Source organism: Streptomyces sp. CB02056 (assembly GCF_001905545.1).
In the GTDB taxonomy this organism is placed as follows: Bacteria; Actinomycetota; Actinomycetes; order Streptomycetales; family Streptomycetaceae; genus Kitasatospora.
This window is the reverse complement of record NZ_LIPD01000003.1, coordinates 77,142-132,726: the sequence shown is the minus strand read 5'-3', so window position 1 is coordinate 132,726 and position 55,585 is coordinate 77,142. Positions and strand designations below refer to the sequence as shown.

Below are 55,585 nucleotides of genomic sequence, written 5' to 3'. Positions count from 1 at the left end.
GGTCGCGCACCGGCGCGGCCACGCAGGTCCAGGCGTGGTGGCTGCGCAGGTAGTGCTCGGCGGAGTGGACGTGCATCGGGCGCCGGGCGCGCAGCGCGACCGCGATGCCGTTGGTGCCGACGCTCTCCTCGATCCAGCGGGCGCCGGTGATGAAGCCGATCCGGTCGGCGCTGCGGCGCAGGCCGCGCTCGCCCTCCTGCCAGAGCACGTGGCCCTCGGCGTCGGCGACGGCCAGCAGCAGCGGGGCCGCTCCGCCCACCTCCAGCAGGGTCTCGCGCAGCACCGGCAGGACGGCGTCGAGTCCGCTGGTGCGGCGGCGCTGTTCGATTTCGCCGGGGCCCAGCAGGACGGCGGCGGCGCCGGTGTCGGGGTCGAGGCCGAGGCGGCGCAGCCGGGCCCAGGAGTCGCCGATCTCGGGGCGGGGTTCGAGCAGGCCGGGGCCGCCGGTCTCCTCGGTGAGGGCGGGAACGGCCAGTTCCCGGGCGGCGGCGTCGGCGAGGGTGCGGTCGTGGACCTTGGCCAGCTCCGACGCGGTCGGCGGGGTGCGGCGCTCGGGTCGTCGGGACTGCCGTCCGGTCTGCCGCACTCGCTTCGCTCCTCGCCGCCGTTCGAGGACGCGTCGGGGCCGACGCGCTGACGAAAGCGTACGGGGGCGGTGGGCCGCTGGGGACGGGGTCGGGCAAGTCGGCATACCGGGCGGTACGGAACGCGGGCCCGCGTTCCGTACCGCCGTACCGCCTGACGGCCGGACGGGGTCAGCGCTGCGCGCCGGAGCCCTGCTGGGCCGCCTCCACGGTGTGGTGCAGGTCGGCGCCGGCCTCCAGGGCGGCGCCGGTGCTCAGCGCCAGGCAGGCGGCCAGGGCCACGGCGGCGGCCCGCAGCCAGGTGCCGGGGGCGGTGGCCGGGCGGGGCTGGAGCAGTGCGGCGACCCGGCGCGGGACCGGGCCGGAGTGGGCGGCGGCGACCAGCCGGGGGCGGGCCGGCCAGGGGGAGCGGCTCGCGGCCAGGGCGGCCCGGCCGACCGCGCGGGCGGTGACGGCGCGGTCGCCGACCCGGGCGGCGGCCACCTCGTCGGCCCAGCGCTCCAGGTGGTAGCCGAGGGGTGCGCGCAGCGGGCGGAGTGCCGGGTGGACGTCGGCGGCGTGCTCGGCGAGGGCGAGGAAGAGGTGGTGGCGGGCGGTCAGGTGGGCCCGTTCGTGGGCGAGCAGGGCGGAGCGCTCGGGGCCGCTGAGGGCGCGCAGCATGCCGGAGGTGACCACGATCCGGCCGGGCTCGCCCGGTCGGCCGGGGCGGCCCAGGCGGCCGGGCAGGGCGAAGGCGTCGGCGCACTCGTCGTCCAGGACGGTGAGCGGGTGGTCGGCGGGCCGCAGCAGGGCGGCGGGCCGGAGGAGCGCGGCCGGCCATGCCGGGGGGCGTGACCAGCGCACGGAGGCGCGCGGGGGGCGCGTGTCCGGATGCTGGGCGGGGGAAGGTCCACGGTCCGGACGGGGGCCGTCGGCGGGCTCCGCGCGGTGCGCGTCGGCCGGGAGCGCGGCCCGGGCGGCGCGCAGCTCCCGCAGCCGTCGGCGGGCGGTGCGCACCGCTAGGGCGCCGAGCGCGAGGAGGGCCAGGGCGGCCAGCGCGGCCGGGAACGGCGCGTCGGGCGCGGCCGCGGTGAGCCAGGGCAGCGAGAGGTGGCCGAGGGCGGCGACCGGCGGGAGCTGGAGCAGTCCGGCGGCGGCCAGCAGGCCGAGCGAGCAGAGGGTGCCGCCGGCCAGGACGGCCGCGCTGCCGGCCAGCATCCAGGCGGCGGCCCGCGGCGGCAGCGCATCGGCGAGGCGGCGGGCCAGCGGGGCGGCCAGGAAGGGCAGCAGCAGGGGGACCCAGACGGCGAGCATCATCGGCCCGCCGTTCCCGGTGTCTGAGCCCCGGGGTTGCCGTCGCCGAGGAGGTCGCGCAGCAGCTGCTCGTCCTCGGCGGAGAGGTCGGAGACGAAGCGGGCCAGCACGGTGGAGCGGTCGGTCTCGCGGCCGAGCTCGGTGTGCATCCGGCGGGCGGCGAGCCCGGCGGTGTCCTGGACGGTCGGGGTGTAGGCGTAGGCGCGGCCGGCCCGGGTGCGCTCGACCGTCCCCTTGTCGAACAGCCGGGCCAGGATCGTCGCGATGGTGGTGCGGGCGAGGTCCCCGCCGAGCGCGGCCTGGACGTCCTGCGGCGTCATCGGCTGCCGGGCGGACCAGAGGGCGGCCAGCACCTCGGCCTCCAGCTCCCCGGCGGGCCGGCGGGCGGACGGTACGTCGGGCATGGCGGCGCTTCCTCCAAGTATCGTCTACAGTCGTGTAGACCGTCTACGCAACTGTAGACGGTCCGGGCGGGTTCGGTGCGAACCGCCCTCCAACGTACGGGAGGTCCGTCGGCCTTGCTCCAGTTCCTCGCCGATCCGGCCGTTCACCTCGCGGTGAACCCGCTGGACGCGTCCTCACTGCTCGCCGCCTTCGGCGCGCTCGGCATCGCCGTCGTGCTGTTCGCCGAGACCGGGCTGCTGGTGGGCTTCTTCCTGCCCGGCGACTCGCTGCTGTTCACCGCCGGGCTGCTCTGCGTGCCCGGCGCCACCAAGGGCCCGCAGCTGCACCTGTGGCAGGTGCTGCCCGCCGCCCTGGTCGGCGCGCTCGTCGGCGCCCAGGTCGGCTACCTGATCGGCCGGCGCGGCGGCCGGGCGCTGCTCGGCCGGACCAGGCGCAAGAGCCTGCTGGAGGGCGTGGCGCGGGCCGAGGAGCTGCTCGCCAAGTACGGCCACGGCAAGGCGATCGTGCTCGCCCGGTTCATCCCGGTGGTCCGAACGGTGCTGAATCCGCTCTGCGGCGTGCTCGACGTGCCGGTCCGCTCGTTCACCCTGTGGCAGGTGGCCGGAGGCGTGGTCTGGACGGTCGGTGTGGTGTTCGCCGGGTACGGGCTGGGCTCGTCCATCCCCGGCATCGACCAGTACCTGCTGCCGATCATCGGTCTGGTAGTAGTTGTCTCCGTGCTCCCTATTGTTCTCGAACTGTTCCGCGCCCGTAAGGCGCGACGTCACGGAGGTGACATGTGACGCCCTCCAGGGCGCTCGCCGTGTACGACGGCAGCGGAATCGACGGCGGCCTGTACACCCGGGTCAACGGCTGGGCGCAGTCGGCGCCGCACTGGCTGGACGAGCTGATCAAGGTCTGGTCGGCGCTCGGCCTCGGGCTGTTCGCGGTCTTCATGCTCTACGCCTGGTGGCGGGCGCGCGGCGCGGACTCGGCCGTGATGGCCAGGGTGCTCGCCTCGCCGGTGATCGTGGTCGTCGCCTACGGCGTCAACTCGGTGTTCAAGGGCGCGGTCGAGGAACTCCGGCCGTGCGCTCAGATCCCCGGCAGCGTCTCGCTGGAGACCTGCCCGGGCACCGGGGACTGGTCCTTCCCGAGCAACCACTCGGTGATCGCCTTCGCCGCCGCGACCGCGCTCTGGTTCGTCAACCGGCGGCTCGGCCTGGTGGCCGGCCTGTTCGCGGTGCTGATGGCCGCCTCCCGGGTCTGGGTCGGCGTGCACTACCCGCACGACGTGGCGGTGGGCGCGCTGGTCGGGCTGCTGGCCGCGGCGGTGCTGGCGCCGCTCGCCGGGCGCTGCGGTCCGCTGGTGGACCGGATGCGGGCGGGCGCGCTGCGGCCGCTGCTCGGACCGGGGCAGCCGCCGGTCGTGGCCCGCGGGTACGCGTCGTACGAGTCCCGGCAGCGCTGAGCCGGACTTCCGCCCCTGCCCCTTGTCCGGTCTCGGACGGCGGGTGGAGCATGTGAGCCGGGCGTGGAGCCTCCTTCGGGGGGCGCCCGCCCGGCTCAGTCGTGCTCGGGCGCGCGGGCGCCGGGCGTGCCAGCGGAGGGAGTGCCGAATGCCGTACCGACTCGACATCACGCAGGGGGACTGGCCGGGCGACCTGCTGCACAAGGGCGTCGAGGGGCTGTTGGCCGAGGCCATGGTGCTCACCCTCGCCACCGCGGGCCACGAGCACGGCCCGCACGCCAACCTGGCCTTCTTCGCGTACGACGACGACCTCGTCCTCTACTTCGTCAGCGAGCGCTCCACCCGGCACAGCCACCACCTGGCCGAGGAGGCCCGGGCCGCCGCCACCGTCTTCCTGCCGCCGCCGGTCTTCGGCGAGCAGCTGCGCGGCCTCCAGCTGACCGGCAGCGCGAGCGAGGCCTGGGGGCGGCAGGCCGAGGCGGCGCTGGCCGCCTACCAGGGGCGCTACCCGGTCTTCGCACGGGACGAGGAGGTCCGGCGGCAGTTCCTGACCGGGGGCGGGGCGGCGGCGCTGTACCGGTTCCAGGTGGAGGAGCTGACGGCGGTGGACGAGCCGAACTTCGGGCGGCGCAACTACCTGCGGGCCCGGGTGGTGCGGTCGTAGCCGCCGCGGCGGCCTCGGGGTGGCCGACGGGTTGTCTGTACAACTTCCCAGGTGGTTCATCTGCGGGACGGCGTCCCGACGCCCCTCGGACACCCGGGCGCACCAGCCTGGACGCATGAGAGTCATCGTCGTAGGAGCAGGCGTCCTGGGCAGCATGCACGCCTGGCAGGCCGTCGAACGCGGCCACGAGGTCGTCCACCTGGAGCGCGAGACCGAGGCGCGCGGCGCCTCGGTGCGCAACTTCGGCCTGGTCTGGGTCAGCGGCCGCGCGCAGGGCGAGGAACTGGACACCGCGCTGCGCGCCCGCGAACTGTGGGAGTCCATCGGCGCCCGCGTCCCGGACCTCGGCTTCCGGGCCAACGGATCGCTCACCGCGATCCGCACCGAGGCCGAACTCGCCGTCGCCGAACAGGCCCTGGCCCTGCCGGACGCCGCCGCCCGCGGCTACCGGCTGCTCGACCCGGACGAGACCCGCGCCGCCAACCCGGCCCTGCGCGGCAAGCTGCTCGGCGCCCTGTGGTGCGGGCGCGACGCCGCCGTCGAACCCCGCACCGCCCAGCCCGCGCTGCGCGCCGCCCTGGAGGCCACCGGCCGGTACACCTTCCTGCCCGGGCGCGAGGTGCGCGAGGTGGTCGGCGAGAACGCCGTCCGCGACGACCACGGCGACGTCCACACCGGCGACCTGGTCGTCCTCTGCACCGGCGCCTGGCTCGGCGGCCTGGTCCGCGAACTCGCCCCCGCCCTGCCGGTCCGCCGGGTGCGGCTCCAGATGATGCAGACCGACCCGCTCGGCGAGACCCTCACCACCTCCGTCGCCGACGGCGACAGCTTCCGCTACTACCCCGCCTTCGCCGGCACCGCCCTGGACCGGCTGCGCGAGACCCAGCCGCAGCCGCCCGTCGCCGCCGAGCACCGGATGCAGCTGCTGATGGTCCAGCGCCGCGACGGCGGCCTGACCATCGGCGACACCCACGAGTACGACCAGCCGTTCGGCTTCGACGTCGTCGAGGACCCGTACGACCACCTGGTCGGCGTCGTCGAGGACCTGCTCGGCCGCCCGATGCCGCGGATCCGCCGCCGCTGGGCCGGGGTGTACGCGCAGTGCGTCGACACCACCCGGGTCGTCCACCGCGAGCGCGTGCGCGACGGCGTCTGGCTGGTCACCGGCCCCGGCGGCCGCGGCATGACCTGCTCGCCCGCCATCGCCGAGACCACCGCCGACCTCGCCAACCTGTAAGGAGCGCCGCTGTGAGCAACACCGCTGTGAGCAACACCGCTGTGACCGATACCGCTGTGACCGCCGACATCCGCCTGGTCGTGCTCGACATGGCCGGCACCACCGTGGCCGACGACGGCCTCGTCGAGCAGGCCTTCACCGCGGCCGCCGCGGCGCTCGGCGTCGAGGCCGGCAGCCCGGAGTTCGACCCGATGCTGGCCCACGTCCGGGCCACCATGGGCGAGTCCAAGATCTCCGTCTTCCGGCACCTGTTCGGCGCGGAGGAGAAGGCCCAGCGGGCCAACACCGCCTTCGAGGCCGCCTACCACGACCTGGTCGACGCCGGGCACTGCGCCGCCCTGCCCGGCGCCGCCGAGGCCATCGCCGAACTGCGCGGCCAGGGCCGCAAGGTGGTCCTCACCACCGGCTTCTCCCGGGCCACCCAGGACCGCATCCTGGACGCCCTCGGCTGGCGGTCCGTCGCCGACCTGACCCTCTGCCCCGCCGAGGCCGGCCGCGGCCGCCCGTACCCCGACCTCGCGCTCACCGCCCTGCTGCGCACCGGCACCGACTCGGTCCGCCAGATCGCCGTCGCCGGCGACACCGGCTACGACATGCTGACCGGCACCCGGGCCGGCGCCCCGGTCGTCGCGGGCGTCCTCACCGGCGCCCACGACGAGGCCCGGCTGCGGGCCGACGGCGCCACCCACGTCCTCGGCTCGATCGCCGAACTGCCCGCGCTGCTGGGCTGATGCGGCGTTCCGCCCCGGGCGGCGGCCCGGGGCGGAACGGTGGGCTCAGGCGACCGGCCGGCTCAGGCGGACGACTCCTTCGGCCGGCGCACCGACCAGAGCACGGTGCCGTCGATCAGGACGTTGCAGCCGAGGAACGCCAGCAGGTAGGCGGAGGAGTCGGCCTCGCCGGGGAGCTTGGGGGCGACCCGCCCGGCCGGGTCCATCCGGACGGTGATCACCTGGCCGCGCTTGAACCGGGGGGAGCTCTCCGTGAGCGGGCCGCCCGGCACGTCGTCGTTCAGCTCCGTGGAGGCCAGGCTGTACGCCCGCCCGGTGCCGTGGAGCGCGTCGGTGACCTTCTCGTCGACGACCACGGCCTGCACGGTCCGCCCCGAACCCAGGATCAGGTTCGCCCAGGCCTCGGTACCGGCCAGGTAGGCGACGAAGCCGACGACGGAGATGCCCAGGCCCCAGGCGACCATGTTCTTCTGGAACCGGGGGTTGCTGTCGGCGTCGCGGCGCACGGCGAACGCGTACAGCACGATCAGCGGGTAGGCGAGCCCCACCACCGCGGCGAGGAACGAGTTGACGTAGACGTCCAGCGCGATGACGCCGACGAGCACCGCCGTGGTGACGGCGACGAGGGCCAGGGCCCCGCCGAGTCGGCGGGGCCCGCTCCGGGTGGTGCCCTGGTCGGGCTGGGTGATCGTCACCCGAAGGCCTTCCGGATGTTGTCCTGCCGCTCGGGCGGCAGGGCGTTCGACGTCTCGTTCAGCGGGGGGTAGAAGGAGATCCCGCTGATGGCGGCGCCCACCAGGACCGACCAGCCGTCCCAGTAGTCCAGGTGCTGGGTGGAGAAGACGACGGCGAGCACGTGGGGGCTCCACGGGTGCGCGAACAGGGCCTCCAGCTGGCGGACGGTGGTGACGCCCGACCCCGGCAGGCCGTAGGCCGTCCCGGACACGGGCACGGCCAGGTCGCGGACGGTCACGGCGGCCCGGCCGAGCGGGAAGTCGAGGACCTCGATGTCGGCGTCCGGCCAGGCGGTCGCGAGCTCCCGGGCGACGCGCTGGGGGTAGCCGCCCGGGGCGCCCTGCTCCTGCTCGCGCAGGTACAGGCTGAACACGCCCTGGACGATCTCGCCCTCCTCGGTCTGCACCAGGCAGTTGGAGACGTGCACCGCACCCTCGCGCAGCTGTGCCTGGAGGGCGAGCTCGGCGGAGACGGCGATGCCGAGCTTCTGCTCCGGACCGGCGTCGGTGAGCCCGTCGAGCCCGTCCACGATCCGGCTCATCCGGTCGCCCGGGTCCTCGGCCAGGTCGATGTCCGTGAACCCCTCGGGCAGGGAGAGCCAGACGGACGGCATGGTCGTATCAGTCATGTCCCACTCCCCAGACACCGGTGACGATCGCGCTGCCGCCGCCGAGCAGGGCGGGCAGGATCCGGCCCTTGCCGCTGCCGCCGATGGCGCCGCCGGCGCCGTTGAGCGCGGTGCCGCCGCCGGTGGTGTAGTTGATCGCGGCGCCCAGCCCCGGGCTCGGGCTGTCGGTGAAGAGGCCGGCCGCGGTGGGGGCCGTCAGCGCGACCCCGCTGGCCGCCTGCACGCCGTCGGAGACGTTCATCGCGGCGGCCTTGGAGAGCCCGAGCTTCATGGCGGGCTTCTCGATCGCGGTGGTGAAGATCGGGCTGGCCGGGTCCATCGCCCGGGCGGCGACGCGGATCTCCTTGGCGCCGGCGCTCACGGCCTTGGCCCCGCCCTCGGCGGCGCGGGCGCCCCGGAACGCGGTGACCCCGCCCTTGAGGAGGGCGCCTCCGGGCAGGGCCCCGAGGAGGTCGCCGGCCAGGGTGAGGTCGTTGCCGAGGTTGTCCCAGCTGGTCGGCATCAGGCCCTTGATGCCGTACTGCTTGGCGTGCAGGCCCGCCGCGCCGACGCTCAGCAGGATGGCGGGCAGGGCGAACGCGGGGCAGAAGATGGCCGCGACGCCGCAGATGCCGGAGGCCACCGTCAGCAGGTCCCCGCCGTGCTTGCTGAACCAGTCGCCGATCTTGCTGAGCATGCCCGGCTCCGGCGGGGCCTTGCTGTCGGCGGCCTTGCGGACGGCCTCGGCCGTCTTCTGGGCGTCCGACTTGTGGGTCCCGGCGAGCTCGTGGGCCTGCTTCTGGAGGCCGGCCAGCTCGTTGGAGGCGCTGGTGAGCAGACCGGCGGCGGAGTCCAGGTGGTTCTTCGCCGTGTTGTAGCGCTGCTCCGCGGCGGCGAGGCTGGCGTCGTCGGGGTAGGAGCGGCCGGCCAGTTGGAGGTCGGGGGCGGCGGCCGCGGCGCTGTGGGCCTTGTCCGCCTCCTCCTTCTTCTTCTTGGCGGCGACCGCGGAGGCGGCCAACTCGGCGGCCTTGGGCTGGTGTTCGGTCAGCGCCTTGTACCAGACGTCGAGCGCCGTGTAGGCCGAGGTGATCGAGTCGGCGGCGTCCTGGAGGTAGCCGGGGAGCTTGCCGAACTGCTCGGAGAACTTCTTGGCGGCCTCACCCGTCCACTGGCCCTCGTTGTTGGAGATCTGGGAGAGCGTGGTGTGCACACCGCTCAGGTGCTGGCCGACCCGGCGCAGGCTGGTGCTGAGCGCGGTGACGGCGGCGGAGTCGCCGGGCGTGGGGTTGAAGCCGAGGCCGGACCAGTCGGGCGCCGGCGTGGGGGCGCTCACGACTGCCCCGCCGGGGCGAGGACTTTGACGATGCTCTGCTCGGTGCCGTCGTAGTTCTTCTGCACCTGCTCAAGGCCCTCGTCCAGGGCCTTGACGCACTCGCGGACCTTCTTCAGGCCGAACTGCCACTTGTCCTTGAAGTGCCCGCAGGCCTCGTCCAGGAAGTCGAAGCCGGTGCCGGTGTGGCCGGCCGCCTCGAAGGCCTTGAGGCCCTGGTCGAGTTCGTCGGCACAGCCTTTGAGGTCTTGGGCCAGTTTTGCGAGGAATTCGGTACTGACTTTGAAGTCGGACACTTTCGCCCCCCGATGCGTCGATTGTCGGACCGGGCGAGCATAGCTCCAGCCGACCGGGGAGAGATCGTCACGGTCGGAACCGGAGGCGGTCGTTACGGGACCTTTACGGGCCGTCGACGCCTTCTTGACGTCGGCGGCCCAGCTTCGAGGCGTATACGTACGGTCGGTCTCAGCGGCGCCAGAAGCCGCGCTTCTTCGGGGTGACGAGCCGCACCACGGCCGTGACGAACAGCTCGGCGACGGGGGAGGGCCCCGGGCCGTGGTTGAGGTGGCTCTCGGCGGTCCACTCGCCGAGGACGGTGCCGGGGCTGCCGTCGAAGGGGCTGAACGCGTGCTCCAGGGTCACGTAGCGGACGGTCCTGGCGCCGCCCGGCTGGACGGCGGCGACGAAGTGGGCCTCGGTGGCGCCGACCGGGGCGGGCAGGGTGACCAGCAGCATGTGGTGGCCGTCGACCGACAGGTGGCGGCAGTCGAGGCCGTGGTCGGGCAGGCGGTCCTCGGGCGGCAGGGTGCTGCCGAGGTCGTCCCAGATCTGGGTGACGACGGGCAGCAGGCTGCCGCCGTCCGGGGTCGGGGTGGCCACGCGCGGGCCGAACTCCAGCACTTGGCGGGCCAGCTCGCGGTGGACGAAGCGGTAGTGGTGTGGGCGGGGGTCCGTCATGGGGGACACCGTAGCGAAGCGTCCGGGGCGGGTCGTCGGCACGTCCGACTTCCCGCCCTGGCAGGGGAGTTGACCAGCGAATTCAGAGTTGACGGAACGTCAGAAAGAGCTTTGGAAGCGGCGTCAGGAGTGCCCGCCCCTGAGGTTGAGCACGACCACCCCGACGATCACCAGCGCGATCCCCAGCCACTGGAGCCGCCCGAGCGACTCGCCGAAGGCGACCACCCCGATCCCGGCGACCGCCGCGGTGCCGGCCCCGGACCAGACCGCGTAGGCGACCGAGACCGGTATGTGCTTGAGCGCGCGGCCGAGCAGCAGGAAGGAGAGCACGTAGCCGACACCGACGCCGAGGCTCGGCCAGAGCCGGGTGAACCCCTCGGTGAGCTTGAGGCAGCTGGTGGCGCAGACCTCGCTGATGATGGCCAGGGCGAGCAGGAGATAGGGCATGTCAGGGTCGAACCGCGCCGGCGCCGGCGAGCTTCCCGAGCAGGGCGAGGTCGGCCTGCTCCAGGCTGGCGAGCAGGGTGATCCGCTCGCCCCGCGGCATCGGCACCGGGGTGGACGGCACGGCGAGCACGGCGCAGCCGGCCGCGGTGGCGGAGGCGACCCCGGTCGGGGTGTCCTCGACGGCGAGGCAGTCGGCCGGGTCCAGGCCGAGCCGTTCGGCGGCGGCGAGGTACGGGTCGGGCGCGGGCTTGGTGCGCGGGGTGTCCTCGGCGGCCAGGGTGACGGCGAACCAGTCCCGGCCGATGGCGGACAGCACCAGGTCCACCACCCGGCGCGGGGAGGCGGAGACCAGCGCGGTCGGCACCCCCGCGTCGCGCAGCGCGGCCAGCAGGGCGAGCGCGCCGGGGCGCGGCACCGTCTCGGCGGCGACCTTGGCGGCGAAGGACTCGCCGAGCCGGGCGGCGAGTTCGGCCTCGCTCAGGGCGGTGCCGCTGACCGCGTGCAGGTGGGCGGCGGTGTGCTCGACGGCCTGGCCGAGCACCTCGGGGGCGTCCTGGTCGGTGAGCGGGTGGCGCAGTTCCTCGGCGATTTCGGCGGCGGTCTGCCACCACAGCTGCTCGGTGTCGACCAGGGTGCCGTCCATGTCGAACAGGACGGCGGCGGGCAGCGCGTTGGACGCGGGCATGGCGGTGTCAGGCATGGCGGTACCTTCGGTGGTTCTCCGGCGCTTCGTCGGCGCTTCTTCGGTGCTCCGCCGGTACGTCGTCGGGCGGAGCGGGGAGGTACGAGGCTCTCAGGCGGCGCGGCGGTCCACCAGCACCGGGCGCTCCGGCAGGGTGAGCGCGGCCCGGGCGCCGGCCGGCAGCGCGGCGGCGGCCTCGGTGGGCAGGTCGGCCTTGACCTCGGTGCCGTCGTCCAGGCGGACGGTGAGCCGGGTGACGGCGCCCAGGAAGGAGGCGGTGACCACCAGCGCGGGGCCGTCCTCGGCCGGGGTCAGGGCGACGTTCTCCGGGCGGACCAGCACCTGGAGCTCGCCGTCGGCCGGGACCTCGCCGTCCACCGCGTGCCGGCGGCCGAGCACCTCGACGCCGTCCGAGGTACGGGTGCACGGGATGCGGCTCATGGTGCCGACGAACTCGGCGACGAAGGCGGTGGCCGGCCGGCCGTACAGCTCGGACGGGGCGGCGCACTGCTCGAGCCGTCCGGCCCGCAGCACCGCGACCCGGTCGGCCATCGACAGCGCCTCCTCCTGGTCGTGGGTGACGAACAGGGTGGTGATGCCCAGCTCCTGCTGGAGGCGGCGGATCTCCTCGCGCAGCTGGAGGCGGACCTTGGCGTCCAGCGCGGACAGCGGCTCGTCCAGCAGCAGGACGCGCGGCTGGAGGGCGAGCGCGCGGGCGAGCGCGATGCGCTGCTGCTGGCCGCCGGACATCTGGTGCGGGTAGTGGTCGGCGCGGTGCGGCAGGCCGACCAGCTCCAGCAGCTCCAGGGCCCGCTTGCGGCGCTCGGCCTTGCCGGTGCCGCGCATCCGCAGCCCGAAGGCGACGTTGTCCAGCGCGGTCAGGTGCGGGAAGAGGCTGTAGGACTGGAACACCATGCCCGCGTCGCGCTTGTGCGCGGGGATCGCGGTGATGTCCTGGCCGTCGACCAGCACCTCGCCGGAGTCGTGCTGCTCGAAGCCGGCCAGGATGCGCAGCGCGGTGGTCTTGCCGCAGCCGGACGGGCCGAGCAGGGCGAGCAGCTCGCCCGGGCGGACGGTCAGGTCCAGGCCGTCGAGGGCGGTGGTGGCGCCGAACGCGCGGCGCAGGGAACGGAATTCGACGGTGGCGCTGCCGGAGGCGAGCGGGGCGTCGGCGGCGATGGCGGTGGCCGTGGTCATGACTGGTGACTCCGGGGGGTTTCAGGAGGTGGCGGTCTTGGCGCGGCGCTCGCGCCCGGCGGTGGCCAGCAGGAGCAGCAGCAGCCAGGTGAGCAGCAGGCTCAGGATGGAGACCGCGACCGACATGTGGGCCTGGCTGTTGCCGACCGAGTAGATCCAGACCGGGAAGGGCTGGAAGCCGAGGATCGAGGCGGTGGTGAACTCGCCGAGCACCAGGGCCAGGGTGAGGAAGGAGGCGTTCAGCAGCGCCCCGCGCAGGTTGGGCAGGACGACGGTGAACACCGCGCGCGGCCAGCTCGCGCCGCAGTTGCGGGCGGCCTCGACCAGGGTGCGCACGTCCATCGAGCGCAGGCCGGCGTCCAGGGCGCGGTAGGCGAGCGGCAGGGCCATCAGCACGTAGGCGATGACCAGCACCAGCGGGAAGTCCGGGTCCTGGATGAACACGAAGGTCTGGAAGAACGGGGTGTCCATCAGGTAGTCCGGGCCCCAGCGGAGCACGCCGATCAAGCCGGCGGTCAGCGCGACCGGCGGGACGACCAGCGGCAGGGTGCAGAGCACGTCGAGCACCGGGCGCAGCTTCGGCGAGCCGAGCCGCACGGAGATCAGCGCCGGGACGAGCAGGAGCAGCAGCACCACGACGGTGACGACGGCGAGGCCGAGGGTCAGCCAGAGGCTGTCCAGGAAGCCGGGGGCGGAGAGCAGCCCGGTGTAGGCCGCGAAGGAGATGCCCTGGGGGTCGTCGATCGAGAACCAGAAGGAGGCCGCGAGCGGGACGACGAAGTAGACGCCGGCGAGCAGCAGCACGGCTCCGCGCCACCAGCGGACGGTGCGTCGGCCGGGGCGGGCGGGGGTGGTCAGCTGAGCCATCGGGCGCTCCGGCGCTGGAGGGGGAGGTACACGGCCATCACCAGGACGGCCACGAAGATCATGTTGAGGCTGAGGGCGAGGGCGAGGTTGCCCTGGCCGACCAGCACGTTGCCGGAGAGCGCGTCCGCGATCGAGCGGCTGACCAGCGGGACGGTCGCGCCGACCATGGCGGCGGCCGTCGCGTAGGCGGCGAAGGCGCTGCCGAAGAGCAGCACGAAGCCGCCGAGCAGGGAGGGCAGCAGGATCGGCAGGGCGACGTGGAGCCAGTACTGGACGGTGGTGGCCCGGTTGTTCTGGGCCGCCTCGCGCCACTGGGTCCGCAGGCCGTCCAGGGCCGGGGTGATGGTGAGCACCATCAGCGGGACGAGGAAGTACAGGTAGACGACGGTCAGGCCGGTGAACGAGTACAGCGACCAGCCGTGGTCGGTGAGGTGCAGCAGCTTGGTGATCTCGCCGGCGTTGCCGAGGGTGGCGACGAACGCGAAGGCGAGCGGCAGGCCGCCGAAGTTGGCGAGCACGCCGGAGGCGGTGAGCACCGCCTGGCGCAGCCAGCCGCGCCGGGAGGTGACGACGGCCTGGGCGAGCGGCAGGCCGAGGACGGTGGCGAGCAGCGCGGTCAGCGCGGAGAGCTTGAGGCTGCTCAGCATGGCCGTCTGGTAGCCGCCCTGGACGGAGGCCGTCAGGTTGTCGAAGGTGAACTGCCCGGCGCCGCTCTCCGCGTCGCTGGAGGTGGTGAACGCGCCGATCACGATGGCGACGGCGGGAAGGCCGAAGCCGATCAGGAAGAACAGCAGCAGCGGCACGGCCGCCAGCCAGGACGCGCCGCCGAGGCGGGCGAGCGGCCGGCGCCGCGGGCCGGGCGCGGTGGTGGTGGGGGAGGTGGTCGTGGCGGTGGCGGACGCCCCCGCGCCGCCACCGGGGGAGGTGGCGGCGGGGGTGGTCGGCACCGGGGTGGGAGCCGTGGTCATGAGTGCCTTTTCTCAGCCCGAAGTGCGGTACGTGGCCTGGGTGTCAGCCCGCGATCGCCTTGGTCCAGTTCTCGGTGACGACCTTCTTGGCCGCGTTGATCTGGTCGACGGTCGGGAAGGTGGTGAACGGCTTCTCGACGGCGGGCAGCTTGGCGGCGCCGGCGGCGTCCAGGGTGCCGTCCTTCTTCAGGGCCTCGAAGGTGGACGGGGTGGCGTAGCCGCCGAGGAAGAGGTTCTGGCCCTCGGTGCTGAACAGGTACTCCTGCCACAGGCGGGCGGCCGCCGGGTGCGGGGCCCACTTGTTGACGGCCTGGTTGTAGAACTGGGCGTAGGAGCCGTCGGTCGGGATGGAGACCTTCCAGTCGACGCCCTTGTCCTTGAACTCGTCGGTGTAGCCCGCGTTCAGGTAGGACCAGTCGATCGAGATCGGGGTCTCGCCCTTCTCGACGGTGGCCGGGGTCGACTCGACCGGGTTGAAGTTGCCGGACTGCTTCAGCTTGCCGAAGAAGTCGATGCCGGGCTGGATGTTGTCCAGCGAACCGCCGTTGGCGAGCGCGGCCGCGTAGACGCCGCCGAAGGCGGAGCCGGACTTGGTCGGGTTGCCGTTGAGGGCGACCTGGCCCTTGTACTCCGGCTTGAGCAGGTCGGCGAAGGTCTTCGGGCAGTTGGCGATCTTCTTGGCGTCGCAGCCGATGGAGACGTAGCCGCCGTAGTCGTTGACGGCGGCGCCGTTCGCGTCCTTCATGGTGTCCGGCACCTTGTCGAAGGTGGCGACCTTGTAGGGGGCGAGGATGCCGTCCTTGACCGCCTGGAGGGCGAAGGCGCTGCCCAGGTCGACCACGTCGGGGGCGCGGTCCTGGCCCTTGCGGGAGTTGATCGCGTTGATCTCGTCCTGGCTGGAGCCGTCCGGGTTCTCCTCCTCGACCTCGATGCCGTACTTGGCCTTGAAGCTGTCGATGATCTTGCCGTAGTTCGCCCAGTCCCGGGGCAGCGTGATGACGTGCAGCTTGCCCTCCTTCTTGGCGGCGGCGATCAGGCCGTCCATGCCGCCGAAGTCGGCGGCGGAGGTGGCCGTCTTGGCGTCCTTGGCGCCGCCCTGGGCGGTGTCGCCGGACTTGGCGCTCGAACCGGCGGAGCCGCAGGCGGTGAGGGAGAGCGCGGCGGCGGTCAGGACGGCCGCGAAGGCGGCGGCGCGGGCGCGGTGCACGGTCACGGGGAAGTCTCCTGTTAAGGGGGCGTACTGCGAGGGCGCTCGCGGGGGGTTCCGCGGGCTGGCGTCTCGCGAAGGATCGCGAAGGCCTGGGACGGCCTGCGAAGGTTCGTGAAGCCTTGCGAAGGTTCGCGAGGCCTTGCGGAGGGCGGCGGGCCGACCGGGGTGAGCGATCGATCGACGTCGTCCGAGTTGACTAGCCAACTTCGCTGACGGCAGTAAGTACGCCGGAGTCCGGTGACGGGAAGGTGAACGGACGGCCCAGCGCCGGGGTCGGGTGCGGGAACGGTGGAATCCGGCCATCGGAGCGTGATCCGTTCGGTGCGATGCTTCGAAGGCGCAGCGGAGTAAGGTCGGGCTGTCCGCGCCGGTACGGCTGCGCAGGACACCGCCCCAGGAGGGACATTGACTGACGTGGCAACTGAGCCCCAGCGCCCCGAGGGCCCCCCGGCCGCGGACGGGAGCCCGGCGGCCGGAGCCCCCTCGGCGGCCGGGGAACCCCCGGCGGAGCGCCCCGGCGCGCTGTACCGGAAGGTGGCCGCCGACCTGCGCGAGGCGATCACCACCGGCGCGTACGGCGAGGCCGGCCGGCTGCCCGCCGAGGGCGCGCTGGCCGAGCAGTACGGCGTCTCCCGCGGCACCGTCCGCCAGGCGCTCGCGGTGCTGCGCTCCGACGGACTGGTCACCTCCCGCCGCGGCACCCGCCGGGTGGTCCTCGGCGGCGCCCGGGTGCAGAGCTTCTCCGAACTGCTCAGCTTCACGCACTGGGCGTACTCGATGGGCGAGGAGCCCGGCGGCATCCTCGACTCGCTGGTGCGCCGCCCGGCCGACGCCGCCGAGCGCGAGCAACTGCGCCTGGAGCAGGGCGCCGAGGTGTACGTCATCGTCCGGCTGCGGACGCTGTCCGGCACGCCGGTGATGGTCGAGCGCACCGTCTACCCGCCGCGGGTCGGCGAGATCGTCGCCGAGCTGCCGCCGGACGTGGTCTCGCACACCGAAGTGCTGCGCGAGCACGGCATCCTGTTCACCGACGCCGACCACACCATCGACATCGTCCCGGCCAACGGTGAGGACGCCCGGCTGCTCGGCTGCCGCCGGGGCGGTCCGCTGCTGCGCGAGCGGCGCCGCACGACCGACCCGACGGGCACGCCGGTGGAGTGGTCCCAGGACCGCTACCTGCCCGGGACGGTGGCGTTCAGCGTGCACAACTCCCTGGCCACGTCGGCGCTTTCGCGGCACGCGCGGGAGCTGGACTGAGCTACCGCATGAGCGCGGCGAGCAGCGGGCGGTAGTGCGCGAAGCCGGGCGTCGGGGCGCCGGCCTCCTTCGCCTGCTCGTCCCAGCGCCGCACCGCCACCGCGTCCCGCGCGCCCGGGAGTTCGGCGAAGGCGGCGGCCTGCTGCTCGTCCATCGGGCCGCCCTGGACGGTCAGGGTGTACTCGGAGGCCGCGGAGAGCTTTTCCCGGTAGCCGGGCTCGACCGCGCACAGGTAGCGCTTGGCGGCCACGTGCAGCCGGACCGGCTCGGTGACCTCCGGGCCGAACCAGCCCGCCAGCCAGTCGGCCCCGGAGTCGCTGTGGCGGTTGTCCTGACCCTCCATCAGATCCGTTCCGTGCAGGGCCCCGTGGAAGTGGCCGACGTCGTGCAGCAGCGCGGCGGCGACCAGGTGGTCGGGTGCCCCGGCCGCCTCGGCGGCAGCGGCGGCCTGGAGCATGTGCTCGGCCATGGTGACCTCCTCGCCCAGGTACTCCGCGGCGCCCTCGCCGGCGAACAGTGCGGCGATCGTGTCCAGGGCGGCGGCGCGGCGGCGCAGCACGGCGAGGGTGGAGGAGAGCGAGTCGAGGTCGGCGTAGCAGCCCTGGAGGTGCCGGTGGCCGTCCTGCTGGAAGGCCGTCCGGGCGTGCAGCAGGCGGGTGTTGTCGAAGACCAGGCAGTCGCCGGGGCCGAGGCGGAAGGTGAGCTGGAGCTCGGGGCGCAGGGTGATCTCGGCGAAGCGGCGGTAGGCGGCGTAGAAGGCGTCCAGGCCCGATCCGCGCAGGGTGCCGGTCGAGCGGTTGTTGAACCGGACCTCGCGGATCCGCCCCTTCGGGTCCAGGTCGATCAGCGGGCGGTCGGCCCGGAGCTCGGTGCGGCGGTCGCGGAAGACGAACGGGACGGGCGTGCGGGTGAGGACCTCGAAGGCCTCCGGCGCCTCCTCCCGGAGGACCGCCGCGGCCTTGAAGCCGTCCACCAGTCCGGAGTCGCCGCCGGTCGCCGAGTTCTCCAGGCAGTGCAGCAGCTGGAGGGTCGGCACCGGGTCCCGGTACGGGTTGTCGGTGTGCGGGGCGATGGCGACGCTGGTGAAGGCGAGGTTGTTGGGAGACGGTTCGACCCGGACGTCGAACAGCTCCCCGTAGTTGGTGACCCGCACGTACCCGAAGCTCTCCGCCACCCGCAGCACCTGCCGCTCGACGGTCGGCACCCCGCGCAGCACGGCGAAGCCGCTGTCCCGTACGGCGGCCAGCACTGCGGCCTGCTCGGCCGGGTCGGTCAGGTAGGCCTCCCACGACGCCTCGGGGAGGCCGGGCGCGAAGTCCGCCGCCGTCCAGAGCCGCTTGCCCGACTCGGTGCGCCCGTCGCCCTCGTCCGTCCCGTCGAGCCGCTCCCGCGGGTACCGCGACCGGTGCCCGTCCGACCAGAGCACCTCCAGGTGCCCGTCGGCCTCCGTGCTCGCGGCGACCGCCAGGTCCGGCGGCAGCTCGTGGATCTGGAACAGCTTCTGTCCGTTGCGCGGGTCCCGGCACTCGGCGCACGGGCAGTTGTCGCGCAGCCAGTACGGCGGCAGCTCGGTCATCGGTCTTCTCCTCGGCGGCACTACGGCTGTCGTGTCGGCTGAAGTTGTATAGCCAACTTCAGCCCTGCCGGGAGCCTGCCCGCCCTCGGTGAGTTCCACGTGCCCGGCGGGTGAACGCCACGGGAACTGTGCCCGGTGGGCCGTCCCGGAAAGTCCTTGCACGTGATGGTCCGGACCTGCTCCAATCTGCGCGTGCATGAAGCCGATACCGCCCCGCCCGCCGTCCCCGCCGCGCCCGTGCCGGACGGCGTCCACGCCGAATCCGTGGTGGACGAGGCCCCCGCCGGCCCGCTCCCGCGTTCCCGCCGCAGGTTCTGGCTGGGCGTCACCGGTGTCGCGGTCCTCGGAGCCGCGGTCTTCGGCGTCGCCTTCGCGGACAACTTCGCCGCCCTCGGCGCGTACGGGTACCGCGCGCCGGAGTCCTTCGACGGGATGCGACTGCGCCCGGAGGTCTCCCAGGCCAAGCAGTCCACCAGTCTGGGCGGGCACTCCGGTGTCACGAGCACCGGCTACCAGGACCCCGCCGACAGTCGGGGGGCCGTCGTCATGGTCTACGAGAAGCACATCTTCCTGCCCTCCTCGGAGCTCGACGACGTCGTCGCCGCCCAGGACACCGAGGAGGTGACCCTCACGGGCCTGCGCGACGTCGAGCCCGGCGAGCGGGGCGGGGCCATGAAGTGCGGCCTCGGGAACACCCTGGGCAAGCCCGTCGCCGTCTGCGCCTGGGCCGACGGCAGCATGTGGGGCGTCTACGTGGAGTGGCTGCCGGGCCGGGCGCTCTCCGTCGACGCCGTCGCCGCCCGGACCCGCGAGTTCCGCAGGACGGCCGAAGTTCCGTCCTGAGCCGCCCGGCCGCCGCCTCCGGCGGGCTGTTCGGGTGAGGGGGTGCGGGGCGCCGCGCGTTTCGGTGGGGGAGGGGTGGGGGCTGCGGCACTGTCGGGGTGGATTTGTCCCGATATATGAGAGGTGCGAGCAATGGCCCATTCCTCCTCCAATCCGCCCGGCTCGGGGCACACCGCGCTGCGGCGCGAGGTCGGCGTCATCGGACTGCTCTGGGCCTCGGTCGGGGCGATCATCGGCTCCGGCTGGCTGTTCGGGGCGCAGAAGGCGGCGGTGGCGGCCGGGCCCGCGGCGCTGGTGTCCTGGGGCGTCGGCGCGGTGGCGATCATCCTGCTGGCGCTGGTGCACGCCGAACTGGGCGGGCTGTTCCCGGTGGCGGGCGGCACGGCGCGCTACCCGCACTACGCCTTCGGCGGGTTCGCCGGGATGTCCTTCGGCTGGTTCACCTGGCTGCAGGCCGCGACCATCGCGCCGATCGAGGTGCAGGCGATGATCAACTACGCCCAGCACTGGAGCTGGGCGGACGGCCTGCTGAACAAGGACCTGACGCTGACCGGCTGGGGGTTCGTCGTCGCGGCCCTGCTGCTCGGGGTCTTCGTCGCGGTCAACTTCCTCGGCGTGCGGCTGCTCGCGCACACCAACAGCGCGGCGACCGTGTGGAAGGTCGCCATCCCGGTGCTGACCATCGTCACGCTCGGCCTCACCGAGTTCCACGGCTCCAACTTCACCATCCACGGCTTCGCCCCGGACGGGGCCAAGGGCGTGCTCGCCGCGATCAGCAGCAGCGGGGTGATCTTCGCGCTGCTCGGCTTCGAGCAGGCCATCCAGTGGGCGGGCGAGAGCCGCAACCCGCGCCGGGACATCCCGCGTGCCGTGCTCGGCTCGGTGGTGATCGGTACGGTCGTCTACGTGATGCTCCAGGTGGTGTTCATCGGCGCGCTGCCGCCGGAGACCTTCGCCAAGGGCTGGACCACGCTCGACTACCCCGGGATCAGCGGACCGTTCGCCGGCCTGGCGACCCTGATCGGCCTGGGCTGGCTGGCCACCGTGCTGTTCATCGACGCGGTCGTCTCACCGGCCGGCACCGGGCTGGTCTACATCACCTCCAGCTCCCGGGTCACCTACGGCCTGAGCCGCAACGGCTACGCCCCGCAGGCGCTGCAGTCCACCGACAAGCGCGCGGTGCCCTGGCTCGGCCTGCTGATCGCCTGGGTGGCCGGGGTGATCTGCTTCCTGCCCTTCCCGAGCTGGCAGCGGCTGGTCGGCTTCATCACCTCGGCGGTGGTGCTGATGTACGCGGGCGCCCCGCTGGCCTTCGGGGTGCTGCGCAAGCGGCTGCCGGGGATGGAGCGCTCGTACCACCTGCCCGGCGGCTCGGTGGTCTCGCCGCTGGCCTTCGTGGTGGCGAGCCTGGTCATCTACTGGTCCGGCTGGGACACCCTGTGGCGGCTCGGCCTGGCGATCGTGATCGGCTACCTGCTGCTCGGCGGGTACTCCTGGTACGCGCGCTCGAAGGGGATGCCGAACGCGCCCCGGATGGACTTCCGGGCCGGGCAGTGGCTGCCGGTCTACCTGCTCGGCATGGGCGTGGTCTCCTGGCAGGGCACCTTCGGCGCGGGCGCGCAGGGGAACCTGCCGCTGTGGTGGGACATTGCCGTCGTGGTGGTGTTCTCGCTGGTCGTCTACTACTGGGCGCTGGCGATCGCGCTGCCGGCGGAGGAGATCGAGCGGAACATCCGCGGCGTCGAGGTGGTGGACGTCAACGGGCACTGACGGCCGGGTACGGCGGCGGCCCCGGGAGCTGTTCCCGGGGCCGCCGCCGTGCGTGGGTCAGGCCGTGACGGTCGCCGTGCGTGCGTCAGGCCGCGACGGTCGCTGTGCGCGCGTCAGGCCGCGACGGTCGCGTTCCAGGCGGCCTCGGCGGCGGCCAGGGCGGGCGCCGGGTCGGCCGAGGTGGCGGCGGCGAGGCCGGTGAGGCAGGCGCGGACGGTGTCCAGCGAGGCGGCCCGCCCGTAGTGGTTGACCCGCAGCATCGAGCCGGCCAGCGCGCCGCCGCCCGACTGGACCGGCAGGGCCGGGTCGAGGCGGGCGGCGAGGGCGGTCGCGTCGACGCCGTCCGGGGTGCGCAGGGTGGTGGCGACCGGGGCCGCGTGGGCGTCCTCGACGACGTACGGGGCCAGGGTGCCGAGCGCGCGGACGCCGGCCCGGGTGGCGGCCGAGGCGGCGCGGTGCCGGGCGATCACGGCGGGCAGGCCGTCGGCGGCGATCCGGTCCAGGCAGGCGCCGAGCGCGAGCATCTCCAACTGGGCCGGGGCGTGCGGAAGTACGGCGCGGCCGGCGTCGGTCCAGCGCTCCTTCCAGTCCAGCAGCGAGAGGTAGGAGCGGCGCGGGGCGGCCGGGTTGGCGGCGATCCGCGCCCAGGCGCGCTCGGAGACGGACACGGCGGAGACGCCGGCCGGGCCGCCCATCGCCTTCTGGCCGCCGATGACGCACAGGTCGACGCCCCACTCGTCGGTGAGCACGGGCTCGGCGGCGACGGAGGCCACCGCGTCGAGCATCAGCAGCGCGCCGTGCTCGCGGACCACGGCGCCGATCTCGGCGACCGGGTTGGTGTTGCCGGTGGCGGCCTCGGCGTGCACCAGGGAGACGAAGTCGATCTCCGGGTTCGCCTCCAGGGCCGCGGCGACCTGCTCGGCGCTCACCGCGCTGTCGAAGGGCACGGCCAGGTCGACGACCTTCGCCCCGCAGGAGCGCAGCCAGTTGCCGAAGGTCTGCCCGTACGGGCCGGTGACGACGTTGAGGGCGGTCGAGCCGGGGTGCGCGGCGCCGCGGATCGCGGCCTCCAGGGGCAGCAGCGCCTCGCCCTGGGTGACGATCACGTCGGCCCCGGTGTGCAGCAGGGCGGCCACCTGGTCCTCGATCGCCGCGAACTCGGCGGCGCTGAGCGGGGGCAGGTCGAGGAAGGGACTCACGTCGGTATCGCCTTTCGCGGGGTTTCGCGGGAGTCGCGCGGGGGCCGCGCGGGGGTCGTGCGGGGTGGGGGTGCGGAAACGAGTCTGCCGCATTGTGACTGCTTACACGGAACCCGCCCGTCGGTAGAGTGCGGCCATGAGCGATGGCGCGGTGCTGCACGTGCGGGGTCGGGTGCTGGTCGGTCCGCAGGACGTCCGGGACGAACTCTGGGTGGTGGACGGCCGGGTGAGCTTCACCCGCCCGCCGACCGCCGGGGACGTCCGGACGGTGACCGGCTGGGTGCTGCCCGGCCTGGTGGACGCGCACTGCCACGTCGGCCTGGACGCGCACGGCGCGGTGGACGCCGAGACCAGCGAGAAGCAGGCGCTCACCGACCGGGACGCCGGCACCCTGCTGATCCGCGACGCCGGCTCGGCCGCCGACACCCGGTGGATCGACGACCGCGAGGACCTGCCCCGGATCATCCGGGCCGGGCGGCACATCGCCCGCACCCGCCGCTACATCCGCAACTACGCGCACGAGATCGAGCCCGGCGACCTGGCCGCCTACGTCCGGGCCGAGGCCCGCCGCGGGGACGGCTGGGTGAAGCTGGTCGGCGACTGGATCGACCGCGACCGCGGCGACCTCGCCGCCTGCTGGCCCGGCGACGCGCTGGCCGAGGCGATCGCGGCGGCGCACGAGGAGGGCGCCCGGGTCACCGCGCACTGCTTCTCCGCCGAGTCGCTGCCGGACCTGCTGGCGGCCGGGATCGACTGCGTCGAGCACGCCACCGGCCTGACCGAGGAGCTGATCCCGGTCTTCGCCGAGCGCGGGGTGGCGATCGTGCCGACCCTGGTCAACATCGCCACCTTCCCGGACCTCGCGGCCGGCGGCGAGGCCAAGTTCCCGGCCTGGTCGGCGCACATGCGGCGGCTGCACGAGCGCCGGTACGCCACGGTGGGCGCCGCGCACGACGCGGGCATCCCGGTGTTCGTCGGCACCGACGCGGGCGGCTCGCTGGCGCACGGGCTGGTCGCGGAGGAGGTGGCGGAGCTGGTGAAGGCGGGGCTGAGCCCGGCCGAGGCGCTGTCGGCGGCGAGCTGGGGAGCGCGCGCGTGGCTGGGGCGGCCGGGGCTGGAGGAGGGCGCGCCGGCGGACTTCGTGGTGTACGCGCAGGACCCGCGGGCGGACGTCCGGGTGCTCGCGGACCCGCGGCTGGTGGTGCTGCGGGGGCGGCCGGTCGGGTAGCCGCGCCGGGGGTTCCGCTGCGGGGCCGGGGAGGGTGTTCGGGCGGGGGCGCGGCCGGCTCCCGAGCGGCCCGTCGCTGGGGTGCCGCCGGCCCGTCGGGCCCTCTCGATCACATGATCATCCGCTGAAAGCCGTGTCGGTGTAGGCCGATAGGGTGGCGACCATGGCACCGCGTCCACTGAACGAGATCGTCGAGCCCGGCTGGGCCACCGCCCTGGAACCCGTCGCCGGACGGGTCGCCGCGATGGGCGACTTCCTGCGCTCCGAGCTGACCGCAGGCCGCACCTACCTGCCCTCCGGCCCGAACGTGCTGCGCGCCTTCCAGCAGCCCTTCGCCGACGTGCGGGTGCTGATCGTCGGGCAGGACCCGTACCCGACCCCCGGCCACGCCGTCGGGCTCAGCTTCTCGGTGGCGCCGGAGGTGCGGCCGATCCCGGCGAGCCTGATCAACATCTACCGGGAGTACGGCACCGACCTGGGCCTGCCGGAGCCGTCCAACGGGGACCTCACCCCGTGGACGAACCAGGGCGTGCTGCTGCTCAACCGGGTGCTCACCGTCCAGCCGCGCAAGAGCGGCGGGCACCGGGGCAAGGGCTGGGAGGCGGTCACCGAGCAGGCGATCCGGGCGCTGGTGGCGCGCGGCGGCCCGCTGGTGGCGATCCTGTGGGGGAGCGACGCCCGCAACCTGCGGCCGCTGCTGGGCAACGTCCCGTCGGTGGAGTCGGTCCACCCCAGCCCGATGTCCGCCGACCGCGGCTTCTTCGGCTCGCGGCCGTTCAGCCGGGCCAACGAGCTGCTGGTGCGGCAGGGGGCGCAGCCGGTGGACTGGCGGCTGCCCTAGGGCCTGTCGTCGAACTCGCGTCTGCGGGGCGCCGCCGGGGCACGCACCTCGCCGCGTTGTCGTCGGTCGCCAATGGCCCCCAGCCTTCGGCCGGGAGGTGCCCCCACCGCAGTGGCTCCCTCCTCCGCCTTGCGATGCACGCACCCCGACGCCGCCCCGCCCACCCTCCGGGCGGACGACGGGAGTTCGACGACAGGCCCTAGCAGAGATGGGTCAGCGCAGAACGCCAATCTCACTCCAACGGGTGAAATGACGTTCTGTGTTACTCATGTGACGGATTGTTCGAGAAGACTGGCGGCTCATCGTTTCATCTGTGTGGGGGTACCGCCTTGTCTTCTCGCCCGTCTTCGGCCTCGTCTTCGCGCCCGTCCGCTTGCCCGTCCGCTCGCCGAATCGTCTCCGCCGCCGCGGCCACCGCCGTGGTGGCGAGCTCACTGCTCACCGCCGCGCCCGTCCAGGCGGCCGAGCCCGCCCCGTCGTCGCCCGGTAAGGCGCGCGCCGTCACCGCCGAACTCGACCTGGACGTCAGCCTGTTGAACAAGGCGGTGGACGTCCCGGTGAACATCGCGCTGAACAAGGTGGAGTCGCCGGCGCAGCGCGACGGCTCGATCCTGACCGCCACGGTGGCCGGGGTGGACCAGACGGGCCCCGTCACCCTGGTCAAGGCGGACGTCGGCAAGTCGGTCACCCGCGTCGACGCCAAGGGCGCCACCGCCTCCGTCAAGCTGGTCAACGCCGACGTGCACGCCCCCGGCCTGCCCGCCACCGCGCTGCTCGGCCTGGAGGCGATGAGCGCCGAGGCCAGCTGCCCGGTGGACGGGCAGCCCACCGCCGACGTGGTCGCGCCGCTCAAGCTCAGCGTGCTCGGCAAGCCGGTCACCGTCGGCCTGTACGGGCCGACCAAGGTGGACGTGCCGCTGGTCGGCAGCGTCTCGGTGGAGTTCTCCAAGAAGACCGTCACCACGACCACCGCCGCCGCCTCCGCCCTGGAGGTGCAGGTGGAGGTGAACCCGCTCAACCTGAACGTCGCCAAGGTCACCGGGAAGGTCACCGTCGCCTCGGTGAGCTGCGAGAAGCCCTCCGGGCCGGCGGCCACCCCGTCCGGCCCGGCCACCCAGAGCGCCGCGCCCACCAGCGCGCCCGCCGTCGAGCCGGTCGCCGACACCACCGCCTCGCGCACCCCCGTTCCGCAGGCCGCGGTGGAGAAGTCGGAGAAGCTGGCCGCCACCGGCGGCAGCAGCGCCACCGGCCCGCTGGCCGCGGGGGCCGCCGCCCTGGTCGCGGGCGGGGCGGCCGCGCTGTGGGTCACCCGGCGCCGTCGCGCCGCGCACGCCCGCCGGCACTGACCGGGCGGCGGTACTGACCGTGTGGCTCCGCTGACCACGGGGTGGCGCTGATCATGCGTCGTCACTGAACGTACCCACGTCATCACTCATGGCACCCGGAACGGCGGGAGTGTCACCCCCGGCACTCCCGCACCGTGACCGTGCCAATGCGGACGGTTGGTTCACCTGCGCGTTACACAAGAGGAACAACCGGGAAACGGCGGCTTGCGACGCTACGCGGGCACCCACCACCCAGCAATGCGAGGGACACGCAGTGGCAATCAAGGCCGAGTACATCTGGATCGACGGCACCAAGCCGACCGCGAAGCTCCGTTCCAAGACTCGCGTCCTGCCCAACGCCGACAAGATCCCGACCTGGGGCTTCGACGGTTCCTCGACCAGCCAGGCCGAGGGCCACGCCTCGGACCGCGTGCTGGACCCGGTGCGGGTGACGCCGGACCCGATCCGCGGCGGCGACAACATCCTGGTCCTCTGCGAGGTCCTGGAGACGGACGGCACCCCGCACGTCTCCAACACCCGCGCCCTGCTGCGCGAGGTCGCCGAGAAGTACGCCTCGCAGGAGTCGATCTTCGGCATCGAGCAGGAGTACACCTTCTTCAAGGGCTCCCGCCCGCTCGGCTTCCCGGAGGGCGGCTTCCCGGCCCCGCAGGGCGGCTACTACTGCGGCGTCGGCGCCGAGGAGGTCTTCGGCCGCGAGATCGTCGAGCTGCACCTGGACCGCTGCATCGACGCCGGCCTGGCCATCTGCGGCATCAACGCCGAGGTCATGCCCGGCCAGTGGGAGTTCCAGATCGGCCCGGTCGACGCGCTGACCGTCTCGGACGACATGTGGATCGCCCGCTACCTGCTGTACCGCACCGCCGAGGAGTTCGGCATCGACGCCACCCTCGACGCCAAGCCGGCCCGCGGTGACTGGAACGGTGCGGGCGCCCACACCAACTTCTCCACCAAGGCGATGCGCGAGGGCTACGACGCCATCATCACCGCCTGCGAGTCGCTCGGCACCTCGCAGGAGAAGGTGCTGGAGCACGTCAACCAGTACGGCCACGACATCCAGTCGCGCCTCACGGGCAAGCACGAGACCGCCCCGTGGAACGTCTACAGCTACGGCGTCTCCGACCGTGGCGCCTCGGTGCGCATCCCGTGGCAGGTCGAGGTGGACAAGAAGGGCTACATCGAGGACCGTCGCCCGAACGCCAACGTCGACCCCTACGTCGTCACCCGGCTCCTGATCAACACCTGCTGCGAGGCCCTGGAGAAGGCCGGCCAGGTCTGATCCGCCGCGTCTCCTGAGCAGTCCGCCGGGCCTCCCCTCCACGCGAGGGGAGGCCCGGCGGCGTTCCGGTCGGCTCCGCGAAATCGGCGGACCAGCCGTTGAACTCGGCCGAGCGGGGCTCCCGTTGCTACCGGAGAGGGCCCGACGGGCGGGCGCCGGGAAGCGCTCGCGCGCCGACCGGTCGCCGCCCGCGGCCCGAACCGTTCACTCAGGAGCGTTCATGAAGAAGATCCAGGCGGCCCTCGTCTCCGCCGCCGCCCTCGCGGGCATCGGGCTGGCCGCGGCTGCGGCTCCCGCCTCGGCCGCCGGCGGGACCACCGCCACCACGCCGGGCGTGCCGATCACGGTGCCGGGTGTTCCCTCGCCGGGTGCGCCGACCACGGTGCCGGGCGCTCCCAGGCCGGGCGTGCCGATCACGCCGGGCAAGCCGGCCGGGCCGGGTGTGGCGCAGGGCCTCGCCGTCGAGCCGGCCGGTTCCGGGAGCACCCCCGTGCCGGGCGTCACGACCTGCAGCGACCGACTGTTCGGCGGCACGTTCTACTGCGGCGGCAGCTACGGCAGCGGGGCGACCTTCTTCGACTTCCGGGACGGCACCCGCCTGATCCTGGTGATCGGCACCAACCACGCGGTGTACACGCGGTCGACCATCGCCAACTCCACCAAGCTGACCGACTGGAAGTCCCTCGGCGGCACCATGGCCGGCAAGGTCGAGATCACCGCGGCGACCATGGGCGGCGCCTTCCGCATCGACGTGCCCGGCGCCGACGGCCGGACCTGGTCCCGGGCCCGGGACACCAACGGCAGCTGGACCGGCTGGACGGCGCGGTAGCGAGCCGGTTCCGGCCGGGTCTTGATCGGGGTGGGGCGGTCCCGGAGAATCGGGCCATGACTGCTCCGGACCGCCCCCTCCTCGTGCGCCGTCTGCACGTGGACCTGGGGCGGGTGTGGGCGGACGGGTGTCGCGGTCGGCGGGTTCCGTCAACCGACCGCAGGCAGTACCGGCCCCAGGAGTGTGTCCGTCCATGGCTCTCACCTTCCACTGGTTCCTCCCCACCAACGGCGACAGCCGGCTGATCGTCGGCGGCGGGCACGGCTCCACGCCCGGCACGGCCGGCTCGGACCGGCCGCCGAGCGTCGGCTACCTCGGCCAGATCGCCCGCAGCGCCGAGCAGTTGGGCTTCGAGGGGGTGCTGACGCCGACCGGGGCCTGGTGCGAGGACGCCTGGCTGACCACCGCGATGCTCAGCCAGGTGACCGAGCGGCTGAAGTACCTGGTGGCGTTCCGGCCCGGGCAGATCAGCCCGACGCTGGCCGCGCAGATGGCCGCCACCTACCAGCGGCAGTCCGGCGGGCGGCTGCTGCTCAACGTGGTGACCGGCGGGGAGTCCGCCGAGCAGCGCGCCTACGGGGACTTCCTGGACAAGGACGCCCGGTACGCGCGGACCGGGGAGTTCCTGGGCATCACCCGGCGGCTCTGGGCGGGGGAGACGGTCGACCACCACGGGCCGCACCTGCGGGTCGAGGGGGCGCGGCTGAACCGGCTGCCGGACCTGGTCCCGGCGGTGTACTTCGGCGGCTCCTCCCCGGCCGCCGGCGACGTCGCCGCCGAGCACGCGGACGTCTACCTGACCTGGGGCGAACCGCCCGCCCAGGTCCGGGAGAAGATCCGCTGGATCCGCGGCCTGGCCGCCGCCCGGGGCCGGACCGTACGGTTCGGCATCCGGCTGCACGTGATCACCCGGGACACCGCCGCCCAGGCCTGGGCGGAGACCGAACGGCTGCTCGCCGCGATGGACCCGGAGCGGGTGCGGGAGACCCAGCGGGCGCTCGCCCGGAGCGAGTCGGAGGGCCAGCGGCGGATGCTCGCGCTGCACGGCGGCTCGGCGCAGCGGCTGGAGGTGTATCCCGGACTGTGGGCCGGCATCGGGCTGCTGCGCGGCGGCGCCGGCACGGCGCTGGTGGGCAGCCATCGGGAGGTCGCGGACCTGATCTGCGAGTACCACGGGCTGGGCGTCGACGAGTTCGTGCTGAGCGGGATGCCGCACCTGGAGGAGGCGTACTGGTTCGGCGAGGGGGTGCTCCCGCTGCTCGCCGCCCGCAACCTGTGGTCCCGCCCGTAGCGGGCGCCCGCTACGCGCGTCGACCCGCAAACCGCTGGTCAAGCGCCCCCGCCGGACCGAGAATTCATGGCATGACCCAGCAGCCCCTGCTCCTCCTCGACGTGGACGGACCGCTCAACCCCTACGCCGCGCCGAAGCGGAGGCCCGAGGGCTACGCCACCCACCGGCTGCGCCCCTCCTGGTGGGTGGCGAAGCAGGAGCACCTGGCGGCGGTCCAGGCCCGGCAGGCGACCCGCGCCAGGCACGCCAAGCCCCCCGCCGTCCGGGTCAAGCCGCTGCGGGTCTGGCTCAACCCCTCGCACGGCGCGGAACTGCTGGCACTGCCCTACGAACTGGTGTGGGCCACCGGCTGGATGGGCGACGCGAACACCCACATAGGCCCGCACCTGGGCCTGCCCGAACTCCCGTACATCAGCTGGTCCGACCTGTTCGGCGAGGCGCGGGACGGGCTGCACTGGAAGACCAGGGACGTGGTCGCCTGGGCCGCCGGACGCCCGTTCGTCTGGGTGGACGACGAACTCGGCCCGCGGGACGAGGAGTGGATCGAGGCGAACCACCCAGGCCCGGCGCTCGCCCTGCACGTCAACCCCCGACTCGGCCTGCTCGCCGACGACTTCGCCACGCTACGGGATTGGGCGGAGGGGTGTGCTGTTCCAGGGGCGTGAACGGAGAAGGGTGGGGCGCGCGAGGTGTGAACGGTCGAGCGGAGTGCGCCGAGCGCCCCATTGTGCTCGGGGCGCCGCCCTTTCTACCGTCCCGTCATGACCATTCTCACGGAGCCCATCGGCAGCATCCCCCGGCCGAGCACTCTGCTGAACGCCCTGACCGAACACGCCGAGGGGCGGCTGTCCGACGCCGACCTGAAGAAGCTGCAGGACGAGGCCACCGCCGACACCCTGGCCAGGCTGGCGGAGCTCGGCTGCCCCGTCCTGGTGGACGGCGAGCAGGCGAAGCCGAGCTTCGTCACGTACCCCCTCGCCGGGCTGACCTCCCTCGCCGGGGACGGCGCCGTCATCCCCTTCGCCGACGGACACACCCGGCAGCTGCCGCGGCTGACCGCCGGACCCTTCCGGTACCGGGTCCGTGCCGAGACCTATCTGCGCGACGCCCTGCGGCACACCTCGCAGCCCGTCAAGCAGGCCGTCATCGCACCCTCCGCGCTCAGCCTGCTCTACCCCGCCGACGGCATCGACGGGTACTCGCGCGAGAACTTCCTGGAGGACCTGGCCGACGAGGCCGAGGCCGACATTCGCGGCTGCCTGGACGCGGGCGCCCACGTCGTCCAACTCGACTTCACCGAGGCCCGGTTGTCGCTCAAGCTGGACCCGTCGGGCACTCTGCTGGACGACTTCGTGGCCCTCAACAACCAGGTGCTCGACCGGTTCGCCGAGGAGGAGCGGGCCCGCCTCGGCGTGCACACCTGCCCGGGCGGGGACCAGGACTCCACCCACAGCCTGGACGTCGACTACGCCGAGCTGCTGCCGAAGCTCTTCCGGCTCAGGGTCGGCAACTTCTACGTGCAGCTGGCGAGCGAGGCCGACCCCGACCGCGTGCTCGCCGTCATCGCGGATCAACTCCGCCCCGGAATCCGGGTGTTCGTCGGAGTGACCGACCCGATCGACCCCAGGGTGGAGACCCCGGAGGAGGTGCGCGACCGGGTGCTGGCCGCAGCCCGGCACATCCCGGTCGACCAGCTCGGCACGACCGACGACTGCGGATTCTCGCCGTTCGCAGACGACGCCTCCACCTCGCGGGACACCGCCTTCGCCAAGATCGCGGCCCGCGTGAAGGGCACCGCCCTGGCGGCGGAGGCGCTCGGGCTCCAGTAGCGCTCGCCGGGTCGGCCGGGGGTGGGCTGTCGTGCGTCCGCCCGGCCGTCCGCCCGTCCGTCCGCCCTGACGGGAGGGCGGCCGGGGGTGGGCTGCTGTTGCGCCGGTCAGGCCGAATCGAGCACGGCCTCAAGGGTGTTGAGGAACCGGTCGGTGGTCGCCTCGTCCCGGACGGCGATCCGCAGCCACTCCTCGCCCAGCCCCGGGAAGGTGTCCCCGCGCCGGACGGCGAAGCCGTGCTCGCGCAGCCGCCGCCGGACCGCCGCCGCGTCGGGCAGCCGTACCAGGACGAAGGAGGCGGCCGGTTCGCCGTACAGCCGCACCGACGGGAAGGCGGCCAGGCCCTTCATCAAGTGCTCGCGCCAGAGCGCCAGTTCGGCCGCCGCCAGCTCCGCCTCGGCGAGCGCCGCCGGGCCGCTGCACGCCTCGGCGGCGGCCAGCGCCGGGGTGGAGACCGGCCAGAGCGGCTGGGCGGCGCCGAGGCCGGCGATCAGCGGTGCGGGCCCGAGCACGTAGCCGATCCGCAGTCCGGCCAGGCCCCAGGTCTTGGTGAGGCTGCGCAGTACGACGACCCGGCCGGGCAGGTCCCGGGTGGAGGCGAGGGACTCCCGCTCGCCCGGGACGGTGTCCATGAACGCCTCGTCCACCACCAGGGTGCGCCCCGGCCGGGCCAGTGCGGCGACGGCCTCGGCGGGGTGCAGCACGGAGGTCGGGTTGGTCGGGTTGCCGAGGACGACCAGGTCCGCCTCCTCGGGGACGGCGCCCAGCCGGAAGCCGTCCCCGGGGGAGAGCAGTACCCGGTGCACGTGGTGTCCGGCGTCCCGCAGGGCCGCCTCCGGCTCGGTGAACTGGGGGTGCACCACGACGATGTGACGTGGCATCAGGACACGCGCCAGCAGGACGAAGGCCTCCGCCGCCCCCGAGGTGAGCAGCACCTCCTCGACCGGGCGGGCGTGCCGGGCGGCCACGGCGGAGCGTGCGGCGCTCTGGTCGGGGTAGGCGGCGAGGTCGCCGAGGGTGGCCGCGAGGTGCTCGCGCAGCCAGGTGGGGGGAGTGCCGGTGCGGACGTTGACGGCGAGGTCGACCAGGCCGAGCCCGTCGGCGCGCACCTCGGCGTCGCCGTGGTGGCGCAGGTCGGGTTCGGGGGCGGTCACGCGGGGTCTCCTCGCTGGGTGGTGCGGCTGGTTCGGGTGGTCGCGACTGGTGGTGGACGTGATGCGGTTCTACGGGCCGGGTGGCACGGCGGGCCGCGGGTCGTCGCCGAGGTCGAGCGGTGCGAGCCGTCCGTGCGGCGCCGCCCGGGCGATCGCGACCGTGGCCCGCGCCGACTTCCGCTTGGTGACCACGAGCCGGCCCCCCGGCGCGCTCGCCAGCGCCGCGGCCTCGGCCACGCTCGCGGTGCCGACGGCCGTACCGACGGCGGCGGAGGGGTTCGGCACCGGCACGCCCGCGAGCGCCTCGGGCGGGTGCTCGTCCACGGGTACGCCGGTGAGGTGGTCGGCCGCCCAGCGCACCGCCGGGTGGTCCGCCTTGCCCGCCACGGTGGCCAGCCGGGCCACCTCGGAGCGGTCCAGCCCGGCCTCCCGGAGGGTGTCCGTCAGCAGCCGCAGCACCTCGGTCTGCTCGGCGCCGCTGCTCGCACCGATCCCGACCACCAGGGTGCGGGGGACGACGGCGACCAGTCCGCTCACGTGCCGCACCCTTTCGTCCCAAGCTCCGGTGATCCCACCACGCCCGGGCGGAACGGGTCAATCGCGGCGGGTGTGAGATCCGACGCCGGTGCCGTCGCCGCTCCCGACGCCCTTCCCGACGCCCTTCCCGATGTCTTTCCCGATGCTCTTGCCGACGCCGCCGGTCCGCCGGGGCGCGGCAGCTGTTCGTCTGTTCTTCACTTGTCTTGTGCGGTACACGTCACCGCGGCACTCCTACTGTTCTCGGCGCTCCCGCCAGGAAGCCCCGACATCCGGAGGACCCCATGGCCTTCGCACGACTGCGCACCCCCGGCACCCCCTCTTCCGCCGTCGCCCCCCTCCCGCGCCCCGGCCGCCGCCGGCCGCGCCTGCTCCGTCCGCTCACCGCGCTGGCCGCCGGCCTCGGCCTGGTCGCCGGCTCGCTCGGCCTCTGGGCCGCCGGCGGCAGCGCGGCCGCCGACACCGCCGCGGGCGCCGCCGCCGGCCTGCCCGCGCCCGACCACGTGGTCGTCGTCGTCCTGGAGAACCACGCCTACTCCCAGGTGATCGGCAGCTCCAAGGCCCCGTACATCAACACCACCCTGGTGGCCGGCGGCGCGACGCTGACCCAGTCCTACGCGCTCACCCACCCCAGCCAGCCCAACTACTACATGCTGTTCTCCGGCAGCTCCCAGGGCATCGTGGACGACGGCTGCGTGGACGTCGGCGCCCTGCAGCAGCCCAACCTCGCGTCCGAGCTGATCGGCGCCGGCCAGACCTGGGCCAGCTACAACGAGGGCCTGCCCGGCCCCGGCGCCACCGACTGCAGCAGCGGCAACTACGCCCAGAAGCACAACCCGTGGTTCGGCTTCGGCAACGTGCCCACCTCCAGCGCGTACGGCATGGACGCGTTCCCGAGCGACTACAGCACCCTGCCGAAGGTCTCCTTCGTCGTCCCGGACCTCTGCGACGACATGCACGACTGCTCCGTCGGCACCGGCGACTCCTGGCTCCAGGCCAACCTCGACGGGTACGCGCAGTGGGCGAAGAGCCACAACAGCCTGCTCCTGCTCACCTTCGACGAGGACAACAAGCTGTCCGGCAACCGCATCCCGACCCTCGTCTACGGCGCCCACGTCGCCCCCGGCAGCAGCACCGCCACCACGTACAACCACTACGACGTGCTGCACACCCTGGAGGACCTGGCCGGGGTCAACGCCCACGCGGGCAACTCGGCCGGCGCCGCCGACATCACCGGAATCTGGAACTGACGCCCGTGTACGTCGCGGACTCCCGCAGCTCGAAGGCCCCCGCCGCCCCGACCGACGCCGACGCGGCCCCCCTCGGGGCGGCCCCCGCGCCGGCCACCGGTCGGGCGCGGCGGGGCGCCGTGCCGGGGGCGGTCCTCGCCCTCGGCACGGTCAGCCTGGTCACCGACATCTCCTCCGAGATGGTCACCGCCGTCCTCCCGCTCTACCTGCTCACCGGCCTCGGCCTCTCCCCGCTCGGCTTCGGCCTGCTCGACGGCATCCAGAACGGCTTCAGCGCGCTGGTCCGGCTGGTCGGCGGCCACCTCTCGGACCGCCGCGGCCGCGACGGCGCCGCCCGCCACAAGGCCGTCGCGGCCGTCGGGTACGGGCTGTCCGCGCTGTGCCGGCCGCTGCTGCTGTTCGTCCACACCGTGCCGCTGATCGGCGCCGTGATCGCCGTCGACCGCACCGGCAAGGGCCTGCGCACCGCGCCCCGGGACGCGATGATCTCGCTCGCCACCGAACCCGCCCACCGCGGCCGGGCGTTCGGGGTGCACCGGGCGATGGACACGGCCGGGGCCCTGCTCGGCCCGCTCACCGCCTTCCTGGTGCTGCGGCTGGCCGGCGGCCCGCTGCTCGCCGACGGCGGCGAACGGCACGGCTACGACGCGGTGTTCACGGTCAGCTCGTGCGTCGCGGCGCTCGGCGTGCTGATCCTGTTGCTGTTCGTGCCGAACCGGCACCAGGGCGACGACGCCTCGGCGCCCGCCCCCTCGCTGCGCGCTAGCCTCACCCTGCTGCGGCTGCCGGGGCTGCGCCGGCTGACGCTCTGCGCCGTCCTGCTCGGCCTCACCACCGTCAGCGACTCCTTCCTCTACCTGCTGGTCCAGCGCCGACTGGACCTGCCCGTCGACCTGTTCCCGCTGCTGCCGCTGGGTACCGCCGCGGCCTTCCTGCTGCTCGCCGTCCCGCTCGGCGCGCTCGCCGACCGGATCGGCCGCCACCGGCTCTTCCTCGCCGGGCACGGGGTGCTGCTGCTCGCGTACGGGCTGCTGCTCTCGCCGCTGCGCGGGTTGCCGGCGGTGCTCTGCGTGCTGGCGCTGCACGGCGCCTTCTACGCGGCCACCGACGGCGTGCTCGCCGCGGCGGCCGCCGACGCCGTACCCGCCGAGCAGCGCGGCGCCGGGCTCGCCCTGGTCGGCACCGGGCAGGCGCTGGCCCGGTTCGCCTGCTCGCTGCTGTTCGGCGCGCTGTGGAGCGCGGTCGGCGGCTCGGCGGCGCTGGGCTGGTCGGCGGGGGCGCTGGCGCTGTGCGTGCTCGGCGCGGCGGCGGTGCTGCGCCGGTCCGAACCCCCGGCCGCGGCGGTGCCGCACCCGTCCGAACCCGTCGTCGTGAAGCCCCCGGAGGAGAAGAGCCGATGAACCTGCGGAACCGGACCAGGGTGATCATCCTGCTGGTCGCCGTCGTGCTGCTCGGCGCGGTCGGCACCGGGGCCGTCCTCTACGCCGCCGACCGCACCGCCCGCCGGGACCAGGCCCAGCCCGGCGGGCCGACCGTCGCGTCCGGCCCGGTGTCACTACAGGTGCAGTCCGGCGGACGACAGCTGTTGTTCCGCAACATGGCCTGGGGCCCGCACCGGGACGAGATCACCACCGTCGCCGCCGACCACCCGGACGGCCCGCGCACCGCCTCGGGCGTCCAGTGCCTGCGCTTCCACGCCGCCGCCGGCACCGGCATCTGCCTCCAGGCCCAGCACGGCGCGCTGGAGGACACCTACCGCGCCGTCGTCCTGGACGACCACCTGCGCGAGCTCCGCTCGTTCCCGGCGGCCGGCATCCCCACCCGCTCCCGGGTCTCGCCGTCCGGGCACCTCGCCGCCTGGACGGTCTTCGTCAGCGGCGACTCGTACGCGGGCAGCGACTTCTCCACCCGCACCTCGATCGTGGACGTCCGGGACTGGAACCTGCGGGAGAACCTGGAGGACTTCGCGGTCGTCCTGGACGGCCGCCCGTACCAGGCGCACGACGTCAACATCTGGGGCGTCACCTTCGCCGACGACACCACCTTCTACGCCACCCTCGCCAGCGCCGGGCAGACCCACCTCGTCCGCGGCGACCTCACCGCCCGCACCCTCACCGCCCTGCACGACAACGTCGAGTGCCCCTCGCTCTCCCCGGACGGCACCCGCGTCGCGTACAAGAAGCGCGTCCCCGGCCTGCCCGCCGACGCCCCGTGGCGGCTGTACGTGCTCGACCTCGCCACCATGACCGAGACCGCCACCGCCGAGCAGCGCAACATCGACGACCAGGCGCTCTGGTCCGGCGCCGGCACCCTGGTCTACGCCCTGCCCGGCGACTACGGCGCCGACCTGTGGACCGTCCCGGCGGACGGTTCGGGCCGCGCGGAGCCGGTCACCAAGGCCGCGGTCGCCCCCGCCTACCTGGGCTGAGGAACTCTCGGCTACCGTCCCACGTCGAGCAGAGTGTGACGTCCCGATCAGGCATCTCGAACAAATGTCCTGATCAGACGTCCTGATCGAGCGTTCTGACCGAACGGGGGAGCAAGACAACCGTGGACGGCATCCCACCCGAGCGCACGGTGACCGACTCGTGGCCCGCCCTGCACGGCCGCCCGGTCCTGCGGCGCACCGTCGCCGTCGGGCTGGTGCTGTGCGTGTCCGTCGCCGCCGCCCTCGTGGTGCGCGGCGTCAACGCGCTCACCGCCGGCGGCACCGGCCGCGAGACCGACCGCGACCGCGCCGAACGCCTGGCCGGGCTCCACCCCTCCCAGCACCCCGGCGTCGGCCGCTTCTACGTCCCCGTCGGCGCCGTCTACACCCACACCTCCGACGGCGCCCCGGTCGCCTACCTGCACTACCGCCTCGGCGGCGGCCGGGCCCCCGGCCTCGGCGACTTCCTCAGCGCCTACGACCTCCCCGCGCCCGGCCCGGTCGCCCCGCTCCCCGCCGACCTGCTCGCCGCCCTCGGCGGCGACGAGCCGGCCGAGGCCCCGGAACTCCCCGACTCCCCGCCGCCGCCCGTCGCCACCCCCTCCCCCTCGGCCACCCCCGCTCCCGCCGAGAGCCCGTCCCCGGAGGCCACCCCCGTCCCGGAGTCCGACGACCCCCTCGCCGAGCCCGCCGACCCCGCCGACCCGGCCCCCGTGGTCGCCCCCGCCCCGGACCCCGTCCCGGACGAGCCCGCCGCCCCGGACGAGCCCACCCCCGACGACCCCGCCCCGAGCCCCATCTGGACCCCCACCCCCAGCCCTACCGCCCTCCCCACCCACACCCCCACCGCCCGCCGCATCTACGTCGCCACCATCTCCGGCGGCCTCCCCGGCGCCGCCGACATCTACATCCGCGCCACCGGCTGACCCTGGCCGTCCACGCTCACCCGCTGCTCCGCGCCGGCCTCCGGACACGCCTGCGCCCACCCCACCCACGCCCCCACGGCCCGCCGCATCTACGTCGCCACCGTCTCCGGCGGCCCCCGGCGCCACCGGCTGACCCTGGCCGTCCACGCTCACCCGCTGCTCCGCGCCGGCCTCCGGGGGACTATCAGGATTCCGGCTCTGCCCCGTAATCGGTGGTAACCGATTGTGATTCAGGCGAGGAGGATGCGGTGGCGGAGGAGGGCGAATCCGGCCTGGCCGTGCATCTGCCGCATGATCCTTTTGGTATGGGTGTTGACGCCCTCGGTGCGGCCGTTGTGGTGGGGCAGGGTGAGGCCGGCGTCGACGGCGGCCCGGTCGAGTTCGAGGCCGCGGATGAAGGATTGCAGGTGGGGAAGGCCAGCGGCGCGTGCGGCGGTGATCCATTCGGTGAGATGGGCGTCATTGCCGGGGGCGGGGACAAGCAACTCGGCGAAGGAGCGGATGAGGCGGGAGAGTTCCGTCATTTCGGGGCAGGCGGCGGTGAGGGCCTGAAGCAGGTCGGTGTCCTTGTCCCGTAGCCGGTCGGGGCGGGTGAGCATGAGGCGGGCAAGGCGGCGCGGGCTGGTCACCGGGCGGTCGCCTTCGGCGCGACCCTGGGTGATGTACCTGTAGAGGAGGTTGAGGCTGCCGGTGTAGCCCAGCTCCTGGATCTCTCGGAAGAGGTGAAGCACGGGGACGGCAGGGTCCTTGGCGCGGCGGGTGCGGAGGTGGCCCCGGTAGGGGTCGACGAGCGTGGGCCGGTACTGCGGCGCCCGGCGAAGGCCCTCGGGCTCAGGAACGCGCGCATAGCGCTTGACGGTGTTCAGGGCCAGGCCGAGGCGGCGGGCGCATTCCAGCAGGCCCACGCCCTTGCCGAGCAGGTCGTGGACCTGGCTCCATCGCTCGCGGGTAGTCACCTCGCGCACGCCCTCCGGGCGGGGCGGATTCGCGGTGGCCCAGCAGGCGGAGTGCGCCCGCACCTCCTTCAGGACGGCCTCGCACAGGTTGCGCCAGATGTGCCACCGGTCGCCGACCTGCACCGCCTTCGGCAAAGCGCGGCGGACGGCCTCGCCATAGGCCCCGGAGCCGTCTCGGCACACCACCTCGACACCCGGGTGCTCGCGCAGCCACGTCTCCAGGGCTTCGGCACCTCGTCCGGGCAGGACATCGATCCGCTCACCGCTCTCGGCGTCGATCAGCACGGTCGCGTACCGGCAGCGCCGACGCAGGGCGAAGTCGTCCACGCCCAGGACCCGCGGCACCCGCCGCGCGGGCAGCGGCACCCGCAAGAGCACCCGCAAGGCCGTGGACCGGGAGGCCGGTGCGCCGAGCACCTCCAGGAGCCGCGACGCGGCCCGGCCCGCTAACTCTTTGACCATGGAACCGAGTTGGCTCGTGAGGCGGTTCGTGCGACGTTGGTAGCGTTCCAGCAGACTGGGTACCTGCTCGCGGAACGTCTGCCGTCTGCAGCCCAGCACCGGGCAGGCCAGGCGGCGAACGCGCACCACCACGAGCACCCGCCGACCATCCGCCGGCACGTCCGCCACCGTCCGGTGGTGGAAGCCGTGCACCCGGTCCGTCGGTGCCCCGCAGAGCGGGCAGGGCGCCGGACCGTCCTGGGTCCGGGCCACCACCCGGATCACCTCGCCCTCGTCCAGCACGTCCTCGATCACCAGCGGCATCAGCCCGGAAAACACCGTGCCCACAAGCTCGTTGATATCTCGCATGGTCTGTCAACGGCGCCCGTCACGCTTCGTTACCACCGATTACGGGACAGAGCCGAATTCATGACACTCCCGCCTCCGGACACGCCTGCGCCCCGCCAGGAGGGATTCGGCGGGGCGCGGGCGTTCGGGAGGGGCTGGTCAGCGGGCGGCGGCCGGTTCGGGGCGGGGGGTGGGGGGCTCGGCCGCGGCTGTGGAGGGGGTGGTGGTCGGGGCCGGGGTTGGGGTGCGGCGGGTGGGGGCTTGGCCTACGAGCATGGCGGCGAGGGCGAGGAGGAGGCCGAGGACCTGCCAGGGGGTGAGGGTCTGGCCGAGGACGAGGAGGCCGCCGAGGGTGGCGACGACCGGGTTGATCAGGCCGAGGAAGGAGGCCGGGCCAGCGCCGAGGTGCTCGATGCCGCGGAACCAGAGGGAGTAGGCGAGCGCGGTGCCGAACAGGCCGAGGTAGGCGAAGCCGGCCAGGTTGGCGGCGCTCAGGGCGGGCGGTGCGCCCTCGACCAGGGCGGCGAGCGGGACGAGGAAGACCGAGCCGGCCAGGAGCTGCCAGCCGGTGAGGTCGAGCAGGGTGGCGCCCTCGGGGCGGCCCCAGCGGCGGGTGAGGACGGTGCCCATGGCCATCAGCGAGATCCCGGCGACCATCGAGGCGATGCCGACGCCGTCCAGCCGGGCGCCGCTCTTGAGCACCAGCAGGGCCACTCCGCCGACCCCGACCAGTCCGGCGATCACCGCCCGCCGTCCGGGTCGTACCCGCAGCACGCCGATCGAGAACCCGGCGACGAGCAGCGGCTGGATCGCCCCGATGGTGGCGGCGACGCCGCCGGGCAGGCGGTAGGCGCCGACGAACATCAGCGGGAAGAACAGCCCGATGTTGAGCATCCCGAGCACGGCCGCGCGCCCCCACCAGCGCCCCTTGGGAAGTCGGCGGCCGATCAGCAGTAGGAGCAGTCCGGCCGGGAGCGCACGGAGCGCGGCGAGCAGCAGCGGGCGGCCGTCGGGCAGCAGCTGGGTGGTGACGAGGTAGGTGGTGCCCCACGCGGCCGGGGCGAGTGCGGCGGTGGCGGCGATCCCCGCGCGCTTGCGGTCCATGACGGCCATGACGTCCCCCTGAACGTTGATTATCTGAACGTTGAGATAATTTCTACGCCGGGGATCCGCGAACGTCAAGTATGTGAATGTTAAGATATCTACGTCGGGTGGGCGGTGGACACCGGACGGCTACGGACAGACGGCTCCGGAAGGGCGGCGGGCATGCAGCAGCGCGACACCGTGGACGACATCGTCGAGCAGTGGGCCCGGGCCCGCCCCGAGCTGGACACCGGGCCGATGGCCCTGATCGGCCGGCTGCGACGGCTCAACGTCCGGGTCGACAACGCCCTGCGCGAGTACTTCACCGCCTGCGGCCTGGACTCCTCCGAGTTCGACGTGCTGGCCACCCTGCGCCGCTCCGGCGAGCCGTACGAGCTCAACGCCCGCGCGCTGCTCAAGTCCGCGATGGTCACCTCCGGGGCCATCACCAACCGGGTCGACCGGCTGTCCGCCAAGGGACTGGTCGAGCGCAACCCCTGCCCGACCGACCGCCGGGCCGTCCTGGTCCGCCTCACCCCGGCCGGCAAGGAACTGATCGACGGGGCCCTGGCCGGTCACGTCCGCAACGAGGAGCGCATCCTCTCGGCCCTCGACGCGGACGAGCGCAACCGGCTCGACGCCCTGCTGCGCAAGCTCCTCATCGCGCACGGGGACACCGAGCCGCTCCTCTGAGCCGAGCCGCTCCTCTGAGCCGGGCCGGTGCCTCCAGGGGCGGGCGCGGGCGGCGTGTCCAGCGGTGTCCCGGCGGCGTTATCCCCTGCGGAAGCCCACCGGAGGAGAGGCCCCGATGAAAGAGAAGACCCCCAGGGACATCGCCGTCGGCGACCAGCTGCGGGCCGCCGGCACCGAGGGTGCCCAGTGGCTGACCGCCTCCGGGTGGGGGCCGCCGGTCAAGGTGCCGCTGCAGGAGGCGGCGAAGTGGCAGCAGGAGACCCGCGCCCGGATGCTGGCGTCGCAGCGGGACGAGTCCTGCACCTGGTGCGACCACCTGCTGTACGGCGGGCCGCAGCCCGTCGTCGTGCACGCGGAACACCCGACCCACCTGATCTGCCGCGCCTGCTCGATCGCCGCCCGCCCCCGCCGGGTCTGCCTGGACTGCGGGGAACCCGCCGCCTCCACGTCCCCGGCCGACGGGCGCGAGGACGTCTTCATGGGCGCGGTGGCGATCTACACCCGGCTGCGCTGCGCCGCCTGCCACCACTCCGACCCGCTCACCGGCACCTTCGGCCAGCCCGTCTGACCGGGGCGTCTGGTCGGGAGGTCCGATCGGGCCGCCCGACCGGGCCGCTCAACGGCGTGCGACCAGCGCGTACCGCTCGTCGTCCACTGGCCCGCCCCACAGCTCGGCCTCCCCGCCGAGCGGCTCGACCCGCAGCTCGGAGACCAACGGCCGTACGGCCGCCGCGAGTTCCTCCGCCCCGACCCCGCCGCCCCACGGCAGCGGCCCTGCCCCGGCCGGGTACGGCGAGACGGTGGCCTGCCCGGTCTCCCGCCACCGGCCCTCGACCAGGACCAGCCGGCCGCCCGGCCGCAGCAGCCGCACCCAGGCGCGCAGCGCCCGCTCGGGCTCGGGGAGCGTCCAGACCAGGTGCCGTGACAGCAGGACGTCGAAGCTCTCGTCCCCGAGCGGCGGCGCGCCCGCGTCACCCACCAGGAACCGCGCCGTCAGGCCCGCCGCGACCAGCTTCGCCCTGGCCCGCCCGACCATCCGCGGCGCCAGGTCCACGCCCGTCACCCGGTGCCCGTCCGCCGCGAGCAGCAGCGACAGCGACCCGGTGCCGCACCCGACGTCCAGCACGTCCGCCGCCCCGCCCGGCACCCACCCCCGCACCCGCCGAAGCCACGCCGCCCGCACCGGCTCCGCCCGCAACCCGTGGTCGGGCTCCTCGTCGAAGGCCGCGGCGGTCGCGTCCCAGTACTCGGCAACGGCCCGACGGCCGGAGTCATCCATGGCGCGCATCATCGCAACCGCCACCGACACGGGCCGCCAGACGACGTCATCATGATTGACTTCGGAACGTATTCCGAACTACCGTCGGATCATGTCGACCCTCACCGTGTCCTTCTCCGAGCTGTCGAAGAACTCCAAGCGTGTCGCGGACGCCGTGGAGCGGGCCCAGCGCGTGCACGTCACGCGGCGGGACGGCGAGGACCTCTACCTCACCACTGAGCGCCACGACCGCCAGCGCGAGCAGACCGCGGACGTCACCGCGCGCCTGCTCGCCGCGCTGATCGGCAGCGATGAGGGTGCGCGGGCCGTGCTGTCGGCCCTTCCCGCGGTCTTCCCCTGGGTCAGGCACCTGTCGGCCGAGGAGATCCGGGAGTTCGTCGTCGACCTCGTCGACGTGACGCGTGACGTCGTCGAGCTGGACGTGCACGCCGGCCTGCACCGGGTGACAGCCGAGTGGCGCGCCACCGCCAGGGTCCTCGCGGATCCGGAACTGGCGGCCGAGCTCACCGGCCCCCTCCCCGGCGACGACCACGGCGAGGTGGTCGAGTCGTGAGCCCCAAGCGCGGCGACGACGTCCCGCCGTCTCGGCGCGGGACCCCGATCGGCAGCACCGGCTCCGGGGGCGCCTGGCGACCCGGGTCTTCGGCGGGGTCGAGCTGCCGCAATGGGAGTACGAGGTGACGGCGGGCGGCCGGGTGCGGTACCTGGTGGACGAGGCGGCCCGCACCGTCCACTTCGTCTACGCCTCGCCCCGGCACCCCAAGGACACCGACACGTAGCCGGCCTTGGCTCCGGCGGCTGCGGGTCCCCTCGCCCCGGTCCGCCTCACTCCGCTCGGCCCAGGGTCGGCGGCTGCCAGTCGAAGGTCGCGGCCGAGCGGTTCAGCAGGGTGCGGGCGGGGAGGAGGCCGGTGAGGGTGAGGGCGGTGTCGCGCAGGAGGGTGGCGGCGGGGGAGCGGAGGGCGACGAGGTTGCCGATGCGGCGGGAGGCGGCGACGACGGCGGTGGTGCGGGGGAGCCGGGCGGCGGTGTAGGCGGGCAGGGTGGCGGCCGGGTCGGCGGCGGGGGTGAGCAGGGAGGCGAGGACGACGGCGTCCTCGATGGCCTGGCAGGCGCCCTGGCCCTGGAAGGGGCACATCGCGTGGGCGGCGTCGCCGAGGAGGGCGACCCGGCCGTGGTGGTGGGCGGGCAGCGGGTCGGCGAGGTCCCAGACGTCGTGGCGCAGGACGCGTTCGGGCTCGGCCAGGGCGAACAGCTGCGGTACGGGGGCGCACCAGTCGCCGAACCGGCGCAGGAGTTCGGCCCGTTCGTCCCCGTCGGCGGCCCGCTCGCCGGCCGGGGCGAGGGCGGCGCCGTAGACGTAGACCCGGCCGTCGGCGAGCGGGACGACTCCGGCGAGCCGGCCGCGGCCCCACACCTCGCCGACGGCGGCCGGGCGGCGGTCGGGGGTGACGACGGCGCGCCAGGTGGTGAAGCCGCTGTAGCGGGGGCCGGGGTGGCGGGGGAAGAGCAGGGCCCGGGTCGCGGAGCGGATGCCGTCGGCGGCGACGACGAGGTCGGCGGTCTCCTCCCCGTCGGCGGTGCGCAGGACGGCGGGTTCGGTGGCGCTGCCGGGGGTGACGAGGGTGGCGGGCGAGCCGGTGCGGACGGTGTCCTCCGGGAGTGCGTCGACCAGGGCGGCGATGACGTCGGCGCGGGCGACGGCGGCGATGGTGTCGCCGAAGCAGGCCTCGAAGGCCGTGGTGTCGAGGCGGGCGAGCCAGCGGCCGGAGGGGTGGCGCAGGCCGACGGCGGGGTGCGGGGCGGCGAGGGCGCGCAGGCGCGCGCCGACGCCGAGCCGGTCGAGGGAGCGCAGGGCGTTGGGGGCGAGGGCGAGCCCGGCGCCGACGGGTTCGAGGGATTCGGCGCGCTCGTGGACGCGTACGGGGATGCCCTGCCGGTGGAGGGCGAGGGCGGCGGTGAGGCCGCCGATGCCGCCGCCGATGACGATCGCCTGGTGCAGGCCCATGAGGGGGCTCCTCTTCTCGCGCAACCCGGCCACTACAGGTGTAGTGTCCGATGTCCGGCACGCTACTACATGTGTAGTGAGCCGTAAACTACGGCTGTAGTGAGTTGGGGGAGCCCGACTGGAAAGGCCATGATCGGACCCATGACACCCCCGCGCCCGACCCTGATCGCCGACGCCGCCATCGACCTGATCGCCGACGCCGGCCTGCGCGGGCTCACCCACCGCGCCGTGGACGACGCGTCCGGCCTGCCCGCCGGCTCGACCTCCAACCTCGCCCGGACCAGGGCCGCCCTGCTGGAGCTCGTGCTCACCCGGATCGTCGAGCGGGAGACCGCCGACTTCCCGGTCCTCGCCGAGGGCGAACTGCCGCGGGCCGCCGTCCCGCCGCGCGAACTGCTGGCCGAGGTCGGCGCCGAGGTGCTCTTCCGGGCGCTCACGGAGGGCCGCCGGCTCACCCTGGCCCGCCTGGAACTCGCCCTGGAGGCCACCCGCAGGCCCGAACTGCGCACCCTCTACGACCGCCTGGGCGCGCGCTTCGCCCAGCGCGCCGCCGAGCTGCTCGCCGCCTCCGGCTCGGGCGACCCCACGGGGGACGCCCGCCGGTTGATCCGCTGGTGCGACGGCGTGCTGTTCAACGCCACGGCCGGCAGCGGGCACTGGCACGTGCCGATGCCGGAGGACCTGCGCGAGGAGATCGACCGCTACCTCGCCGTGCTGCTCGACCGGTAGGAGCCGGTAGGACCGGTGGGACCCGGTCGGGCCGGGGCCCGGGGGTGCCCGCCTATACTCCCTCTGCCCGATCAGGCAGGGGGAAGAAATGCTGAACACGCTCGACGTCGCGGTACTGGTGGTGGTCGGGGTGGCGCTGCTGGTGCGGCTGGCGACGCTGCCGGTGCTGGTCCGTGCCCAAGCGGCAACGCGCCGCCGGGCGTTGGCGGCCGCCGGCGCGGACCCGGCGGGAGGTGCGCGGGGCGGCACCGGCGCGACGATCGGCGAACTGACGGTGGGTCTGCTGACCGCCGTGGGAGTGCTGGCCGTCCTGCGCGCCTGGAGCAGCGTCCTCTTCGAGGGGCTGGGGCGGTCGTTCGACGTCTACAACGCGCGGTACCTCACGATCGTCTCGCACCTGCCCCTCCACTCGGCGCGGACCTGGTACATCACCTCCTTCGTCGTCTGCCTGCTGCTCTGGCTGCTGCTCTGGTGCCTGACCCAGCGCAACCTGTGGACCGTCGGCATGCCGCCTCGGCTGTGGCGGGCCGGCCGGACCCGGGCCCAGGTCGCCGGCCTGCTCGCCCTCCGCGCGGTGCTCGCCGTGTTCCTCCTGCCGGTCGGGCTGATCGTCGCCGCGCTGGTGTTCCAGGCCGTCGCGATGGCGGCGAGCCGCCGGGCCAGGCCGGTCGGCGCGGAGGCGGTGCGCGCCGAAGAGGCCCGAGTGGCCCAGGCCGCCCAGGCCGCCCAAGCGGTCCAGGCGTTCCCGGCGTCGCCGAACCCGTACGTGCCCACCGCGCCGGCGCGGGCGCCGTACGTCCCGCCGCAGACGCCGTACGCCCCGCCCCAGGCCCCGTACGTCCCCACGCAGTTCGCGCAGCCCGCCCCTCCGGTGCCGGCCGCCCCGCCGGTGCTGCCGAGGCCGCCCGTCGGCAGCCCCCTCGGCGCTCACGAGCCCCGCACGATCGGCGGCTACCAGCTCCTCGGCCGGATCGGCTCCGGCGGCATGGGCACGGTCTACCTCGCCCAGCGCCAGGGCTCCGCCACCCAGGTCGCGCTCAAGACCATCAACCTCGAACTCCTCGACGACGCCGACCTGTTGTGCCGCTTCCAGCGCGAGTCCGAGGTGCTGGCGATGGTCCCCGGCGCCTACACCGCCCGGGTGCTCGACACCGGTGTGGACTCCGGACGCCCGTACCTGGCCATGGAGTTGCTGGACGGCCGCCCGCTGGACGCCCACCTGCGCGAGCAGGGGCCGATCCGCTCCGCCGAGGCGCTGCGCGCCCTCGCGCTGGCGCTGGCCGTGGCGCTGTCCGGGGTGCACCGGCTGGGGCTCGTCCACCGGGACCTCAAGCCCGCCAACATCATGCTGACCACGGCCGGTCCGCGCCTGCTGGACTTCGGCATCGCGGCGATCGTGGACGGCACCCGGCTGACCGCCACCGGCGGCGGGCCGGGCACCCTGACGTACATGGCGCCGGAGCAGTTCGGCGAGGAGCGGGTCGGTACGGCGGCCGACGTGTGGGCCTGGGCGTGCTGCGTGGTGTGCGCGGCGCACGGCGCCGGCCCGTTCGCGGCGACCAACACGGGAGCGGTGATCCGCCGGATCGTGGAGACCGGGCCCGAACCCGCGGCGCTGGCGGCGGTCCAGGCCCTCGATCCGGCGCTCGCCGCCGTCGTCACCCGCGCGCTGGCCATGGCCCCCGAACAGCGCCCGGCGGACGGCACGGCCCTGCTGGCGGCGCTGGCGGCGGCCCAGCCAACGGCGCCGGACCCGGCGGCCGTCCACGACCAGATCACCCGGGGCTGGCAGACCCTCGCGCTGTAGCGGCGGCGACGGGCCCGGCGCCGGTGGCTCCGGAAGGGAGAGTGCGGCCTCAGCCGTCGGAGGTTGCCCGCCCGGCGACGAGCCGGGCGCAGTCGTCCACCGAGGCCCGCGAGGTGTCGACGACCAGGTCGTACGTGACGCCCTCGTGCACCAGCGAGGCCTGCGCGGCGGCCATCCCGGCCGCCCGGTCGCCGCGGGCGGCCTCCCGCTTCGCGGCCACCGCCGGATCGCAGCGCACCCCGACCCAGAGCACGTCCAGGCCCTCCAGCGCCGACCGCCACCGGGCCTGCGAAGCGGCGCCGCCGAGGAACACCTCGTCCACCACGATCCGGGCCCCGGCCCGGGCCATCGCCGCGACCCCGAGCGTCCAGGCGGCGTCCAGGGTGGCGAAGACCGGGCCGACCTCGACCGTCCCGTCCCCGTCCTCCAGCCCGCCGATGCCCTCGCCGCCGGTGCGCAGCGACGGCGGCAGCGCCTCGACCATGGTGTCCGCGCCGAGGTGCAGCCAGGGGTCCGGCAGCAGCTCCTGCAGGCGCAGGGCGATGCTCGACTTGCCGGAGCTGGACCCGCCGTTGAGAACGATCACATGCATGCGCGGAGCCTACGGCCGCACACCCCGCGTCGTCGCGGCGTTATCCCGGAGGTGCCACAGGGGCGCGGCCGTGGATCGCACGGCCCCGACCGCCCCCCATCAACGCCGCCCCCATCAACGCCGCCCCCCACCGCCGAAGCCCCGGACTACGCCGCCCCCGCCGCGAAGGCCGCCGCCGCGGCGGTGAAGGAGGCGGCCACCGCCGGTGCGCCCGCCCAGTGCAGGTGCAGGTAGGAAGCGTGCACGTTGCCGCTCGCGAAGCCCTCGGTGCGGGGGCCGGTCGGCAGGCGCCAGCCCCAGGCGGGGAGTTCGCCCGCGCCGGGCTCGCAGACCGTGCGGTGGAACTCGTGGCCGCGCAGCCTGGTGCCGGCCGGGGCCAGCGGGGAGTCGTGCAGGGCGACCGCCTCCCGGTAGCCGAGGGTGAGGCGTTCGGTCATCCGGGCGTCGGTGGGCAGAACGCCGCACATCGGCAGGCCGTCCAACTCCCGTCCCAGGTAGAGCAGTCCGGCGCACTCGGCGGCGACCGGCCCGCCCGCGGCGGCGAACGCGGCGATGGCGGCGCGCAGCGGGGCGTTGCCGCTCAGCTCGCGGACGTACAGCTCGGGGAAGCCGCCGCCGATGACCAGGCCGGCCGTTCCGGCGGGCAGGGAGGAGGCGTGCAGCGGGTCGAACGGGACCACCTCCGCGCCCGCCGCGCCGAGCAGTTCGGCGTTCTCGGCGTACGAGAAGGAGAAGGCCGCGCCGCCCGCCACCGCGATCCGGGGCCGGCCGGCCACCGGGGTGACCTCGGCCGACGGGTCCCAGGGTTCGGCGTCCAACTCCGGTGCCGTCCGGGCGAGTTCGAGCAGGGCTTCCAAGTCGACCGAGGAGGTGACCAGTTCACCCATGTCGGCGACCGCCCGGAGGGCCTCCGCCGAGCGTTCCACCGCCGGGATCAGCCCGAGGTGGCGGGAGGGTGTGGCGACCGCCGTCGAGCGGCGCAGCGCGCCCAGCACCGGCACGCCGGAGCCCTCCTCCAGGGCCTCGCGCAGCAGGTGCTCGTGCCGGTCGGAGGCGACCCGGTTGAGGATCACCCCGGCGAGCCGCACCTGCGGGTCCCAGGAGGCGAAGCCGTGCACCAGCGCGGCCACCGAGCGGGACTGCGAGGAGCCGTCCACGACCAGTACCACCGGCGCCCGCAGCAGCTTGGCGACGTGCGCCGTGGAGGCCAGTTCGCCGCGCCCGGAGGCCCCGTCGAACAGGCCCATGACCCCCTCGACGACGGCGACGTCCGCCCCCGCCGCGCCGTGCAGGAACAGCGGCGCGATCCGCTCCGGCCCGCACATGAAGGCGTCCAGGTTGCGGCCCGGGCGCCCGGCGGCGAGCGCGTGGTAGCCCGGGTCGATGTAGTCGGGGCCGACCTTGTGCGGCGACACCGCCAGCCCGCGCGCGGCGAGCGCCGCGATCAGGCCGGTGGCGACGGTGGTCTTGCCGGCGCCCGAGGAGGGCGCGGCGACGACGAGGCGGGGGATGTTGCTCAACGGTCTACCACTCGATACCGCGCTGGCCCTTGCGGCCGGCGTCCATGGGGTGCTTGACCTTGGTCATCTCGGTGACCAGGTCGGCGAAGCCGGTCAGCGCCTCGGGCGCGTACCGGCCGGTGATGACGACGTGCTGGCTGCCCGGGCGGTCCTTGAGCACGGCGACCACCTCGTCCGGGTCGACCCACCCCCAGTGCATCGGGTAGGTGAACTCGTCGAGCACGTAGAAGCGGTAGGTCTCGGCCGCGAGGTCGCGCTTGACCTGCTCCCAGCCCTCCTTGGCCGCCTCCTCGCTGGACATCTCCTGCTCGGCGGAGCGCTGGATCCAGGACCAGCCGGAGCCCATCTTGTGCCAGTCGACGGTGCCGCCCTCGCCGGAGGCGCCGAGCACGCGCAGCGCGTTCTCCTCGCCGACCTTCCACTTGGCGGACTTCACGAACTGGAACACCCCGACCGGCCAGCCCTGGTTCCAGGCCCGCAGCGCCATGCCGAACGCGGCCGTGGACTTGCCCTTGCCGGGGCCGGTGTGCACGGCGGTGATCGGCAGCGTGCGGCGCTGACGGGTCGTCAGGCCGTCGTCGGGGACGCTCTCGGGGACTCCCTTGGGCATGTCGGCTCAGGCCGCCTTTCGCATCGAAGTGGTCGAACGGTTCGCGGAGCGGTCCGCGGCGCGGTTCTCGCGGACGAGCGAGGCCACGCCCTCGGCGCGCAGCTCGTCCAGGCTGACGGCGGTCCCGCCGAGCAGCCCGGCCAGGGTGCGGGCCAGGCCCAGGCGGACCGGGCCGGACTCGCAGTCCAGCACCACGCTGGCCGTGCCCTGCGCCGCGAACAGCGCGGCCGCGCGGCGCGACTGGGCGAGCGCGTCCCGCCCGCCGGTGGCCCGGCCGTCGGTCACCACGACCAGCAGCGGGCGCCGGCTCGGGTCGCGCAGCCGCTCCACCCGCAGCACCTCGTGGGCGCGCAGCAGGCCGGCGGCCAGCGGGGTCCGCCCGCCGGTGGGCAGCGACTCCAGCCGGGCCGCGCCGACCTCCACCGAGGAGGTGGGCGGCAGTGCCAGCTCGGCGCCCGAGCCCCGGAAGGTGATCATGCCGATCTTGTCGCGGCGCTGGTAGGCGTCCATCAGCAGCGACAGCACCGCACCCTTGACGGCGGTCATCCGCTGCCGGGCGGCCATCGAGCCGGAGGCGTCCACCACGAACAGCACCAGGTTGGACTCCCGTCCCTGGCGCACCTGTTCGCGGAAGTCGTCCTTGTGCACCACCAGTGCCCGCCCGCTGCGCCCGCGCGCGGCCTGGTGCGGCGCGGCGGCCTGGAGGGTCGCGGTCAGGTGCAGCCGGGCGAGCGCGCCCTGCGGGCGGCGGGCGCGGATGGTGTGCCCGCCGGTGGTCTCGGCGGGGGAGCGGCGGCCCTGGGCGCCGCGCCCGGTGCCCTTCACGGTGAACAGTCGCGTCCGGTACGGGTCGCCGGCCGCGACCGGCGCCGACTCCCGCGCGGGGGCCGGGTGTTGGGCCGGTACGGGCGGCTGTGCGGGTGCCTCGGGGCCATCGGAGGCGGGGTCCTCGGGGGAGGGCGCCTCGGGCGCCTCGGGGCCGCCGTCGGACGGCTCGGGCGCGCCGCCGCCGTCGGGGCCGCCCCCGTCCGGGCCGCCCTCCGGCCCGTCGCCGTCGTCGCTGCCGCCACCGTCGCCGTCCGGGCCGGGCCCGTCGTCCTCGGGCTCCGGCTCCTCCTGCTGGGCGTGCTCCTCCAGCGTCCGGTCCAGCTGCTCCTCGTCCAGCCCGGGCGCGTCGAAGGGGTTGCGGCGACGGCGGTGCGGCAGTGCCAGCTGGGCGGCCTTGCGGACGTCCTCCTCCAGCACCTCGGTGCGCCCGTCCCAGGCGGCCAGCGCGACGGCGGTGCGGGCCATCACGATGTCCGCGCGCAGCCCGTCCACCTCGAACGCGGCGCACACGGCGGTGATCTGACGCAGCGCCACATCGGTCAGCTCGACCTTGGGCAGCAACTCCCGTGCCGCGGTGATGCGTTCGGCGAGCGCCCGCTCCTCCTCGGCGAACCGCGCGGCGAAGCCGGCCGGGTCCGCGTCGTACCCGAGCCGGCGGCGGACCACCTCGGCGCGCTCGGCCGGGTCCCGGGTGGCGGCGATCTCGACGGTCAGGCCGAACCGGTCGAGCAGCTGCGGCCGCAGCTCGCCCTCCTCCGGGTTCATGGTGCCGACCAGCAGGAACCGGGCCGCGTGCCGCACCGACACGCCCTCGCGCTCGACGTACGAGCGGCCCATCGCGGCGGCGTCCAGCAGCAGGTCCACCACGTGGTCCTGGAGCAGGTTCACCTCGTCGATGTAGAGCACGCCGCGGTGCGCCCGGGCGAGCAGTCCGGGCTCGTAGGCCTTGACGCCCTCGGCCAGCGCCCGCTCCAGGTCGAGCGAGCCGACGATCCGGTCCTCGGCCACGCCGACCGGCAACTCGACCAGCTGGGAGGGCCGTTCGGAGGAGGACGGGGAGTCGTGCGGCCCGTCCGGGCACTGCGGGTCGGGCGCGGCCGGGTCGCAGGCGAAGCGGCAGTCGTCCACGGTGGCGATGGACGGCAGCAGGCCGGCCAGCGCGCGCACCATGGTCGACTTCGCGGTGCCCTTCTCGCCGCGCACCAGCACGCCGCCCACGGCCGGGGAGACCGCGTTCAGCAGCAGTCCGAGCCGCAGGTCGGCCATGCCGACGATCGCGGTGAACGGATAGCGGACGTCACTCATGCCGTACCCCAGTCCTGTCGTGCCTGACTCTGTGATCGTGCCCGGCCCTGCCGCCCCGCCCGGTTCGGCGGTCCTGCCCAGCCCTGCGTCCGTGTCCGGCTCATGCGTCACTCCCAGGGGCCCCGGGCGGGAGGAACGGCAGCGATCCGGCCGCCGGCACCCCGCCCTCGATCAGCTTCCACAGCGCGTCGGTGTCCGCGTGCTCCTCGATCAGGTCGCCCAGCCGGTCCAGCCGGGCCTCGCGCGCCGCGGCGAAGGAGGTGTCCGGCGCCGGGACGAACGCCCGGCCGGACAACTCGGCGACCTCGCGCAGGAGTTCGCGGCGGAACCCGTCGTTCTCCAGCGCGCCGTGCCAGGTGGTGCCCCAGACCGGGCCGACCCGGCAGCCGTCCAGGAAGGGACTGCCCCCCTCCACGGTCACCACCCCGTGGTGGATCTCGTAGCCCTCGACCCGCTGCCCGAACGCCTCGCCGACCGGCCGCGCCAGCACCTTCTCGACGCCGAACCGCACCCGCGTCGGCAGCAGCCCGAGACCGTCGACGGCGCCCGCCTTCGACTCGACCTCGTCCACGATGGAGTGCGCCAGCATCTGGTAGCCGCCGCAGACCCCGAGGACCGGCAGTCCGGCCGCCACCCGCGCCTTCAGGGCCGGCTCCAGGCCGCGCTCGCGCAGCCAGGCGAGGTCCGCGACGGTGGCCCGGGTACCGGGCAGCACCACCAGGTCGGCGTCGGCCAGCTCCTCCGGCCTGGTCGCCCAGCGGACCAGCACGCCCGGCTCCTGCGCGAGCGCGTCCATGTCGGTGAAGTTGGACAGCCGGGGGAAGCGCACCACGGCCACCCGCAGCACGTCCGCGCCGAGCGGCCCGGGCCCGTCCGCCCGGTCCGCCACGGTGGACAGGTCCAGCGAGTCCTCGGCGTCCAGCCAGAGCCCGGGCAGCATCGGCAGCGTGCCCAGCACCGGACGGCCGGTCAGCTCGTGCAGCATCTCCAGCCCGGGCGCCAGCAGCCGCGCGTCGCCGCGGAACTTGTTGACGAACCAGCCCGCCACGTGCCGCTGGTCCTCCGCCGACAGCAGCGCCAGCGTCCCGTACATCGCCGCGAAGACCCCGCCGCGGTCGATGTCCCCGACCACCACCACCGGCAGGGCGGCGGCCGTGGCCAGGCCCATGTTGGCGATGTCGCGGTCGCGCAGGTTGATCTCGGCGGGCGATCCCGCGCCCTCGCAGACCACCACGTCGTAGCGGCCGCGCAGGTCGGCCAGGCACTCCAGGGCGCGCTCCAGCAGGACGGGCTTGCGCTCGCGGTAGTCCAGCGCGCCGACCTCGGCCACCGGTCGGCCGAGCAGCACCACCTGGCTGCGGCCGTCCGCGCCCGGCTTGAGCAGCACCGGGTTCATCGCCGCCTCCGGCTCCACCCGGGCGGCCTGCGCCTGCATCGCCTGGGCGCGGCCGATCTCGGCGCCGTCGGCGGTGACGAAGGAGTTGAGCGACATGTTCTGCGCCTTGAACGGCGCGACCCGTACGCCCTGGCGGGCGAGCCACCGGCAGATCCCGGCCGTCACCACGCTCTTGCCCGCGTCCGAGGTCGTCCCCGCGACCAGCAGTGCGTTGCTCATGCCCGTCCCCTCTTCTTCAGCAGTGCCCGCAGCAGGACGTGCCCCGCGACCGTCGTACCCAGCGCCAGTGCGCCCACCCGCCGGGAGAGCGCGCAGGCCCGCTCGATGTCGTCCACCGTCACCGGCCGCAGCTCCGCGCCCAGGACGGGCCGGTGCTCCACCCGCTCCCCGTACCGCAGTGTGCCGCCCAGTCGGACGCCCACCGCGCCGGCGAACGCCGATTCGGCCTGGCCCGCGTTCGGGCTCGGGTGCGCGGAGCCGTCGCGCCGCCAGACCCGCCAGGCGGTCCGGGGCTCGGGGGCGGCGGCCACCGTCAGCAGCGCCGTCAGCCGGGCGCCCGGCCAGCCCGCCACGTCGTCCAGCCGGGCCGAGGCCCAGCCGAACCGGGCGTAGCGGGGCGAGCGGTGGCCGACCATGGCGTCCAGGGTGTTCACGGCGCGGAAGGCCAGCAGGCCGGGGGTGCCGGCCAGGGCGCCCCAGGTCAGCGCGTTCACCACGGCGTCGGCGGTGTTCTCGGCCACCGACTCGACCACCGCCCGGGCGATCTGCTGCCCGTCCAGCGCGCTCGGGTCCCGCCCGCACAGGTGCGGCAGCCGCTCCCGGGCGGCGGCGAGGTCGCCGGCGGCCAGTGAGCGGCCGATGGTGCGGGCCTCCCGGGTCAGCGAGGTGCCGCCGAGCACCGTCCAGGTCGCGGCCGCCGCCAGCGCCGCCCGGCCCAGCGGGCGTCGGCCCACCGTACGGTCCAGGGCGAGCGCGCCCGCCGTGACCGCGCCCACGCACAGCGCGGTGTACCCGGCCCCGGCGGCACGGTCGTCGCGCCACAACCGCCGCTCCAGCCGGGTCGCGGCGCTGCCGAAGACGGCCACCGGGTGGCCCCGGCGGGGGTCGGCGAAGCGGGCGTCGGCGGCGTAGCCCGCGGCGGCGCCGAGCGCGAACACGGCGGCGCGGGCCAGCGGGCGCGAGGCTCGGGTCAGCGGGCGCGGAGCGGGGGAAGGCGCGCGCGGGGTCATCGGCCGCACGACAGAGGGCAGCTCGGAGTCCGGCCGGGCGGGGCAGCCTGCATCGCGTGCGTGTCCTCACTCAGGGTCCGCGCCCTGGATCGACGTGACGGCGGCGAGAGTCTCCTGGCTTCCGGGTCGAACGCACCCCCGGAGCCTTCCAGCAGCCGTCGACGGCCCGCCGTGGCGATGTTCCGAGCGTGCTCCCCGGTGACAGTGGCGGGACCGCGCCGGACTTCCACCGGCTTCCTCTCCATGCCTCCGTTTGGCCCCAGGATCCCATCACGGGCCCGAACCGGGAGTCAACCGAGGTCACGGAGGGGTTGGTCACACGGGGACGCCGCTGACGCCCGGTCGGATCGCCCGGCGCGGCCCCGCCCCGACCCTCGCCACCGGCACCCCCTGAGTACCGCCCTGAGTACCGCCCTGAGCACCCCGGGAGCGCCCGCCGGGTGACCCGGACGGCCCAGCCCGGTGGCCGGTCGGGCGGAGCGCCGGTGAACTGGGGCTCGAACACCGTCCGGTCCGTGAAGAACGTCCGTGAACAACGTCCGTGAACAACAGAGCGGGGAGCGAGATGCGTTGGGGAACCGCCGCCGTCGTGGCGGCTGCCGCGGTGGGGGCCGCCGTGCTGGTGGTCGGCCGCCGGGCCTCCGAGCGGATGGTCCGTCCGGTGACCGCCGTCCAGGAGTCCGGGCCGGTCCAGGTCCGCGCCCTCGCCGCCGGCCGGGTCACCTTCACCCGCGGCCCCGCGAGCCTGCGCCCCGGCCGCTGGGCGGTGGAGTGGGCGGACGGCGGGCACGCGGTCGTCGAGGAGGTGCTGCACGCCGACGAACAGGGCGTCACCCGCCGACTGGTCCGCGCCGACCGGGGCACCCTCGTCCCCGGCACGGAGGTCCGCTTCACCCCGCGGGTCCACCTCGGCGACCCCACCGAGGCGCTCGGCCTCGCCTTCGCCGACACCACCGCCGACGGCGAGCTCGGCGCCCTCCCCGCCTGGCGGCTCGACGGCAAGCGCGGCACCTGGGTGATCCTGGTGCACGGCCCCGGCGACGACCGCCGGCAGACCCTCCCGGTGCTCCCCGTCCTCGACCGGCTCGGCCTGCCCGCCCTCGCCGTCACCTACCGCGGCGACCGGGGCGCCCCCGCCTCCCCGGACGGGCTCAGCCACTTCGGCGAGACCGAGTGGCGCGACATCGAGGCGGCGGTACGACTGGCGCTCGACAGCGGCGCGGGCAAGGTGATCCTGTACGGCTGGTCCGTCGGCGCGACCATCGTGCTGCAGACCATGGCCCGCTCCGCCTGGTCGCATGCCGTCCGCGGTCTGATCCTCGACTCGCCCGTGCTCGACCTGCCCGCCTCCGCCCGCCGGGACGCCGCCCGGGCCGGCTTCCAGGGCGTCGCCGCCGAGCTCGGCGCCCTCGCCGCCGAGGGCCGCACCGGGGTCGACCTCGCCGACTTCGGCCGCATCGCCGACGGCACCGACCTGCGGGTGCCGACCCTCCTCCTGCACAGCCCCGAGGACCGGATCGCGCCCTTCGGCGCCGCCGAGAAGCTGGCCGCCGCCCGCCGCGACGTGGTGAGCCTCCAGCCCTTCCCCGGCGCCGACCACGCCACCCTCTGGAACACCGCCCCCGACCGCTACACCGAACTCCTCCGCCGCTGGCTCACCCCGCTCCTCTAGGGCCCGTCTTCGAACTCGCGTCTGCGGGCCGACGCCGGGGCACGCACCTCGCCGCGTTGTCGTCGGTCGCCAATGGCCCCCAGCCTTCGGCCGGGAGGTGCCCCCACCGCAGTGGCTCCCTCCTCCGCCTTGCGATGCACGCACCC

At 74.5% G+C, this 55,585-nt stretch carries 54 protein-coding genes and 1 riboswitch (1 of these 55 running past the window's edge); of the genes, 26 read left to right on the top strand and 28 right to left on the bottom strand.

Features of this window, described 5'->3' with window-relative positions; translation table 11 throughout:
• From AMK13_RS07955 to AMK13_RS07945, 3 genes are all read right to left on the bottom strand, one after another.
• A protein-coding gene (locus tag AMK13_RS07955) for a helix-turn-helix domain-containing protein (RefSeq protein WP_074001656.1) crosses the window boundary here: on the bottom strand, positions 1 to 586 show its start. Its footprint begins 851 nt before the window's first position; 586 of the gene's 1,437 nt are visible here — the first part of the coding sequence; it begins with the start codon at positions 584 to 586; its stop codon lies off the left edge, out of view.
• 169 nt (positions 587 to 755) lie between these two features.
• Complete coding sequence (locus tag AMK13_RS07950; protein ID WP_074001655.1) at positions 756 to 1,880, bottom strand: M56 family metallopeptidase; 1,125 nt, start codon at positions 1,878 to 1,880, stop codon at positions 756 to 758.
• Positions 1,877 to 2,281 carry a BlaI/MecI/CopY family transcriptional regulator gene (locus tag AMK13_RS07945; RefSeq protein WP_049654255.1) on the bottom strand — a complete coding sequence of 135 codons (405 nt, stop codon included), beginning with the start codon at positions 2,279 to 2,281 and terminating at the stop codon, positions 1,877 to 1,879. Before AMK13_RS07945 ends, AMK13_RS07950 begins: the two co-directional genes overlap by 4 nt.
• Before the next feature lie 114 nt (positions 2,282 to 2,395).
• On the opposite strand from AMK13_RS07945, the gene AMK13_RS07940 reads away from it, so the two are divergent.
• From AMK13_RS07940 to AMK13_RS07920, 5 genes are all read left to right on the top strand, one after another.
• A complete protein-coding gene (locus AMK13_RS07940) occupies positions 2,396 to 3,064 on the top strand; it encodes a DedA family protein (protein WP_049654256.1) in 669 nt (222 codons plus the stop codon).
• Entirely contained in the window at positions 3,061 to 3,732 is a 672-nt protein-coding gene (locus tag AMK13_RS07935; protein WP_074001654.1) for a phosphatase PAP2 family protein, read from the top strand. The genes AMK13_RS07940 and AMK13_RS07935 overlap by 4 nt, the downstream gene beginning before the upstream one ends.
• 148 nt (positions 3,733 to 3,880) lie before the next feature.
• The gene (locus tag AMK13_RS07930; protein ID WP_049654261.1) at positions 3,881 to 4,396 is read left to right on the top strand and encodes a pyridoxamine 5'-phosphate oxidase family protein; all 516 of its coding nucleotides are present in this window, start codon (positions 3,881 to 3,883) and stop codon (positions 4,394 to 4,396) included.
• Positions 4,397 to 4,511: 115 nt separating this feature from the next.
• Positions 4,512 to 5,633 (top strand): TIGR03364 family FAD-dependent oxidoreductase, encoded by a 1,122-nt coding sequence (locus AMK13_RS07925; protein ID WP_049654265.1) that lies wholly within the window; start codon positions 4,512 to 4,514, stop codon positions 5,631 to 5,633.
• Between the two features lie 11 nt (positions 5,634 to 5,644).
• The gene (locus tag AMK13_RS07920) at positions 5,645 to 6,364 is read left to right on the top strand and encodes a phosphonatase-like hydrolase (RefSeq protein ID WP_274538672.1); all 720 of its coding nucleotides are present in this window, start codon (positions 5,645 to 5,647) and stop codon (positions 6,362 to 6,364) included.
• Positions 6,365 to 6,426: 62 nt separating this feature from the next.
• Here the strand turns inward: AMK13_RS07920 and AMK13_RS07915 are convergent, their stop codons facing one another.
• The 11 genes from AMK13_RS07915 to AMK13_RS07865 form a co-directional block, all read right to left on the bottom strand.
• On the bottom strand, positions 6,427 to 7,059 hold the full coding sequence (locus AMK13_RS07915; protein WP_074001653.1) for a hypothetical protein: 633 nt from the start codon (positions 7,057 to 7,059) through the stop codon (positions 6,427 to 6,429).
• Positions 7,056 to 7,727 carry a hypothetical protein gene (locus AMK13_RS07910; protein WP_143204501.1) on the bottom strand — a complete coding sequence of 224 codons (672 nt, stop codon included), beginning with the start codon at positions 7,725 to 7,727 and terminating at the stop codon, positions 7,056 to 7,058. The genes AMK13_RS07915 and AMK13_RS07910 overlap by 4 nt, the downstream gene beginning before the upstream one ends.
• Positions 7,720 to 9,039 (bottom strand): putative T7SS-secreted protein, encoded by a 1,320-nt coding sequence (locus tag AMK13_RS07905; RefSeq protein WP_074001652.1) that lies wholly within the window; start codon positions 9,037 to 9,039, stop codon positions 7,720 to 7,722. Before AMK13_RS07905 ends, AMK13_RS07910 begins: the two co-directional genes overlap by 8 nt.
• Complete coding sequence (locus tag AMK13_RS07900; RefSeq protein WP_049654274.1) at positions 9,036 to 9,332, bottom strand: hypothetical protein; 297 nt, start codon at positions 9,330 to 9,332, stop codon at positions 9,036 to 9,038. The genes AMK13_RS07905 and AMK13_RS07900 overlap by 4 nt, the downstream gene beginning before the upstream one ends.
• A gap of 169 nt (positions 9,333 to 9,501) precedes the next feature.
• Complete coding sequence (locus tag AMK13_RS07895) at positions 9,502 to 9,993, bottom strand: hypothetical protein (protein WP_074001651.1); 492 nt, start codon at positions 9,991 to 9,993, stop codon at positions 9,502 to 9,504.
• A 123-nt stretch (positions 9,994 to 10,116) separates the two neighbouring features.
• The gene (locus tag AMK13_RS07890) at positions 10,117 to 10,440 is read right to left on the bottom strand and encodes a DMT family transporter (protein ID WP_049654278.1); all 324 of its coding nucleotides are present in this window, start codon (positions 10,438 to 10,440) and stop codon (positions 10,117 to 10,119) included.
• Position 10,441: 1 nt separating this feature from the next.
• Positions 10,442 to 11,140, bottom strand: coding sequence for an HAD family hydrolase (locus AMK13_RS07885; RefSeq protein ID WP_241852793.1), 699 nt, complete (start codon positions 11,138 to 11,140; stop codon positions 10,442 to 10,444).
• Positions 11,141 to 11,233: 93 nt separating this feature from the next.
• The gene (locus AMK13_RS07880) at positions 11,234 to 12,319 is read right to left on the bottom strand and encodes an ABC transporter ATP-binding protein (RefSeq protein ID WP_074001650.1); all 1,086 of its coding nucleotides are present in this window, start codon (positions 12,317 to 12,319) and stop codon (positions 11,234 to 11,236) included.
• Between the two features lie 21 nt (positions 12,320 to 12,340).
• On the bottom strand, positions 12,341 to 13,186 hold the full coding sequence (locus AMK13_RS07875) for an ABC transporter permease (RefSeq protein ID WP_049654281.1): 846 nt from the start codon (positions 13,184 to 13,186) through the stop codon (positions 12,341 to 12,343).
• On the bottom strand, positions 13,174 to 14,154 hold the full coding sequence (locus AMK13_RS07870) for an ABC transporter permease (protein ID WP_074001649.1): 981 nt from the start codon (positions 14,152 to 14,154) through the stop codon (positions 13,174 to 13,176). The genes AMK13_RS07875 and AMK13_RS07870 overlap by 13 nt, the downstream gene beginning before the upstream one ends.
• A gap of 43 nt (positions 14,155 to 14,197) precedes the next feature.
• Positions 14,198 to 15,367 (bottom strand): ABC transporter substrate-binding protein, encoded by a 1,170-nt coding sequence (locus tag AMK13_RS07865; protein ID WP_074001648.1) that lies wholly within the window; start codon positions 15,365 to 15,367, stop codon positions 14,198 to 14,200.
• 411 nt (positions 15,368 to 15,778) lie between these two features.
• Between AMK13_RS07865 and AMK13_RS07860 the strand changes: the two genes are divergently transcribed.
• The gene (locus AMK13_RS07860; protein ID WP_234348617.1) at positions 15,779 to 16,621 is read left to right on the top strand and encodes a GntR family transcriptional regulator; all 843 of its coding nucleotides are present in this window, start codon (positions 15,779 to 15,781) and stop codon (positions 16,619 to 16,621) included.
• A gap of 1 nt (position 16,622) precedes the next feature.
• On the opposite strand, the gene tmpA is transcribed toward AMK13_RS07860, so the two are convergent.
• Positions 16,623 to 18,197, bottom strand: a complete 1,575-nt coding sequence (tmpA, locus tag AMK13_RS07855) for a 2-trimethylaminoethylphosphonate dioxygenase (RefSeq protein WP_074001647.1) — start codon at positions 18,195 to 18,197, stop codon at positions 16,623 to 16,625.
• 192 nt (positions 18,198 to 18,389) lie between these two features.
• Between tmpA and AMK13_RS07850 the strand changes: the two genes are divergently transcribed.
• Together AMK13_RS07850 and AMK13_RS07845 are read left to right on the top strand one after the other, a co-directional pair.
• A complete protein-coding gene (locus AMK13_RS07850) occupies positions 18,390 to 19,040 on the top strand; it encodes a hypothetical protein (protein ID WP_143204500.1) in 651 nt (216 codons plus the stop codon).
• Between the two features lie 132 nt (positions 19,041 to 19,172).
• Positions 19,173 to 20,810, top strand: coding sequence for an APC family permease (locus AMK13_RS07845; RefSeq protein WP_074001645.1), 1,638 nt, complete (start codon positions 19,173 to 19,175; stop codon positions 20,808 to 20,810).
• Positions 20,811 to 20,923: 113 nt separating this feature from the next.
• Here the strand turns inward: AMK13_RS07845 and AMK13_RS07840 are convergent, their stop codons facing one another.
• Positions 20,924 to 22,009: a pyridoxal-phosphate-dependent aminotransferase family protein gene (locus AMK13_RS07840; RefSeq protein ID WP_074001644.1), complete on the bottom strand. Its 1,086-nt coding sequence runs from the start codon at positions 22,007 to 22,009 to the stop codon at positions 20,924 to 20,926.
• A gap of 136 nt (positions 22,010 to 22,145) precedes the next feature.
• Between AMK13_RS07840 and AMK13_RS07835 the strand changes: the two genes are divergently transcribed.
• From AMK13_RS07835 to AMK13_RS07800, 8 genes are all read left to right on the top strand, one after another.
• A complete protein-coding gene (locus AMK13_RS07835) occupies positions 22,146 to 23,237 on the top strand; it encodes an amidohydrolase family protein (protein WP_074001643.1) in 1,092 nt (363 codons plus the stop codon).
• A 163-nt stretch (positions 23,238 to 23,400) separates the two neighbouring features.
• Complete coding sequence (locus AMK13_RS07830) at positions 23,401 to 24,078, top strand: uracil-DNA glycosylase (protein ID WP_049659571.1); 678 nt, start codon at positions 23,401 to 23,403, stop codon at positions 24,076 to 24,078.
• A gap of 278 nt (positions 24,079 to 24,356) precedes the next feature.
• A complete protein-coding gene (locus tag AMK13_RS07825) occupies positions 24,357 to 25,424 on the top strand; it encodes an SCO1860 family LAETG-anchored protein (RefSeq protein WP_338016255.1) in 1,068 nt (355 codons plus the stop codon).
• A 253-nt stretch (positions 25,425 to 25,677) separates the two neighbouring features.
• Positions 25,678 to 26,700, top strand: a complete 1,023-nt coding sequence (gene glnII, locus AMK13_RS07820; RefSeq protein WP_074001642.1) for a glutamine synthetase — start codon at positions 25,678 to 25,680, stop codon at positions 26,698 to 26,700.
• Positions 26,701 to 26,920: 220 nt separating this feature from the next.
• Positions 26,921 to 27,529, top strand: a complete 609-nt coding sequence (locus tag AMK13_RS07815; RefSeq protein ID WP_074001641.1) for a hypothetical protein — start codon at positions 26,921 to 26,923, stop codon at positions 27,527 to 27,529.
• A 193-nt stretch (positions 27,530 to 27,722) separates the two neighbouring features.
• Positions 27,723 to 28,820, top strand: a complete 1,098-nt coding sequence (locus tag AMK13_RS07810) for an LLM class flavin-dependent oxidoreductase (protein ID WP_074001640.1) — start codon at positions 27,723 to 27,725, stop codon at positions 28,818 to 28,820.
• 71 nt (positions 28,821 to 28,891) lie between these two features.
• The gene (locus tag AMK13_RS07805) at positions 28,892 to 29,485 is read left to right on the top strand and encodes a hypothetical protein (protein WP_049656658.1); all 594 of its coding nucleotides are present in this window, start codon (positions 28,892 to 28,894) and stop codon (positions 29,483 to 29,485) included.
• A gap of 96 nt (positions 29,486 to 29,581) precedes the next feature.
• The gene (locus AMK13_RS07800) at positions 29,582 to 30,649 is read left to right on the top strand and encodes a cobalamin-independent methionine synthase II family protein (protein WP_074001639.1); all 1,068 of its coding nucleotides are present in this window, start codon (positions 29,582 to 29,584) and stop codon (positions 30,647 to 30,649) included.
• A 107-nt stretch (positions 30,650 to 30,756) separates the two neighbouring features.
• Here AMK13_RS07800 and cobC read toward each other — a convergent pair whose 3' ends face one another.
• Together cobC and AMK13_RS07790 are read right to left on the bottom strand one after the other, a co-directional pair.
• Positions 30,757 to 31,803, bottom strand: coding sequence for an Rv2231c family pyridoxal phosphate-dependent protein CobC (gene cobC, locus AMK13_RS07795; protein WP_074001638.1), 1,047 nt, complete (start codon positions 31,801 to 31,803; stop codon positions 30,757 to 30,759).
• Positions 31,804 to 31,872: 69 nt separating this feature from the next.
• The gene (locus AMK13_RS07790) at positions 31,873 to 32,340 is read right to left on the bottom strand and encodes a cobalamin biosynthesis protein (protein WP_074001637.1); all 468 of its coding nucleotides are present in this window, start codon (positions 32,338 to 32,340) and stop codon (positions 31,873 to 31,875) included.
• 284 nt (positions 32,341 to 32,624) lie between these two features.
• Here AMK13_RS07790 and AMK13_RS07785 point away from each other — a divergent pair, with 284 nt between their 5' ends.
• The 4 genes from AMK13_RS07785 to AMK13_RS07770 all read left to right on the top strand — a co-directional run bounded on the left by AMK13_RS07785 (position 32,625) and on the right by AMK13_RS07770 (position 36,944).
• On the top strand, positions 32,625 to 33,590 hold the full coding sequence (locus AMK13_RS07785; protein WP_079271938.1) for an alkaline phosphatase family protein: 966 nt from the start codon (positions 32,625 to 32,627) through the stop codon (positions 33,588 to 33,590).
• A gap of 5 nt (positions 33,591 to 33,595) precedes the next feature.
• Complete coding sequence (locus tag AMK13_RS07780) at positions 33,596 to 34,990, top strand: MFS transporter (RefSeq protein WP_074001636.1); 1,395 nt, start codon at positions 33,596 to 33,598, stop codon at positions 34,988 to 34,990.
• A complete protein-coding gene (locus AMK13_RS07775) occupies positions 34,987 to 36,018 on the top strand; it encodes a TolB family protein (RefSeq protein ID WP_074001635.1) in 1,032 nt (343 codons plus the stop codon). The genes AMK13_RS07780 and AMK13_RS07775 overlap by 4 nt, the downstream gene beginning before the upstream one ends.
• Positions 36,019 to 36,140: 122 nt before the next feature.
• On the top strand, positions 36,141 to 36,944 hold the full coding sequence (locus tag AMK13_RS07770; protein ID WP_074001634.1) for a hypothetical protein: 804 nt from the start codon (positions 36,141 to 36,143) through the stop codon (positions 36,942 to 36,944).
• A 230-nt stretch (positions 36,945 to 37,174) separates the two neighbouring features.
• Here AMK13_RS07770 and AMK13_RS07765 read toward each other — a convergent pair whose 3' ends face one another.
• Complete coding sequence (locus AMK13_RS07765; RefSeq protein WP_107418698.1) at positions 37,175 to 38,710, bottom strand: ISL3 family transposase; 1,536 nt, start codon at positions 38,708 to 38,710, stop codon at positions 37,175 to 37,177.
• A 138-nt stretch (positions 38,711 to 38,848) separates the two neighbouring features.
• Complete coding sequence (locus AMK13_RS07760; protein WP_074002105.1) at positions 38,849 to 39,793, bottom strand: EamA family transporter; 945 nt, start codon at positions 39,791 to 39,793, stop codon at positions 38,849 to 38,851.
• 162 nt (positions 39,794 to 39,955) lie between these two features.
• Between AMK13_RS07760 and AMK13_RS07755 the strand changes: the two genes are divergently transcribed.
• Positions 39,956 to 40,465 (top strand): MarR family winged helix-turn-helix transcriptional regulator, encoded by a 510-nt coding sequence (locus AMK13_RS07755; protein WP_074001633.1) that lies wholly within the window; start codon positions 39,956 to 39,958, stop codon positions 40,463 to 40,465.
• Between the two features lie 115 nt (positions 40,466 to 40,580).
• A complete protein-coding gene (locus tag AMK13_RS07750; RefSeq protein ID WP_049655346.1) occupies positions 40,581 to 41,033 on the top strand; it encodes a hypothetical protein in 453 nt (150 codons plus the stop codon).
• Positions 41,034 to 41,081: 48 nt separating this feature from the next.
• Here the strand turns inward: AMK13_RS07750 and AMK13_RS07745 are convergent, their stop codons facing one another.
• Positions 41,082 to 41,753 carry a class I SAM-dependent methyltransferase gene (locus tag AMK13_RS07745; RefSeq protein ID WP_380717377.1) on the bottom strand — a complete coding sequence of 224 codons (672 nt, stop codon included), beginning with the start codon at positions 41,751 to 41,753 and terminating at the stop codon, positions 41,082 to 41,084.
• A gap of 82 nt (positions 41,754 to 41,835) precedes the next feature.
• On the opposite strand from AMK13_RS07745, the gene AMK13_RS07740 reads away from it, so the two are divergent.
• Positions 41,836 to 42,297, top strand: a complete 462-nt coding sequence (locus tag AMK13_RS07740) for a prevent-host-death family protein (RefSeq protein WP_074001631.1) — start codon at positions 41,836 to 41,838, stop codon at positions 42,295 to 42,297.
• A gap of 272 nt (positions 42,298 to 42,569) precedes the next feature.
• Here the strand turns inward: AMK13_RS07740 and AMK13_RS07730 are convergent, their stop codons facing one another.
• Complete coding sequence (locus tag AMK13_RS07730) at positions 42,570 to 43,751, bottom strand: FAD-dependent monooxygenase (protein ID WP_074001630.1); 1,182 nt, start codon at positions 43,749 to 43,751, stop codon at positions 42,570 to 42,572.
• A gap of 141 nt (positions 43,752 to 43,892) precedes the next feature.
• Between AMK13_RS07730 and AMK13_RS07725 the strand changes: the two genes are divergently transcribed.
• Positions 43,893 to 44,480 carry a TetR/AcrR family transcriptional regulator gene (locus AMK13_RS07725; RefSeq protein WP_049655369.1) on the top strand — a complete coding sequence of 196 codons (588 nt, stop codon included), beginning with the start codon at positions 43,893 to 43,895 and terminating at the stop codon, positions 44,478 to 44,480.
• Positions 44,481 to 44,568: 88 nt separating this feature from the next.
• On the top strand, positions 44,569 to 46,287 hold the full coding sequence (locus AMK13_RS45795) for a serine/threonine-protein kinase (RefSeq protein WP_074001629.1): 1,719 nt from the start codon (positions 44,569 to 44,571) through the stop codon (positions 46,285 to 46,287).
• A 49-nt stretch (positions 46,288 to 46,336) separates the two neighbouring features.
• Here the strand turns inward: AMK13_RS45795 and cpt are convergent, their stop codons facing one another.
• The 6 genes from cpt to AMK13_RS07690 form a co-directional block, all read right to left on the bottom strand.
• Positions 46,337 to 46,873, bottom strand: coding sequence for a chloramphenicol phosphotransferase CPT (cpt, locus tag AMK13_RS07715; protein ID WP_074001628.1), 537 nt, complete (start codon positions 46,871 to 46,873; stop codon positions 46,337 to 46,339).
• A 152-nt stretch (positions 46,874 to 47,025) separates the two neighbouring features.
• Entirely contained in the window at positions 47,026 to 48,399 is a 1,374-nt protein-coding gene (locus AMK13_RS07710; protein WP_074001627.1) for a cobyrinate a,c-diamide synthase, read from the bottom strand.
• Between the two features lie 4 nt (positions 48,400 to 48,403).
• The gene (gene cobO, locus AMK13_RS07705; protein ID WP_049655361.1) at positions 48,404 to 49,009 is read right to left on the bottom strand and encodes a cob(I)yrinic acid a,c-diamide adenosyltransferase; all 606 of its coding nucleotides are present in this window, start codon (positions 49,007 to 49,009) and stop codon (positions 48,404 to 48,406) included.
• A gap of 6 nt (positions 49,010 to 49,015) precedes the next feature.
• Positions 49,016 to 51,142, bottom strand: a complete 2,127-nt coding sequence (locus AMK13_RS07700) for a putative cobaltochelatase (RefSeq protein WP_074001626.1) — start codon at positions 51,140 to 51,142, stop codon at positions 49,016 to 49,018.
• Positions 51,143 to 51,242: 100 nt separating this feature from the next.
• On the bottom strand, positions 51,243 to 52,757 hold the full coding sequence (locus tag AMK13_RS07695; RefSeq protein WP_074001625.1) for a cobyric acid synthase: 1,515 nt from the start codon (positions 52,755 to 52,757) through the stop codon (positions 51,243 to 51,245).
• Entirely contained in the window at positions 52,754 to 53,767 is a 1,014-nt protein-coding gene (locus AMK13_RS07690; protein WP_079271937.1) for a cobalamin biosynthesis protein, read from the bottom strand. The genes AMK13_RS07695 and AMK13_RS07690 overlap by 4 nt, the downstream gene beginning before the upstream one ends.
• A 107-nt stretch (positions 53,768 to 53,874) precedes the next feature.
• A riboswitch (cobalamin riboswitch) is annotated at positions 53,875 to 54,007 on the bottom strand.
• A 325-nt stretch (positions 54,008 to 54,332) separates the two neighbouring features.
• Between AMK13_RS07690 and AMK13_RS07685 the strand changes: the two genes are divergently transcribed.
• Positions 54,333 to 55,439, top strand: coding sequence for an alpha/beta hydrolase family protein (locus tag AMK13_RS07685; RefSeq protein ID WP_074001624.1), 1,107 nt, complete (start codon positions 54,333 to 54,335; stop codon positions 55,437 to 55,439).
• Positions 55,440 to 55,585: the final 146 nt, after the last annotated feature.

Coding starts and splice junctions, on each gene's coding strand:
- AMK13_RS07690 (WP_079271937.1), bottom strand. CDS start 53,767: ATGACCCCGCGCGCGCCTTCCCCCGCTCCGCGCCCGCTGACCCGAGCC.
- AMK13_RS07725 (WP_049655369.1), top strand. CDS start 43,893: ATGACACCCCCGCGCCCGACCCTGATCGCCGACGCCGCCATCGACCTG.
- AMK13_RS07845 (WP_074001645.1), top strand. CDS start 19,173: ATGGCCCATTCCTCCTCCAATCCGCCCGGCTCGGGGCACACCGCGCTG.
- AMK13_RS07950 (WP_074001655.1), bottom strand. CDS start 1,880: ATGATGCTCGCCGTCTGGGTCCCCCTGCTGCTGCCCTTCCTGGCCGCC.
- AMK13_RS07830 (WP_049659571.1), top strand. CDS start 23,401: ATGGCACCGCGTCCACTGAACGAGATCGTCGAGCCCGGCTGGGCCACC.
- cobO (WP_049655361.1), bottom strand. CDS start 49,009: ATGCCCAAGGGAGTCCCCGAGAGCGTCCCCGACGACGGCCTGACGACC.
- AMK13_RS07930 (WP_049654261.1), top strand. CDS start 3,881: ATGCCGTACCGACTCGACATCACGCAGGGGGACTGGCCGGGCGACCTG.
- AMK13_RS07755 (WP_074001633.1), top strand. CDS start 39,956: ATGCAGCAGCGCGACACCGTGGACGACATCGTCGAGCAGTGGGCCCGG.
- AMK13_RS07760 (WP_074002105.1), bottom strand. CDS start 39,793: ATGGACCGCAAGCGCGCGGGGATCGCCGCCACCGCCGCACTCGCCCCG.
- AMK13_RS07895 (WP_074001651.1), bottom strand. CDS start 9,993: ATGACGGACCCCCGCCCACACCACTACCGCTTCGTCCACCGCGAGCTG.
- AMK13_RS07835 (WP_074001643.1), top strand. CDS start 22,146: ATGAGCGATGGCGCGGTGCTGCACGTGCGGGGTCGGGTGCTGGTCGGT.
- AMK13_RS07785 (WP_079271938.1), top strand. CDS start 32,625: ATGGCCTTCGCACGACTGCGCACCCCCGGCACCCCCTCTTCCGCCGTC.
- AMK13_RS07695 (WP_074001625.1), bottom strand. CDS start 52,757: ATGAGCAACGCACTGCTGGTCGCGGGGACGACCTCGGACGCGGGCAAG.
- AMK13_RS07890 (WP_049654278.1), bottom strand. CDS start 10,440: ATGCCCTATCTCCTGCTCGCCCTGGCCATCATCAGCGAGGTCTGCGCC.
- AMK13_RS07685 (WP_074001624.1), top strand. CDS start 54,333: ATGCGTTGGGGAACCGCCGCCGTCGTGGCGGCTGCCGCGGTGGGGGCC.
- AMK13_RS07910 (WP_143204501.1), bottom strand. CDS start 7,727: ATGACTGATACGACCATGCCGTCCGTCTGGCTCTCCCTGCCCGAGGGG.
- tmpA (WP_074001647.1), bottom strand. CDS start 18,197: ATGACCGAGCTGCCGCCGTACTGGCTGCGCGACAACTGCCCGTGCGCC.
- AMK13_RS07775 (WP_074001635.1), top strand. CDS start 34,987: ATGAACCTGCGGAACCGGACCAGGGTGATCATCCTGCTGGTCGCCGTC.
- AMK13_RS45795 (WP_074001629.1), top strand. CDS start 44,569: ATGCTGAACACGCTCGACGTCGCGGTACTGGTGGTGGTCGGGGTGGCG.
- AMK13_RS07810 (WP_074001640.1), top strand. CDS start 27,723: ATGGCTCTCACCTTCCACTGGTTCCTCCCCACCAACGGCGACAGCCGG.
- AMK13_RS07870 (WP_074001649.1), bottom strand. CDS start 14,154: ATGACCACGGCTCCCACCCCGGTGCCGACCACCCCCGCCGCCACCTCC.
- AMK13_RS07945 (WP_049654255.1), bottom strand. CDS start 2,281: ATGCCCGACGTACCGTCCGCCCGCCGGCCCGCCGGGGAGCTGGAGGCC.
- AMK13_RS07805 (WP_049656658.1), top strand. CDS start 28,892: ATGACCCAGCAGCCCCTGCTCCTCCTCGACGTGGACGGACCGCTCAAC.
- AMK13_RS07750 (WP_049655346.1), top strand. CDS start 40,581: ATGAAAGAGAAGACCCCCAGGGACATCGCCGTCGGCGACCAGCTGCGG.
- AMK13_RS07885 (WP_241852793.1), bottom strand. CDS start 11,140: ATGCCTGACACCGCCATGCCCGCGTCCAACGCGCTGCCCGCCGCCGTC.
- AMK13_RS07925 (WP_049654265.1), top strand. CDS start 4,512: ATGAGAGTCATCGTCGTAGGAGCAGGCGTCCTGGGCAGCATGCACGCC.
- AMK13_RS07815 (WP_074001641.1), top strand. CDS start 26,921: ATGAAGAAGATCCAGGCGGCCCTCGTCTCCGCCGCCGCCCTCGCGGGC.
- AMK13_RS07740 (WP_074001631.1), top strand. CDS start 41,836: ATGTCGACCCTCACCGTGTCCTTCTCCGAGCTGTCGAAGAACTCCAAG.
- AMK13_RS07700 (WP_074001626.1), bottom strand. CDS start 51,142: ATGAGTGACGTCCGCTATCCGTTCACCGCGATCGTCGGCATGGCCGAC.
- AMK13_RS07800 (WP_074001639.1), top strand. CDS start 29,582: ATGACCATTCTCACGGAGCCCATCGGCAGCATCCCCCGGCCGAGCACT.
- AMK13_RS07875 (WP_049654281.1), bottom strand. CDS start 13,186: ATGGCTCAGCTGACCACCCCCGCCCGCCCCGGCCGACGCACCGTCCGC.
- AMK13_RS07730 (WP_074001630.1), bottom strand. CDS start 43,751: ATGGGCCTGCACCAGGCGATCGTCATCGGCGGCGGCATCGGCGGCCTC.
- AMK13_RS07880 (WP_074001650.1), bottom strand. CDS start 12,319: ATGACCACGGCCACCGCCATCGCCGCCGACGCCCCGCTCGCCTCCGGC.
- AMK13_RS07745 (WP_380717377.1), bottom strand. CDS start 41,753: ATGCGCGCCATGGATGACTCCGGCCGTCGGGCCGTTGCCGAGTACTGG.
- AMK13_RS07765 (WP_107418698.1), bottom strand. CDS start 38,710: ATGCGAGATATCAACGAGCTTGTGGGCACGGTGTTTTCCGGGCTGATG.